We start from the raw sequence: 55715 nt of genomic DNA, 5'->3' as shown, positions 1-55715 counted from the left end.
TCGCGCAGCGACCCGCGCGCCGAGTCGGCGATGGTGGCCAGCGCCCGCTTGAGCGCCGCCGGGTTGTCGTCGGGCAGGTATTCGCCGGCTTGGGCCTGGGCCAGGATGACGGCCAGCGAGTGCCCGACGACGTCATGCACGTCGCGGGCCATCCGGCTCTGCTCCTCACGCATCCGGGCGATTTCCTCGACCTGGGCGCGCTCGCGGCGTTCCCGCACCAGGTCAGCCGCCGCCTGCAGGGATTCGTCGCGGGCGCGGGTCGAGATGCGCAGCACCAGCCCGGCCAGCCAAGGCATGCCGAGCAGGGCGGCGCCGACCACGACCACCGTGACGAACCAGTTCGCGGCCAGCGCCGAACTCGCCGGGCCCCACCAGTCGTCGCCGGTCGGCACCGGTGCCAGGCCGATCGGGTTGAAGCCAATCCGCAGCGCGCCGGCACGCAGCGCGGCCCCGGCGATCAGCGAGCCGGCGGCAATCGACACGGGAGCGGCCCACACCGTGGCCGTACGCCCCCACCGTGCGGCCCCGAAGGCCACCGCGGCCACGGCCAGCTCCACAAGCAGGACGGGTACGCTGCGCGCCAGTTGCACCAGCCCGGCGCACCACACCACACCGAGGGCCACCGCGGGCGCGGCCCGGCTCACCCCCACCGCCAGCGCGGTCAGCAGCACCACCAGGCAGGCGGCCAGCGAAACCGGAGCGGTCCCGTTGAGGTTTCGCACCTCGCCCAGGCCGAGCAGCAGCACGAGGAAGCCCGCAACCGTGTCGGGCAGCCATCGCCACGCGACACCCATGACTTCACTCACCTTCGCATCCCATCACGGCGCGAGGCGCCGCATCATCGTTCTACCAAGGCCTCGCAAATCAGGCGTTCCAGGAGGTCGGGGTAGGCGAGTCCGGCCGCGGCGAACATCCGGGGCACCTGCGACTGCGCGGTGAAGCCCGGCATGGTGTTCACCTCGTTGAGCACCGGTCCCGCCTCGGTGAGGAAGAAGTCGACGCGCGCGACGCCCCGGCATCCCAGTGCGTCGTACATGGCCACGGCCGCGTCCTCCAGCGCCTTGCGGTCGCTCCCGGCCAGATCGGCGGGCACGCGGAACTCGGCGCCGCCGCCGTACTTGGCGTCGAAGTCGAAAAATCCGTCAACCACCACTTCCAAAGCAGGCGATACGGTACGGCCAAAGCCCCCGTCCCCCAGCACCGCAACATCAATCTCGCGCCCCGATACCACCTGCTCGACCAGCACCCGCTCATCCAGCGCCAGCGCGGCCTGCAACGCCGCAGTCAGCTGCTCCGGGTCCGTCACCAGCGTGACCCCCTGGCTCGACCCCGCGGCAACCGGCTTGACCACCACGGGACCGGTCCACCGGCAGGCCCGGCTGCTCGCGGCGGTCAGCAGCTCACCGGGGGCCGTCGCGATCCCGATTGCCCCGGCCACCAGCTTGGTCACCCACTTGTCCATCGCCAGCGCACCGGCTCGCACCCCGGAACCCACATAGCGCACCCCGGCCAGGTCCAGCAGCGCGGCCAGCGTGCCATCCTCGCCGCGCGGGCCGTGGACGATCGGCAGGGCCACATCGCAGCTGGTCAGCACGCCGATCGCCGCGGCCAGCCCGATCGGACCCGATGCGTCGTGCCACTCCCCGTCCTCGGCGACGGCCAGGCGTACCACGTCGTATTTGCCGGGGCTCAAGGCCGCCGCCACGGAGGTCGCGGAGGCCAGTGACACCTCGTGCTCGCAGTTGGCGCCGCCGCCGATGACGGCCGCCCGGATCCGGTTCACAGCTCTGCCCCTCCAACGGTGTGCCGGCTCAGGCGGCTGCCCAGACCGGTGACGATCTCGTGCGGGATGGTTGCGGCCCAGCGCGCCCAGTCGGCCACGGTTGGCTCGCCGCCGTCGCCGGGGCCGAACACGGTGACGCACTCCCCGGCTGCGACCGGCAGATCGCCCAGGTCCACCACGGTCTGGTCCATGGAGATCCGCCCGGCCACCGGTTGCCGGTGGCCCCGGACCTGCACTTGGGCGCCGGCCCCGGCCAGGCGGGGCAGGCCGTCGGCGTAGCCCACGGGCAGCAGGCCCAGGGAGGTGTCGCAGGGGGCGTGCCAGGTGTGGCCGTAGCCCACGGGAGTTCCGGCGCGCACCCGGCGTACCGAAACAATCGGCGCTTTGAGGGTGAGCGCGCCGCGCAGCGCAACCGTCCCCGAGGGGTCGATCCCGGCCAGACCGGCACCCACCCGGACCAGGTCGAAGTGGGTTGCCGGGGCGGTCAGCGTGGCCGCGGTCGCGGCGAGATGACGCACCCGCGGCCGCAGCCCCGCACGCCGGGCGACCGCGACGCCCCCCTCGAACGCCGCCAGCGCCGCCGCGTTTGCCGGATCCGCTGGCGAGTCCGCGCACCCGAGATGACTCATCACCCCGGCCACCTGCACGTCTGCCTGCCTCGCGGCCTGGCACAGCGCCGCCCATGCGTGCGGCTCGGCACCGTCGCGGGCCATCCCGGTGTCCAGGTGCAGGTGAATGTGGGCGCCGGCGGGCATCGCGGCAAGATGCGCAAGGCTGGGTACGGCCAGCTCGATCCCGGCGGCCACCGCCTCCGAGAAGTCGGCGCCCACCGGGTTCAGCCAGCTCAGGATTGGCGCGGTGATCCCCGCCGCACGCAGCTCGAACGCCTCGGCGATGCTGGTGACGCCCAGGCTCGACGCACCGGCGGCCAACGCGGTACGCGCCATCGCCGCAGCGCCGTGCCCGAACCCGTCGGCCTTGACGACCGCCATCACCGCCGCGCGGGTGCTCGCCGCCAGCGTGCGGGTGTTCGCCGCCACGGCGTCCAGGTCGACCAGCAGCCTGGCGCCGGTGAACGCCGGGGCCTCCAGCAGGCTCACGCGGGCACTGCCACCGACGCGGGGCCGTACATCGCGGCCGGGGCGCCGGTCATCAGGGCCCAGTACCGGTCGCCGTAACTCCAGTGCCACCACTCGGTCGGGTAGTTCACCAGCCCGGCGGCGCTCAGCACCCGGGCGAGCAGGTCACGGCGGGCTCGCGCGCTCGCACTGATACCGGGCGCGGCGAAGTAACACGCTCCCCCGGAAACCTCCGGCGTTGCGTCGATCGGCGTCCCCAGGTCCAGTTCGTCGCCGGGCACCTCGGCCAGCGTCAGGTCCACCGCAGCCCCAGCCACGTGCGGGGCCACCTCGACGGGCGCGACGAACCGGCTGGTCAGGTGGCGTAGCTCGGCCCCTTGGACTCCCGGGTGCGCGGCTCGCACCTCGGCTTCGTACGCGGTGATGACGGCCTGCTGGGCGGCCGGCGTGCGGTGGCCCTCGACCACGCGCAGGGCGATCCCGGCGGGCAGCAGCTCCCGGGCCGCCCGCAGCCGCTCGGCCAGCCCGGCCCGCACCGCGGCCCGCGCCGGCCCGAAGCCCTCGTCCAGCCGGACCAGCGGGTCACCTTGCTCGTGCACGGCGACGGCAGCCACTCGGGGGTCGCTGAGAAGGATGGTCACGCCCCCAAGGTCGTGGCGGCGCGGGTGCCACCGCCTCGGCCGCAGGTACCGGGGTCCGGTCCCAGGGTACCGGCCCGGCGCGTCACCGGCCCTGCCCCGCCCGCACAATGACTGCCATGGGCGATGACATGTGGACGGCCGTGGCACTCGCCCGGCGCTGGCTGGACGAGCAGAACGGCTGCTCGGCCCAGGAACAGACGCTGCGCATCCTCAAAATCGTCGAGGAAGCCGGTGAGGCAGCCGCCGCGTGGGTCGGGGTGACTGGGCAGAACCCCCGCAAGGGCGTCACCCACACGCCGCAGGACGTGGCCGACGAACTCGGTGACGTCGCGTTCAGCGCCCTGGTTGCGGCGGCCAGCCTGGGCTTCGACCCGCAGGAGGTGCTGGCGCGCGTGGCCGCGAAGGTGAACACCCGGCTGCAGTAACCGTTTCTCCCGCGCGGCAACAAATGGCAACTCGTTGCGTGCCGCCGCACCCAGGACAACCATTTCTAAGCATTGATGCGCGTCACTGGGCAGCGGAAGGGGTCCTCATGCGTTCCGGACGGATGCGGCTGGCGCTGGCGCTGGCCGTGGTGACGGGCCTGGTGGCCGCGGTGGCGGCGTGCGGCGGCGGGGACGGCGGCAGCGGCGGGTCGGGTAAGACGCTGAACGTGCTCATCGGGGCCAACACGCAGTATCCGCAGGAGCAGCAGGCCTGGCAGAAGTCGATCGCCGAGCAGTTCAAGGCCCAGACCGGCGCGCAGGTCAAGTGGGAGACCTTCGCGTCGGCGAACGACGAGCTGACCAAGATTCAGACCTCGGTGGTGGCGGGCAGTGGCCCGGATGTGTACGCGGTCGGCACCACGTTCACGCCCACCGCCTACGCGACGAAGGCGTTTGTGACGCTCGGCGACCAGGAGTGGCAGAAGATCGGCGGCAAGGACAAGTTCATCGCGTCGACGCTGGGCATCTCCGGGCCCGACGAGCAGCACCGGATCGGCATTCCATGGGTGGGCCGGCCGTTCGTGATGGCCTACAACACCGAGCTGCTGTCCGCGGCCGGGATCCAGCACCCGGCGACCACCTGGGACGAGCTCACCGAGCAGGCCAAGAAGCTGACGAACGGCGACCAGCATGGGCTCGCGGTGGCGTACAAGGACAACTACGACCCGTGGAAGTTCATCTGGGGCATGTCGGTGCAGGCGGGCAACCCGATCGTCGACGGCAGGACCGCACGGCTGCAGGATCCGGTGGTACGCAAGGCGTACGAGACCTACTTCGGCTGGCTGACCACGGACAAGGTGGTTGACCCGGCGGCGGTGGGCTGGACCAACTCGCAGGCGATCGCCGCGTTCGCCGAGGGCAGGACCGGGTACATGGCGCTCACCTCGGCGTTGGCGGCCAAGGCGCTGGACGCCGGGGCGGTCAAGGGTAAATGGCGGTTCGCGCTGCTGCCCACGGTGCCGCCGGGTGCCGCGGCCCGCCCGGCGAACGGGGTCGAGGCGGCCAGCATCCTGTCCGGCGACAACCTGTTGATCGCCGGCTATTCCAAGGCCAAGGAGCTGGCGTTCCAGTTCGTCAAGCTGATCACCGACCAGCCGGCCCAGCTGGAGATCTACCGCCAGCTCGGTCAGCTGCCCTCGAACGCGGCTGCGGCGCAGAGCTTGCAGTCCGACCCGAACCTCAAGGTGGTTGTCGAGGCGCAACTGAAGTCGAAGGCGACCCCGTTCTCGGGTGCGTGGGCCGACGTGCAACTGGCGCTCACCAACGCCGTCGTGCAGTCCATCCCCGAGCTGGCGAAGGGCTCGATCACCGGCGCGCAGATCGATGGCCGGTTGGCGGACGCGCAGAAGTCCGCGCAGTCCGCGCTTGACCGGGTCAAGTGATGACGATCCTGCAGCGGCGACCGCAGCAGCAGGCGGTGGCTGAGCCGCACCGGCGCGGGGTGACCCGGCGGCAGCGCCCGCTGTGGTTGCTCGCCCCGGGTGGGGTGCTGCTGGTGGTCGTGGTCGCCGTACCGCTTGGGCTGGCCGTGTGGATCTCGCTGATCGACCTGGACCAGTACACGCTGCGGCGCTGGGTCGAGGCGCCGTTCCTCGGGCTGGGCAACTATGCCGAATCGTTGGACACGGCGCTGCTGCACTCCATCTGGGTGAGCGTGTCGTTCGCGGTGCTGGCGACGGCGATCACGGTGCCGATCGGCGTCGCCGCGGCGCTGGTGACCCAGAACGCCTACCGCGGCCGGGCTGTGGTGCGGGCGATCTTTCTCATCCCGTACGTCCTGCCGTCCTTCGTCGTCGCAACGGTGTGGCGCACCATGTTGCAGCCCGACGGCGTGGTCAACGCCTGGCTGGGCGGGCTCGGCGGGCTGTGGCTCAGCGGGCCCCGGTCGTACTGGGCGCTGGTGCTGGTGGAGGTGTGGGCGGCGTGGCCGTTCATCTACCTGATGGCGCTGGCCGCGTTGCAGTCGGTGGAATCGGAGGTGTACGAGGCGTCGGCGGTGGACGGCGCGACCTGGTGGCCCAAGCTGACCCGGGTGGTGCTGCCGTACCTGCGCGGCCCGGTGCTGCTGGCGTGCCTGCTCGCCACGCTCAACCACATCAACAACTTCACGCTGCCGTTCGTGCTGTTCGGCGCGCCGGCGCCCGAAGACGTCACCGTGATGCCGATGCTGGTCTACGTCACCAGCTTCCAGAGCCTGCGCTTCGGGCTCAGCGCCGCCATGGCCGTGGTGTCGATGATCATCATCGCGATCCCGCTGTTCGTCTACCTGCGCGCGGTCCGCCTCGACGTCCACGAGCAGGAGGCGCGCCGATGAAGGCCGACGTCACGCGGCTGCTCCCCCGCCCGCTGCTGGTCATCGTGACCGTGCTGCTGTGTGCGCTGGTGCTGACCCCGGTCCTCTACATCGTGCTGGCCTCGCTGAACAGCGACGTCGGGGTGGCCTCCGGCGAGTTCTGGCCGGGCACCCTGACGCTGGACAGCTACACCCGGATCTGGACGACGGCCGAGCTGTCCACCGGCATCGTCAACAGCCTGATCGTCTGCGGCGTCACCGCGATGGCCTCGGCGCTGCTGGGCACCAGTTCGGCGTACGTCCTCGTCCGCTTCTCGTTCCTGGGCCGGGTAAGCATTCTGCGCGGGCTCGTCGGGTTGCAAAGCATCCCCGGCACGCTGATGTTGTTGCCGGTGTTCGTGCTGTTCTCCTCGGCCGGCACCTATCTCGGACTGACCGTCATCGGCACCCGCTGGGGCCTTTTCCTCGCCTATCTGACGTTTGCATTGCCGTTCTCCACCTGGGTGATGGTCACCTATCTGCGCAGCCTGCCTCGCGAACTGGAGGAAGCAGCGCGCACCGAGGGCGCGAGCACAACGGTCATCTTGTGGCGCATCGTGATCCCGCTCAGCCTGCCAGCCATCGTGGTCGCCGGGATCTTCGCCTTCCTGCTCGGCTGGAACGACGTGTTGTTCGCCTCGGTGCTGACCCGCCCCGAAACCCGCACCGCCGCCGTCGCCCTGCAGGTTTTCGGGACCGCGCAAGAGGGTGGCGCTCTGCCGGTGTACTCGCAGATGATGGCCGCCGCGCTGATCTGCGCAGCCCCGGTCGTCCTGCTGTACCTGCTCTTCCAGCGCTACCTGGTCGGCGGCCTGACCGCCGGGGGCGTCAAATGACGCGGGTCGCGGTCTCGCACGAGCTGCTCATCGCCGGCTTCTACCGCGCGGTGGCCGCTGCCGAGCCGTTCGCCGCCGGCTTGAGCGAGGCGATGCGCTGCCTGTACCTGGTCAACGCGATTCACCGAGAGCACTGAGAGGCGCCGCGATGTGGACTCTGTCCGGGTTTGCCGACGAGATCTCCCCCGATCTCAACGAGCAGTGCGAGGTCGCCGTCAGCCTCGGGCTGACCCACGTCGAGGTGCGCAGCGCCTGGGACGTCAACATCCTCGACCTGTCCCCCGCCCAGCTGACCACCATGCAGAAAACCCTTTTCTCGTACGGCCTCAAGGTTTCCAGCATCGGCTCCCCCATCGGCAAGATCTTCATCGGCGACGCGTTCGCCCCGCATCTCGAGCGGATGAAGCACGCCGCCGAGGTGGCGCACCGGCTCGAAGCCCCGTACATCAGGATCTTCTCGTTCTTCCGGCGCCCCGGCACCGACCCGGCCGCGCATCGCGACGAGGTGATCGACCGGATGCGCGCCCTGGTCCGGGTGGCCGAGGACGCCGACCTGATCCTGGTGCACGAGAACGAGAAGGACATCTACGGCGACGTGCCCGCCCGCTGCCTCGACCTGATCCGCTCGGTGGGTTCGCCCTATCTGCGGCTGGCCTGGGACCCGGCGAACTTCGTGCAGGTCGGCGTGCGGCCCTACACCGACGGCTACGCGATGCTACGCCCGCACATCGAATACATCCAGATCAAGGATGCGCTGGCAGGCACCGGCACGGTGGTTCCGGCCGGGCAGGGAGACGCCGAGGTCGCCGCCACCGTGCGGGCGTTGCGCCACGACGGGTTCGACGGCTTCTTCTCCCTCGAACCCCACTTGGCGCTCGGGCACACCACCGGCGGCTTCTCCGGACCCGAGTTGTTCCGCACCGCTTGGCGGGCGTTCACCGACCTGCTGAAAACCGAGGGGATCGAGTACGCGTGAGCCTTCCTACCGTCGCTCTGGTCGGAGCCGGGGTCATCGGCCGCCACCACGGGCTGGTCCTGAGCCAGCTGCGCGACCGGCTGCACCTGGTCGCGGTCGCCGACCCCGAGATCGAACGCGCCGAGCGGCTGGCCGCGGAGCGAGGCGGGCGGGCGTACCCGTCGCTGACCGAAGCCCTGCGCGCCGAAAACGTCGACGTTGTGGTGGTGTGCACCCCGACCGGGCGGCACGGGCAGGTGAGCATCGAAGCCCTCGCGGCCGGCAAGCACGTGATCGTGGAGAAGCCGGCGGAGGTCAGCGTTGGCCGTACCGATGAGATGATCGTGGCGCAACGCCAAGCCGGAACCCTTGTCACGGTGATCTCGCAGCACCGCTTCGATCCGGCTACCGAACGGGTGCTGGCGGCCATCGAGCGCGGCGAGCTGGGCCGGTTGACCTCGGGCATCGCGGCGATCGACTGGTGGCGCGGGCAGAGCTACTACGACTCCGGTGACTGGCGTGGTACGTGGGAGCTCGACGGCGGCGGGGCGTTGATGAATCAAGGGGTGCACACCGTTGACCTGCTGGTCGCCGCGCTCGGCCGGCCGGTGGAGGTGTTCGCCTACACCGCAACGCTGGCGCACCAACGGATCGAGGTCGAGGACGTGGCTGCCGCGGTGGTGCGCTTTGTTTCCGGGGCGCTGGGAGTGCTGCACGCGACCACCTCGGCGTACCCGGGTCTGAGCGCCCGGCTGCAGGTGCACGGCGATCGCGGCTCGGCGGTCATCGACAACGACGAGCTGGCGTTCCTGCACACCACCCCGGCCGGCGCTGACCCGCAGGAGATGCTGATGGGCGGCACCCGCAGCGTTGCCCAGGCCAGTGACGCCACGGCGAGCAGCAATCCGGGGCAACTGTCCGACGCGCATCGGCGACAGTACCTCAACTTTCTGGGGGCATTGGCCGGCACCGAGAAGCTGCGGGTGGACCTGGAAACCAACAGGCAGTCGGTCGGCGTCATTACCGGGGCCTACGAGTCGGCGCGCACGGGACGGCCGGTGACGCTGTCATGAGCCGGATCGCGGCGAACCCGATTCCGTACTGGGCCACGGCCGGCAAGACGCGGGCGGTGTTCGAGGAGGCGTTCCGCGACTTCCAGGACATCGGCTTCGCGGCGGTGAAGGCGGACGTGCCCGAGGACATGAGCGCCGCGCAGTATCGCGAATGGATCGGCGGGTACGGGTTGCGCCCAGCGCTGAGCCTGTTCAGCTCGCCGTTCGACGAGACGGTGGAGCTGGGTGCCGAGGTGGAGCGGGCCAAGCGGTTCGCGGGCGTTCAAGGTGAGCTGGGCCTTGATCGTACGATGGTCTCCTCCATGGCATTGCCGCACCGCCTGGCCGCACCGGCGATCGGCGCCGGATTCGACGCCGGGCGACTGGACCGGGCCATCGACATGTGCGGCGAGGTGTGCCGCGTGCTGTCCACAGAGGGACTGCGCCCGCTGCATCACTCACACGTCGGCGGAGTCTTCGAAACCGAGCACGAGATCACCCGGCTTCTCGACGCGCTGGGCCCCGGCGTGATCGGGTTCGGGCCGGACACCGGGCATCTGCGCTGGGCCGGGATCGAGCCGGGCGGGTTCATCGGCCGCTACGCCGACCGGCTCGGCGGCATCCACCTCAAGGACTGCTTCGCCGATCTGCTCGACCGGCCGGGTCTGACCTACCAGCAGAGCACCGCGACCAAGCGGCTGTGGGCGGAACCGGAGCTGGGTGTTGTCGACTTCGACGCCGTGCTCGCCGCGATCCCGCCGGACTACGACGGCGATTTCATGATCGAGGTGGACGAGCCGAGCGTGGCATCGAAACGCGAATCGCACCGCATGTCGTTCTCCTGGGCGCAGCGGACTCTGGGCGAGCGGCGGGTGGTGGACTGACGCACCACCAGCCGCACCGGCAGCACCAGGGGACGGCCGCTGGGACGGGCCCCCTGGGCCACCGCGATGCAGTTGCGCACACCGGTGAAACCCATGCGGTACAACGGCGAGGCGATCGTGGTCAGCGCCGGCTCGACCAGCTCGTCAACCATGATGTTGTCGAACCCGACGACGCTCACCTGTTCCGGGATGCCGATGCCGAGCTGGCGCAGACCTTTCATCACCCCGATGGCGAGCTGGTCGTTGTAGGCCTGCACCGCGGTGGGACCGAGCTCGGCAACGCGCAGGGCAGCGCTGCGCCCGGCCAGCACGGTGGGCTCGTACGGGCCGATCCGGCGCGCCTCCAGCCGCAGGTCGGCCGCCACCTGCCGCAGGGCCCGCCAGCGCACCCCGTCGGACCAGCTCGCCTCGGGCCCGGCCACGTAGATGATGCGATGGTGCCCGAGCGTGGCCAGGTGCTGCGCCGCCTGCCGGATGCCCCGCTCGGCGTCGTTGAGCACGCAACTGGCCTCGGGCAGGCTGCGGTTGAGCAGGACTACCGCTTTCTGCTTGGCCACCATGCGCAGGCCCGAGTCGCTCATCCGGGAGCTCGCGATCACCACGCCGTCCACCTGGGCCAGCTCGTGTTCGATGGCCTCGCGTTCCACGGTGGGCGATTCGTTGGTGTGCGACAGGATCAGCTGGTATCCGGCCTCGCGGGCGGCTTCGTACGCGCCCTTGATGATGTCGCCGTAGAACGGGTTGGTGACGTCGGCTATCACCAGGGCGATCGCGTGCTGCGGCACCCCGCCGGGGCGTTGCGGGCCGACCACCGAGCGGTAGCCGAGCCGCTGCGCCGCCGCGAAGATGCGCTGGGCGGTGTCCGCGTGCACCCGGCCCGGCCGCGCATAGGCCCGCGACACCGTCGAAGCGGCGACTCCCGCCTCGCGTGCCACGTCATAGATGGTCGGGCGGCCCACGCCCTGAATGGTAAGACCGTCGATGGATCAGGGGAAGGCTCGGGCCAGACGCCGCACGGCCTCGTCCATCAGCTCCGGTGGTGCGGCGGCGTAGGTCAGGCGCAGATGCGGTGCCGGTGGCTCGGCGGCGTACCAGGGTCGCCCGGGGAAAACGACCACTCCCTCAGCCGCCGCGGCTCCCGCCAGCGCCACATCGTCAGTGCCCTCGGGCAGCCGCGCCCACAGATGCAGCCCGCCCCGCGGAATGTCCATCGAGACCTGCGGCAGATGGCGGTGCAGCGCGGTGAGCAACGCCGCCCGCCGATCCCGCAGAGCAGTCCGCAGCGCCCGCCGATGCCGCTGCCAGGCCGGCGCGGTAACAAACTCCACTGCGGCCTGCTGCAGCGGGCCGGAGACGTACAGGTCGTCGAGCAGGCGCGCGGTTCGCAGGCGCTCACCGGCCGGGCCGCGGGCACCGATGGCCGCTATCCGCAGCCCCGGCGCCGCGGATTTGGTCAGCGAGCGCAGATAGATCACGTGCCCGTCGGGGTCCTCGGCCGCCAGCGGAGCCGGCGCATCACCATCGATCGCCAGGTCCCGGGCATAGTCGTCTTCCAGCATGAAGGCCCCCGCATCCCGTACGACCACAGCAACCTCCTCCCGGCGCTCGCCCGGCAGCGTTGCCCCGTGCGGGTTGGCGAACAACGGCTGGCAGTAGAACAACCGCGCACCGGTACGAGCAAACGCGGCCGCCAGGTGATCCGGCCGCACTCCGTCGCCGTCGGCGGGCACCGGCACCACCTGCAGCCCGGCCGCGCGGGCCGCCGCGAGCGCACCGAGGTAGGTCGGTGATTCCACCAGCAAGGTGTCGCCGGGGCTGGTCAAGGCCCGCAGAGCTGAGGACAGCGCGGCTTGGCCACCGGGGCAGATGACCATGTCGTCGGCTCGCAGCCTGCCCCCGGCTTCGCGGGCGAACCAGGCGCGCAGATCCGCCCGGCCCTCCACAGGCCCCCGGTGCCACGTTGCGGGCTGGCGGGCGGCGCGGGCCAGCGCAGCCCCGAGGGCGGCGGACGGCTGGAGCCCGGGTTCGAGGTAGCCGCCGGTGAGCGGGATCGCGCCCGCCGCCGGGGTGGCCAGCAATGCCTGCAGTTCCAGCTCGCCAGCCGGGCGGGCACCGAGCGCGACGGTCTGCCAGGACAGATCCGGAGCCGGCCGCTGATCGGGTCGGGCGCTGACGAACGTGCCGGCACCCGGCCGGGTCTCGACGACGCCCTGGGCCACCAGCCGCCGGATCGCCTCGGCCACTGTCACCGGGGACGCCTGGTGCCGGGCGGTGAGCTCGCGCACCGACGGCAGGCGGGTGCCGGGTGGGGCCGCAGCCGCCTGCGCGCGAAGATCTTGGATAACACGTCCGGCTGCGTTACCGTCATTCATGACAGCACAGAGTAGCGCTACTGGCCCCCGGACGATAACGGCCGGCCTCGCCCTCGGCGGGGTGGGCGTGCTGGCGTTCAGCATGTCGCTCCCGGCCACGCGGATAGCCGTACACGACCTGAATCCCTGGTTCGTGGCGTTCGGGCGAGCCGTCGGCGCCGGGCTGCTGGCGTGGGCGTACCTGGCGATCAGCGGTGGACCACGGCCAACCCGTGCGCAATGGCGGCGGCTGGTGATCGTGGCCCTCGGCGTAGTGGTGGGCTTCCCGCTGTTCACGTCGCTGGCGTTGAACACGCAGACCTCGGCTCACGGTGCCGTGGTGGTCACCGTCCTACCGGCCATGACGGCGGTGTTCGCGGTGCTGCGCGCCGGGGAACGGCCACCACTGAGGTTCTGGGTTGCCCGCACAGGCGGGGTGGCGGCGGTGCTGGCCTTCCTGGTGTTCACCGGGGCGGTGCGCGGGGCGCTGACCGGCTCCGACCTGTTCCTGCTGGCCGCTGTGGTGCTGTGCGGGCTCGGTTACGCCGAGGGCGGCGCGCTGGCGCGGGAGCTGGGCGGGGCTCGTACGATCTGCTGGGCCCTGCTGGTGTCGTTGCCCGTCACCGCGCCGATCACCGCGCTCATGATCCTGGCTGCTCCCCCGCACGCCGGCCCGGCCGCCTGGTCGGCGTTCGGCTACCTCACCGTGGTCTCCATGTTCCTCGGCTTCTTCGCCTGGTACGCCGGCCTGGCCCGCGGCGGGATCGCCACCGTCGGACAGGTCCAGCTCGCCCAGCCGGTGCTGACGCTGATCTGGTCGGCGCTGCTGCTCGGGGAAACGGTGTCCGCCACCTCGATCGCCATCATGCTGGTCGTCCTCACCTGCGTCGTCCTCGCCCAGCGGACACGCGGCTCAGCGGGCTAGCTCTCCGGCATTGACGCCGAGGATGTCGAGCAGCCGCACGGACCGGTTGCCGGGGTGGGTGAGCAGCCGGCGCAGCATCTCCGCGGTGTCGCGCGGCCACGTGTCGCCCGGTTTGAACAACTGCTTGGGCGCCACGGCGTCGGTGCCGAGATCGTGGGTGGCAGCGGCCTGCCGGAGCCGGCGGTGATCGAGCCCGGTGGCGGCCAGGGCGCGGCTGCCGGCGTACTGGCCGGGGACGCTGCGGGTCAGATGCGGGTAGGCCATCGCCACCTCGTACGTCGCCAGCAGCGCGATCAGCAGGTCATCGGTGCGCGGGGCGGCACCGCGGCGCTTGGCGATCTCGCCGGCCTCCAGCGACGCCCACAGCACCGGGGTCGCCGCGTAGTTGATCCGTACCCGCACGATGAACGACAGGACCAGGTTGCGCAGGCCGCGCCCGCGATAGCGTTGCCGCCCGATCAGCATGTCCCGGGTGGTCCGCAGGTCCGGCGCCGCCGGATCCACGCGTTCCGGCTGCCGTGCGGTGCGCAGCGGCTCGCGGAGGTCATCGAGGACCACACCGCAGTCGCGCAGCACGGTTACCGCATGTGAATGCTCATCGGCCAGGATCGCCAGCAGCACAACTTCCGAGGACGCGACCGGCGCACACCGCTCCAGCGCCGTCTTCGCTGCCCCGCTGAACGGCGCCGGCTTGCCGCCATCGTCGATCCCCCCCCCCCCCGCCGGTCCCAGCCCGTCCGGTCCCTCCCACCGGTCCTTGCGGTCGCGGATCACCGCGTGCAGCACGGTGGTGGTGAGGTCGAAGGCGTCGAACAACCGCTCGATCGCCGGCACCGCGCTCACCAGCCCGGCCAGCAGGTGCTCGCTGCCGACCTCGTCCTCGGCCAGGCCGTGGGCGAAGGCGTACGCCATCCGGAAGCGGTCATCGCCGGTGAAATGGGTAGCCATGGGCTCCACGGTAGGAGGCCGGGTAAAGCCCGGAGTTTCTCAGGCGAGCCCGCCCGCGGTGCACCGCCTGCCCGCTGCCGATCGCGGGGCTCCGGCGGCGGTGCGGGCGGCCACGCGCGCCTTGGCCAGGGCGATTCCGTCAGTGGTCAGCCGGTAGATGGGGCGCGGCGGGCGGCGATGACCAAAAACGGCCGGATTGGAGTCCGATATGACGGGTATGCGCGGCTGCAGGTGAGGCGGCTCCCTGCCGCCCAGCGCACAGGAGGCGTCATGGCCACCAAAGAGCCGCCCGAGATCGCCCGGACCGCCGTGGAGATCGGTACCAACAAGGCCGATCTGCGGTGGGACAAGGTGCTGGTGGGATCGTTTCTAGCCGGGGCGTACATCGCCTTCGGCGGTCTGGTCGCCATCACGGTGTCCGCCGGGCTCGACCCGAAGGTCTGGGGCGGGTTGCCCACGCTGTTCACCGGGGCCACCTTCACCCTCGGGCTGGTGCTCGTGCTGATCGCCGGCTCGCACCTGCTGACCGGCAACATGCTGCTGGTGCCGATCAGCGCCATGCGCGGGCGGCTCTCGCTGGGTGACGTGCTCAGGAACTTCTCGCTGGTGCTGATCGGCAACGTGCTCGGCGCGCTGTTCGTGGCCTACTTCCTCGCCGTGCAGACCGGGGTCATCGGCCACGTCGGCAGCGACGCGGGCACCAGCGGAGCGATGACCTACGAGCGCCTCGCGTCCATCGCCCTGAGCAAGGGCGTGCACGAGAACGACTGGCAGATCTTCCTGCGCGCGGTCGGCTGCAACTGGCTGGTGTGCCTGGCGGTGTGGATCGCGATGGCCGCCGACTCGGTCTCGGGCAAGATCCTCGGCATCTTCTTCCCCATCATGGCGTTCGTCGCGATGGGCTTCGACCACGTCGTGGCCAACATGTTCTTCCTGCCGGCCGCGATCTTCGCCGGCGTCCCCGGCATCGGCTGGGATGACACGCTGCGCAACTGGCTGTTCGCGTTCCTTGGCAACCTCGTCGGAGCGGTGGTGTTCGTCGCCTCGTCGTACTGGTACATGTACCTCAAGGACGAGCCCTCGGAGCACCTGCTCAGGCGCGACGCTCGCGGATGACGTCGTTCTCGTCGCCGCCCGGCCCGACCGCGAAGCCCGCCTTGATCGCGACAGCGGCCGAAGCCAGGTTTGCGCGGTGGTGGCGGATGGTCAGCCGGTCGATGCCCGGCAAGGTGACCGCCACGTCGGCGAGCGCCCGCACGGCCGCGGTCATCCAGCCGCGCCCGGCGCACGACGTCCGCATCCAGTAGCCGATCTCCAGGGTGCCGGGTCCCATCCGGGTCATCAGGCCGATGCCGCCGGCCAGGGCGTCCGAGCGGTCGAGCAGGGCGTAGTTGAACTGCTCGCCCTTGGCCCAGTTGTCCACCGACATCTGGATGAACGAGCCCATGTGCTCGGCGCTGTAGTCGTCGGTGGCCCACGGCAGGTAGGGCTGCAGCTCGGGCAGCGACTCGCGGACGGCGTCGGCGCCCTGCTGCGCCCACTGTGGCTCCCAGCGCTTGAGCACGACAGGGCCGGCATCGATCGTCACGGGCGGTTCCATGCCCGGCAGCCTGCCGCCCGGACGCCGCCGGCCGCAACTGGATTCGGTCAGCCACCATCAAGGCCGGGGGCGCCACACCTGCACCGACGTGGACGAACCCCGGCCAACGCCACCTACCTCGAGGTCCCCCGCGGCGGGCTGGACCTGGGCAGCACGGGCGCTTCGGGGTCAGCCCGGTGGCGCTCCGCCCGTTGAGACGGGCTGGACCCATTTGGCCGCGCCGGGGGTGGTTGCGCAAGATTGCGGCATGACCGACACCAGCATCGCCACCGCTCTGCCGTCATGGTTGCTCGACGAGCTGGACACCGTGCCGTCGTACGACCATTTCGCCGGGGTGGACGAGCTGCATGCCGGGCTGCGGGACATCGCCGCGCGCTACCCCGACATCGCCACGCTGCGCCGGTGCGGCTCGTCGCAGCAGGGTGACCCGCTGTTGTGCCTGACCGTGGACCGCCGCCCCGGCGAGCGCCGCGGCGAGGTGCCCGAGGCGCTGGCGTTCGGCCTGCCGCACCCCAACGAGCCGATCGGCGGGCTCACCGCGCTGCACCTGGCCGAGCGGCTGTGCGCCGACGCCGGGCTGCGCGAGCGCCTCGGGCACCGCTGGCGCATCGTCGACTGCGCCGACCCGGACGGGCTGCGGCTCAACGAGGGCTGGCTGCGCGGCCCGTTCACCCGCGCGCACTACGCCCGGCACTTCTACCGCCCGGCCGGGCGTGACCAGGTGGAGTGGAACTTCCCGATCAACCATGGGGATGCCTACTTCGACGAGCCGATGCCCGAGACGCAGGCGCTGATGCGGCTGATCGACGAGCACCGTCCGGCGCTGGTGGCCTCGCTGCACAACAGCGAGCTGGGCGGGGCCTACTACTGGCTCAACCGCTCCGAGCCCGAGCTGCACCCCATTCTCAAGCAGATCCCGCAGCACCTGGGCATCCCGCTGGACCGCGGTGAACCCGAGGCCGCCGGGCTCACCCTGCTCGACGAGGCGATCTATGAGGCAACACCTTTGGAGAAGGTGTACGAACGCACGATCGCCGACGGTGAACCGTGGATCGAGGGCGGGGGCAGCACCACCTGGTACGCCGACCGCTGGGGCGCGTTGATGCTGGTCAGCGAGCTGCCCTACTGGCTCGACCCGCGCGCTTCGGACACCAGTGCGGCCGGGGTCACGTACGCGTCGGCGCTGGCCGCCAACGCCGACGGCCTGGCCGGGCTCGCCACGCTGCTCAACGACTCGGTGGCCGCGGTGGAAGGCAAGCTGCTGGCCCCGCAGTCACCGTACTGGCGAGCCGGGCGCTTCTTCGCCCGGCTGGTGCGTGACGCCGCCGAGGGCCGGCGGGTGCGCGCGGCCAAGCCCGAGTCGGACCGCCCGGCCACCGTTGCGGAAGCTACGTCGCTGGAGTCGCACGTGCATGAGTGGCGGCTGCGCTACGGCGGCATCCTGTTGCGGGCGCTGCAGGGTGAGGCAGCGGTCGGCAACGTCCGGGAGCCGGTGCGGGCCGCGCTCAAGGACGTCGAGCAGCGGTACGCGCAGTGGCTGGAGCAGGACGCGGCGAACGCCGAGCTGGAGCCGATCGAGATCCGGCGCCTGGTCGGGGTGCAGTACGCCGCCACCATCGCCGCGGCCGCCCACTTGACCGCCCGGCGCTGACCACGCGAACAGGGACCGGACCCGCAGGCCCGGCCCCTGTTCGTGCCGGTTCTCAGCCGGCGCTGCCGTACACGCCGACCTCGACCGTGTCGACGTAGTAGCAACCGCTGTAGTTGCCCGGGCAGCTCACGCCCTCGTCAGCCACCTGGGTGCCAAGGATCGTGTACCGCAGGTAGCGCACCCCGGCGGTGCTGCCCGGGGTCAGGGTGAGCTCGTTCATCTTGTCCCGGTTGGCCACGCCGAAGTGACCCTGCGACGCCACCGTCCAGGTGGTGCCGTCCACCGACGTCTCGACACGGTAGTCACCGGCCGACGAGGTGGGGTCGTCGCCGCACGTACCGGTCGGGTTCACCGCGATGGCCGAGACGTTCACAGCGGCCGGCAGCTGCACCACGATGTAGCGCGGGTCGATGCCGGCGCCGGCGGGCACGGCATCCGTGCTCCATCCGGTGCTCTGCAGCGTGTCCAGGGCCGCAGCGGGTCCGCAGCCGATCGGGCTGTAGTCGTCGCCGTTGGCGTCCACGACGCTGCTGCCACCGGCGGTGCTGGCCCAGTCGCGGCGCAGCGCCCAGTCCACCCGGTTGGTGCCGCGGCGCACCGGCAGGTCGCGGATGGCCTGCTCATAGCCCGGCTTGGACACCGTCACCTCCGGGTACGTCCCCGGCAGCACGTTCTTGATGTTGTAGTGCCCGGCGCTGTCGGCAACCGCGGTGTACGAGCCGCCGAACCCGGAATCGTGACCGGGGAACGTGACAGTGGCCCCGGCCAGCGGCCCGTGCGAGTCGGCGTCGGTGATCGTGCCGGTCACCGAGGCGCGCGGCCCGTTCGAGGCCGGCGGCACCGAGAAGTCCTCGATCGTCGTGGTGTCGTCGCCGTCGGTCGCGGCGGCGAAGAAGCCCATGCCGCGCGCGGCGAAGGTCTTCCAGATCTTCTTCTGGTGCGAGCCGCCGTAGACGACCTTGTCGGCCATCAGGATCGAGTTGCGCATGTCCAGGAACGACGGGTTGCCCGGCGAGAGCTCCATCCCCCGGGTCACCAGCGACTCGGACACCTTCGAGCCGAGCGCGCTGCGCAGATCCCACAGCGTCTCGCCCCAGATCTCACCGTCGGCGTGCGGCTCGGGGAAACCAAGGATCTTGCCGAAGTCGCCGTACGTGTACCCGCCCGATCCGGCCGTGCCGCTGCCCGGGCACACCGTGGCAGCGGCGCCCACGGCACAGTCGAGCGGCTGCGTACGGATCAGGTTCTGACCCACGCCGACATAGCGCCCGACCAGCACCTCACCGGAGGCCCTGGTGTCCTTCTGCAGGCCCTGCGCGGTCAGGTAGTCGAAGGCGTACCAGTCGCTCCACGCCTCACCCATCGAGTAGCCCTGGATGCCGGTGAGCGCGGAGTTGCCGTCGGCGTCGATGACCAGGCGGTTGGACATGCCGTGGGTGTACTCGTGGTAGACGACGTCCGCCTCGTCACCGGAGTTGCCGGCCAGGAACGGGTCCTCGGGCCACGACGGGTCCTTGAACAGGTACATCTGCATGCGCCCGGGGATGCCGTCCGGGGTGGGCAGCATGTTGGCATTGTCGGTGTGGAACGGGTCCGGGAAACCGTCGGCGGTGTTGGCGCCGTCGATCGCGTTCACCTCGATCGGGTCCCCATCGGCGGTGTCGTAGCTGCCCGCCGCCCGGTTGAAGCCGATCGGGCCGGCCTTGAGGTGGTCATGGAAGTTGTGGGTGTACCAGAACAGCTGCGCGGCGTTCTGCTTCGCGTTGTCCTGCCACGAGTAGGCCACCGACGGGTCCCAGGAGCACTGGGCCGTGGGCGTACAGGGGGCTCCGACTTGGGCAGTGAAGTCCTTGAAGGGGAAACGCCAGTCACCGGGAGCGTTCGGCGCCACCTCTTCACCCGCGTCAGCCTCGTCGTTGTCGTTGATGTCGAGGTAGACGTGCGACGAGGTGCCGGACAGCGTGGTGGCGTCCTTGGCGATCCAGCCCTTGAGCGAGCGGACCTGCTGCTTGCCGCCCCTGGGCGCGCCCGGGTAGTTCGACCAGGCCAGGGTGGAGGGTGCGTTGTCGGAGACGCGCAGGTCCTGGCGGTAGAGCACGCGACCCGTGGCGGCGTCCAGCACGTGCAGATAACCCTCGTCAAGGGTGTACGTCTGCCAGGCCAGCCGCATCCCGCCGGGCGTCGCGAAGGCCACCAGTTTGGCCTGGTCACCCGAGGCGAACGAGGTCGCCTGATCGGCACTCTTCGCGGCCTTGGCGACGGTGGTCCTGGAGGAGCCACGCGTGTCGCGGACCGCGGCGTCACGGGCCTGCGCGGCGGATAGCTTCGCCGCCCCCAGCCCACTGGGCGGGGCTGCCACCGGTGAACCGGTGACCTGGATGAGCCGGCCATCCTTGGTGACGTCGGCGCGGACACCGTTGCCGAAGACGACGACCCCGTCAACGACCTGCTGGAAGCTCAGGTGGTGCGAGCCTTCGATGTCGACGTAGTCCTGGCGCAGGCGCAGCGCGGCGACCTGCGCGGGGCTGAGCCCGAACACCTCGGGGTGGGCGGTGATGTAGGCCAGCGCGATCGTCTTGGCCGGCTTGCGGCTGGGACCGGTCAGGAAACCGTCGAGCCGGGCGACCCGGCGGGCGGTGCGGGTGGCCGGATCGATGTCGACGATGCCCTGCACCCCCAGCGACTCCTGCAACTGGGAGACGGCCTCCGAGGCCGGGGCGAGACCTCGGGTGGTGCGCCCGGCCGCGGTGCTGTCGCGGCGGGCGTCGAAGAACGGCATTCGCGAGGCCTGCTGACGGGCCCCGGGCAGTGTCGGGTCGCTGGTTGGTGCGGCGGTGGCGACCTGCGGGGTAAGTGCGACGCCCAGGGCCGCGACCATGGCAAAGGCGGCCGACTGGCGGGCAGGGAAAATAGAGGACTTCACGCGGCTCCCCACGGTTGATCCTTGGTGGAATTACGGGATCCCGCAGGTCAGCATACTCACGAATGTCGATAAAACCAGTCGCTCATCTGATGATACGAAGGTCGAAGAATCATTCGATTACCCTCTAAACAAAGGCGACCGCAAATGCACACCCACCTTCTCTGCTGACCGGGCGCGACGAAGCGATCTCCTATGGCCACCGCACCGGCACCCCGGAGAGCCGACCTGGGCTGGGGGGATCAGCGCATCCGGGCCGCGGCCGGCTCCGAGCGGATCACCTCGAGCAGCCGGCCGATCCAGTTGGAGTTCCGTTCGCCGCCCACCACCCAGTAGCCCGGATCGGCGTCGACGTACCCGCAGCGGGAAGTCCTTGTGGTCCATGTCGCCCACCCACCGGATCACTGATCCGCCACGAGCCCACCTCGTGCACCGAGGCCCAGATGCCGTCCTCCAGCCGGGTCACCACCCGGCCGCTCTCCAGGTCGGCTCGCAGGCCGTCGAGGTCGGCCGGCCCGCCACCGGCATCGACAGCGCCGTCGGCACAGACCACGAGCTCGGTGAGGTGATACCAGTCCGCGTTGCGGGTGAACACGGCCGCCACACGCCTTCTACGCGCTGACGGTCAACGATGCGACAGGTCCGCCGGTGCATGCTCACGCGCCCCCGCCAGCGTCCCGGGGCTCGCCCTTCCGTGAGGGTGCCTGGACCGCTCAGTACCGTATCGGAATGGCTACGGACAAACCTACGATGCTCGCCGGGACCAGCGGCGAGGTGCTGCTACTGGGTTTGACGCCTCCGCGTGCGAGTGTTTCGGCTGCCGAGGCCGCGCAGATCGCCAGTGTCACGCTCGCCCGCCTCGACGGGCTGGACCTGGACGGGCTGGTGCTCTACGACATCGACGACGAGAGCGACCGCAACCCGGATCAGCGGCCGTTCCCGTACCTGCCGACGATGGACCCGGGGGTGTTCCAGTCCGACTACCTGGCCGGCTGGGAACGGCCGGTCGTTGTCTACCGGTGTGTCGGCAAGTACCCCCGGGATGAGCTGTCCGGGTGGCTGCGCGAAATCGACACCGACCGGGTGTTCAGCGTGTTCGTCGGCTCGTCGTCGGCCGACAAGGCGGTGCACACCCGGATGGATGAGGCGCACGCGTTGCGCGAGCAGGTGCGCCCGGAGTTGCCGCTGGGCGGGGTCAGCATCACCGAGCGGTATTCGGCTCGCGGTGACGAGCACCTGCGGATGCTGCGCAAGCAGGAGCGTGGGTGCTCGTTCTTCATCTCGCAGGTGGTGTACAACGTGGACGCCACGAAGAGCCTGATCTCGGACTACTTCTATGAGTGTGCCGAGCGGGGGGTGCCGCCGCGCCGGATGATCTTCACCCTGTCGGTGTGCGGATCGCCGAAGACCCTGGAGTTCCTGAAGTGGCTGGGCGTTGATGTGCCGCGGTGGCTGCAGAACTCGCTGACGCGCTCACCCGATCCGCTGACTGATTCGTACCGGCAATGTCTGGCCAACGCGCGCGAGCTGATCGGCTTCTGCCGCAATCTGGGAATGCCTTTCGGATTCAATGTCGAAAGCGTTTCCATCCGCAAGGTCGAGATCGACGCGTCGGTGTTGCTGGCGAAAGAAATTCGCACTTTGCTGCACTGATCGTCCACATTGCATTTGACTTGTGTGAAACTGGGCCGCGTGAGCGGTGCAGGAACCCGAGGGGCGCTGGAGGCGGACCGGATCGTCCGGCCCGCAATCCGCCTCATCGACGAGAACAGCCTGCCAAGCTGACCATGCCATGCCTCGGGGCCGATCTGAGCGTCGAGGGCATGGCCTTGTACCGGTACGTTCCCGGCTGCGAAGCCCTGCTGGACGAAGTGGTCCGCGCCGCATCGCGCTCGCCCATCCCGAGGTGTTTCCGCTGGCCGCGACCGGCCTCCGGCGGCCCCCTCGGTGCGCCCGCCGCTGCGCAGCCTGCGCTGGATCGAGTCGCTGCTCGAGGCGATGACCGCCGCCGGGTTCTCCGGCGAGGACGCCGCCACCGTTTACCGCACGTTCAGCAGCGCGCCGCTCGGGCTGCTGCTGGGGGTTGCCGGCGGCAGCCAGCCGGGCGAGCAGACCACCGGCACGGCGGACCCGGATCTGAGTACATTTCCGGTTCTGCGGCGTTTTGGCCCCGCATCTGAGCCTTGACGGCGCCGCGCGCGATTTTGCACCAGCCCTCGACGCGCTGCTCGACCGGATCGCGTTGCCCCTACCACAGTGACAAATTTTCGGGCCGCTGTTTAGCCCATAAACCTTCGGGCACATCAAGTGAGTCGACGATGATGGCCACCATCTGAACACGCATTATTTTTCCTTACGCGATCAAGCATCCGATCACGTGACACCCCCTGGAAAGGACACGCTGTGCTGACTCAGAACGACATCGCGAGGCTCTCCGACGCCGACGTGTACGACACCGACGGTGACAAGATCGGTTCGGTCGGTCAGGTCTATCTCGACGCCGAGAGCGGCGACCCGGAGTGGGTGACGGTCAAGACCGGCCTGTTCGGGACGAAGGAGACCTTTGTCCCGCTGCAGCGCGCCAGCGTTTCCGGGGACCGGATCACCGTTCCGGTGGACAAGGCGACGGTGAAGGACGCTCCGCGCATCGACACCGATGGCGCCCTGAGCCACGCCGACGAGAACGAGCTGTACCAGTACTACGGTCTGACCGGAACCGAGTACGGCTCGAACGTCTCGACCTCGAACACCGCGACCACGACCAGCGGCACGGGCACCGGCGCCGGTTTCGCCGAGCGCACCCAGACCGAGCGCAGTGAGTACCGCGACGAGAACCGCAGTGAGCACCACGGCGAGCACCGCAGCGAGTTCGCGGACCGCGTGGACGAGCGCACCAGCCGGCGCTCCGGTGACAGCGACCTCGGCGGCTCCGACTCGATGACCCGCTCGGAGGAGCGGCTGGTCACCGACACCCGTCGCGAGGAGGTCGGCAAGGCCCGCCTGCGCAAGTACGTGGTGACCGAGGAGCAGCAGGTCAACGTCCCGGTGTCGCACGAGGAAGTGCGCCTGGAGCGCGAGCCGATCACCGAGGCCAACCGCGGCGACGCGTTCGACGGCCCGGCCATCACCGAGGCCGAGCATGAAGTCACCCTGCACGCCGAGCGCCCGGTGGTGGACACCGAGACCGTACCGGTGGAGCGGGTGCGCCTGGGCAAGGAGACCGTCCGCGAGGAGGAGCAGGTCACCGGTCAGGTCCGCAAGGAGCAGATCGAGTTCGACGGCCCCGAAGGCCGCCGCTGAGAGCAACGCCCCCCGATCGGCCCGGCCCCTCGTCTGAGGGGCCGGGCCGATCCCTTTCGCCCGTTATCGGCTACCGTGCGGGCCCTGCCCAGCGAGCTGCTCGTCACGCATCGAACTCGACATGTAGGGCCACGCCATCGCAGCGCTCCGGCGCACGATCGCCAAGCTGGAGGCGGCCGGCGCCCCGGGGCGAACTGCAGTCGTCGCGAGAAGGCCGTTTCACCTCCGGGGCCGGCCCGCCGGCGGTAGGCTGCAAGGCCGAGCGAACGAGCCTGCTCACTCGCTGGTGGCCACCGGAGCCTACCGAGCCACAGCCGGCGCTAACCCGCCGACGCCGCCGACGGGCGAAAACGGCAGAACGTCTCAAGAAGCCCGGGTACGGGTCGAAGATGGCAGGCATGGCAGACAAGCGCTCCCGGTGGACCGGTTGGTTCGGCGATCTTCGCGTCGGTGTGAAGATCAGCGTTGCCCTCGGCACCGCGCTCCTTGCCGGAGGCGTGGTCGCCGGGACCGGGCTGAGCTCGCTGAGTCAGGCCGACACCAACGCCAACCAGATCTACGAGAAGAACCTCAAGTCCTCGCAGACGCTGGCGAGCGCGCAGAAGTCCTTCAACGACGTGCTGCTGCAGCTCAGCTTGAGCAACATTGCCGCGTCCAACTCCGACGCCAGCAAGAACGTGGCCGCCGCCCTGACCGCTTTGAAGGCGGCCACCGCCTCGGTGCAGCAGTACACGACAATCAACGGCGACGACGCGGACCGCAAGGATTCGCTACGCGCCGTGCAGACCGGTGTCACCGCATTCAGCAAGATCGCCACGGAGCGGCTGGCCCCACTGGCCCAGGACCGCGACGTCGACAGCTTCCAGCTCGTCTACAACGCCGCCGCCGCGCCGCTAATCGCCCAGGTCAACACCGGGTTCGACGGGCTCAACGAGGACGAGGCGCAGGACGGCGCCGCATCGGCGAAGGCCAACACCGACCAGTACCGCAGCAGCCGCAACCTGATGGTGGCCTGCTTCGTCGCCGGCATGGTCATCGCGGCCGTGCTGGGCTTCTTCACGGTACGGCGGATCACCCGTCCGCTCGCCTCGGTCAACAAGGTGCTCGCCCAGGTGGCGAACGGCGACCTGACCGGCACCATCGCGGTCACCAGCCGCGACGAGGTCGGCACTGCGGCGCAGTCGGTGAACAGCGCGATCGCCACCATGCGCCAGACCGTGCAGTCGCTGGGCACCGCGTCGACCTCGCTTGCCGCCGCGGCCGAGGAGCTGTCGGCCACCAGCACGCAGATCGCCCGCAACACCGAGAGCCAGAGCATGCAGGCGAACACGGTGGCCGGCGCGGCCGACGAGGTCAGCCGCAACGTCGACACGGTGTCGGCCGGCTCGGAGCAGATGGGCGCGTCGATCCGCGAGATCGCCCAGAACGCCAACCAGGCCGCCGAGGTGGCCGGGCAGGCGGTCACCATGGCCCTGACCACCAACGAGACGGTGTCGCAGCTGGGCACCTCGTCGACCGAGATCGGCAACGTGATCAAGCTGATCACCGCGATCGCCGAGCAGACCAACCTGCTGGCCCTGAACGCCACCATCGAGGCCGCGCGGGCCGGGGACGCCGGTAAAGGCTTCGCCGTGGTCGCCAGCGAGGTCAAGGACCTGGCCCAGGAGACGGCGAAGGCGACCGAGGACATCAGCGCCCGGGTCACCGCGATCCAGGCCGACACCGGCACGGCGATCACCGCCATCGGCGAGATCAGCGAGATCATCGCGCGGATCAGCGACTACCAGACCACCATCGCCGCGGCCGTCGAGGAGCAGACCGCCACGACCGGCGAGATGAACCGGGGCGTCACCGAGGCAGCCAGCGGCGTCACCCAGATCGCGGCCGGCATCGACGAGCTGGCCACCGCGACCCGGCTGACCACCGAGAGCGTGGCCGACACCCAGCGCGCCGCCGGTGAGCTGGCCCGCATGTCCAGCGAACTGCAGAGCCTGGTCAGCACCTTCAGGGTCTGACCGCGTCCGGCGGTCCAGAACATCTCCCGCAACAGCGAAAACAGCACGGTGCCGGCCCGCAGCCAGTCCGTCAGCCGGCGCCGGCGCCTGGGTGTCGTGTGCTCACCAGCTGACTGGCAGCTCGTACACGCCGTAGACCGCGCCGTCGTGCTTGAACGGCACCTTGTCGACCTCGGTGGCCAGCCGCAGCGTGGGGATCCGGCGGTACAGCGTGCTGTAGACGACCTGCAGCTCCAGGCGGGCCAGCGGCTGGCCGAGGCACTGGTGCACGCCGAAACCGAAGGCCAGGTGCCGGCGCGCGTCGCGGGTCAGGTCGAGGCGGTCGGGGTCGGCGTACATGTCGGGGTCGCGGTTGCCGAGGTCGTTGGCCAGGATGATGCCTTCACCGGCCCGGATCAGCTGACCGCCGATCTCGATGTCGGCCAGCACGGCCCGGCGCCGGCCGTTGTGCACGATGGTGAGATAGCGCAAGAGTTCCTCGACGGCGTTGGCGACCAGCTTCGGGTCGTCCGAGTCGCGCAGCAGGGCCAGCTGATCGGGGTGCTGCAGCAGCGCCAGGGTGCCGAGCGCGATCATGTTCGCGGTGGTCTCGTGGCCCGCGATCAGCAGCAGCACGCCCATGCCCGCGGCCTCGCGGCGGGTCAGCTCGCCGCGCTCGACCCGGGCGACCAGTTGCGACAGCACGTCATCGGCGGGCGCTTCGGCTTTCTTGGCGAGCAGGTCGTACAGGTAGGTGTGCAGGGCTTGGAAGGCTTTGTTGCGCTGCTCCACCGGGACCGTACGCTTGATGATGTTCTTGCTGTTCTCCTGAAAGAAGTCGTGGTCGGAGTACGGCACCCCGAGCAGGTCGCAGATCACCAGCGACGGCACCGGCAACGCGAACGCCTCGACCAGATCCACCGGCTGCGAACCGGCCAGCATCTCGTCGATCAGCCGGTCCACGATGGCTTGCACGCCGGGGCGCATGGCCTCGACGGTCTTGATCGCGAACGGCGCGGTGACCATGCGGCGCAACCGGGCGTGCTCGGGATCGTCCATCAGAATGAACCCGATGGAGTCGCTGCTGCCCGGGCGCAGCGGTGCGGCCGCGGGGTAGCCGGGCTTGGTGACGTCGGAGCTGACCCGGGGGTCGGCCAGCAGGGCGCGCTGCTCGGCGTAGCGGGTCACCAGCCAGGGCTGCGAGCCGTCCCACAGCCGTACCCGGGACATCGGTTCTTGGTCCTGCAGATCCTTGAGCGCGGGCGGCGGGTCGAACGGGCACTTCTCGGCCCGGGACGCGGGAAAAGCCAGCAGATCGGACATGCCCCCAGTCAATCCACGCACCTCGATTAAGTCAAGCGACTGAACCCCAGCGCGGTAAGGTGCGCTGTATCAGTGCAGCTCGGGGGGCATGATGCAGGTACGCACCGACCGCGCCGGGTTCACCCGCGAGATAATCCTGAGTACTGCCGAGCGGCTGTTCGCCGAGCAGGGCCTGTTCTCGGTATCCAACCGCCAGGTCAGTGAGGCCGCAGGTCAGGGCAACAACGCGGCGGTCGGCTACCACTTCGGCACGAAGTCGGATCTGATTCGCGCGATCGTGCAGCGCCACGCCGAGCCGATGGAACAGTTGCGGCGCCAGCTCGTGTTCCGCCATGACGGCAGCCAGGAGGTGCGGGACTGGGCGGGGTGCCTGGTGTTGCCGTACACCGATCATCTGGCCACCCTAGGAAGACCCAGCTGGTACGCCCGCTTCGCAGCCCAGGTCATGACGGACCCCCTGCACCGGGCGCTGATCGTGGACGCCGCCACCGACACCCCCACGGTCCGCGCGGTGATTGCCGGCTTCGACAGCTGCCTGCCCCACCTACCCGTCGACGCCCGCCGGGGCCGCAGCGACATGATGCGCAACCTGCTCGTGCACACCTGCGCCGAACAGGAACTCAGACTGGCAAACGGCGCCGACGACCCGGCCCAGGCCTGGACCGCCACGGCCACCCACCTGATCGACGCGGTGACCGGGCTGCTGCTGGGGAGTTCCCATGCCAGTTGACCTCGTGCCACCACTCCCCCGGCATCTGCAACTCGAGATCACATCGGCCTGCAACCTGCGCTGCACGATGTGCCTGGTGCGCTACCGCCCGCCGGTGAACAAGCTCGCCGGAGCGATGCCGCTGGAAATGTTCGCGCGGCTGGTCGACGAGGTGCCAACCCTGAACCGGCTCACGCTGCAAGGCCTCGGTGAACCGCTGCTGTCGCCGTACCTGATGGACATGATCCGTGCTGCTGTGGCACGCGGCATCACCGTCGGCTTCAACTCCAACGCCACTCTGTTGAATGCCCGCCGCGCCCGCTCCCTCGTGGAAAGCCAGGTTGATTGGCTGCACGTGTCGCTCGACGGCGCCGACGCCGCCACCTACGAGGCGATCCGCGAGGGCGCTCACTTCTCCGGCGTCGTGGAGAATCTGGCCGGGTTGGTTGCGATCAAGCGCGCCCTGGGCTCCTCGGTGCCGTGGATCCGCGTGGTCTTCGTGGCGATGCGCCAGAACCAGGAGCAACTGCCTGATCTGGTACGCCTCCTGAGCCGTATCGGCGTCGACGAGCTGCACGTGCAGAACTTGTCGCACAGCTTCTCCGATACCGATCCGGCTGGGTCTTATGGGGAGATCCGGTCGTTCGCCGCGGACCAGGCTTTGTGGACGGGCCTGGATGATGCGGTGGTTGCCGCGGCGCGGGAGGCGGCTGCTTCCTCGGGGTTGCGGCTGCGGTTGCCTCATGCCGGGTCGGCGTCCGCTGGCGGCGGATGCTCGTGGCCTTGGGATGCGGCTTACATCACCAGCGCTGGAGTGGTGCAGCCTTGTTGCATGGTGATGGGGGACGATCGGGTTTCTCTGGGAAGCTTGAAGTTCTCCAGCTTTCCGGAGATTTGGGGCGGAGCTGCCTATCAGGACTTTCGGCGGCAACTGGCTGGGGCGGAACCGCCTGAGGTTTGCCGGGGATGTTCGCTGTATCAGCGTGCCTTCTAAGTGCTGTATCAGCGTGCCTTCTAAGTCCGGAATTCAGCAACTGCTGGACTACGAGGCGACGTTTGAGCCGTCCGGCGCGGCGGCGCTGACGGACGCCCAGGCTCGCTCATCCCCACGCGGCCAAGTCGGCCTCGTTGCCTTCGGGGTCGGCCAGCGTCCACCAGTCCGGGCCGTTGTCCCGCACCATTTGCCCACCGGCTGCGAGCCCCGCAGCCACCCGGGCCTCCACCTGATCGCGTGGCACGTAGATGTCGATGTGGACGCGGTTGCGCTGCGAATCCATCTGCTGGAACCAGAACGTCGGTCCGCGCCGCAGGTCGTCGACCAGGTCTTCGTCGTTGACCGCTGCGTACCCGAGCACCGCGTGCCAGAACGGCCGCACCGCAGCGATGTCCAGCGCGTCGATCGCCACCTGGACCTGCTGTACGACTGTGGGATCGGCAACCACGTTCAGCTCGGCGGCGGCGGAGGAGATCTGCCGGGCCAGCTCGGCGTCGCGCGAGGACAATCCGCTCAGGCCGCTGGACGTCCGGACGTACACGCCGTTGGGACGCAGGTCGACGTCGGGGTAGTGGCCGGCCGCCGCGGCGAGCACGGAAATCTCCTGAACCAGCGCGGCACCGATCACGAACGAGGCGGTACGAAAGTGCGCGCACGCCCAGCCGCCGCCGAAGACCACCCCCCAGTCCCCGACGCCCGGCGAGGCCAGGAACTCATCTGTGGTCAGCCGCTCAGTCATGCCCCCACCTCAAAACGTGCGGCCCCATCGAGAACGGGCAGCGGGACGGCTCGTTGGTGCTCTAGGATCTCGCAGCCATCATGACCGCCGGGGAGAACATCGTGCGCCGCTTTTCCGTACCCGTAGCCATTCTGTCCTTCTCTCTCGCCGCGTGCGGGCCGGCGGTAGCGGAGGCACCCGCCGCGCCACCGGCGAAGCCTGCACCAAGCGCACCGAGCGCACCGAAGACCAAAGCCGTGACAGTGCTCGGTGATTACGACGAGGAAGCTGACGCGGCGAAAGACGTGAAGGACGCCCTCAGCAAAGCCAAGAAGGACGGCAAGCCCGTGCTGGTCGACGTCGGCGCGGACTGGTGCCCGGACTGTGTGGTGCTGCGCAAGCTGGCCGCCAAGCCCGAGGTGTCCCCGCTGCTCAAGGAGTTTCACGTGGTCAGCGTCGATGTCGGCGAGTTCGACCACAACCTCGATGTCGCCGAGGATCTGACCGTGGACCTGCGGAGCAGCGGCATCCCGGCGCTCGTGGTGCTCAGCCCCAAGGGCAAGGTGCGCACGGTCACCAACGACGGCTCGTTCGCCAGCGCCCGGAGCATGAGCGCGGATGACGTCGCCACGTTCTTGAAGAAGTGGAAGTGAGACGCTGGCTGGCGGCGGGGTGCGTGGCGCTTGTGGCGGGTTGCGGGGCGCACGCGCCGACCGGTGATCTGACCGCGAAGTATCAGGAAGCCGGCGTCACGGTGTCCCTGCTCCTGCACGACGGCAAGCTCACCGCCACCTACCGGCCCGACCGACCCGGTTTCCACCTGTACAGCGCGGACCTGCCGGCCACGGGGATCGACGGGCTCGGGCGTCCAACCGCTCTCAAACCAGGCGAAGGACTGACCGCCACCGGTACGGCCACAGCTGACCAATCCCCCGTCACGCTGCACGAAACCGAACTCGACGTCGACTTGCCGGTCTACCCGGACGGCCCGGTCACGTTGACGATTCCGGTCACCGCCTCCGGCCCGCGCATCGAGGCGGTCATCGGGTATGCGGCGTGCAGCCCCACCCAGTGCCTGATGCCGGTCAGCGACAAGACGATCCCGCTGAGCCCCGCTTCTAGGGCATGACGGCTTTGCGGGCCGGTTCGGCTGCCACCGCGTGGGCGTGTCGCGACCGCTTGAGCAGCATCGGGAAGGCCCACAGGGCGACCAGCGCGGCCAGCAGCACCGCGGTGAGCGGGGTGTAGTCGGCGGTGAGCAGCAGGGAGACAGCGTAGGCGCCGAGGATCAGGGATCGCATGATGGTGGCGTTCCCTGCGCCCCGTCCCTCATGGGCCACCGGGTGGCACGCGGGGGTCAGCATCGCGGACGCGGCAACGACACCCGTACGGCCACGCCCTTGGGCTTCAGGTTGTGCGCCTTGATTGTGCCGTTCTGGGTGGCAACCATGTGCCGGACCACCCACAGCCCGAGCCCGTTGCGGTCCGGCGGCGGGGTCCGGCGGCGCAACGCCCGCACCAGGTCGTCGCTCAGTTCTCCCTCGTCGGCTACCGCCAGGCGTAGCCGCCGCCCGGTGACCGTGGCTTTGAGGCAGATCAGCCCCGGCGAATAGGCCGACGCGTTGGCCAGCAGGTTGAGCAGGATCTGGCGGACCGCGCGCGGCGACACCGGCCAGTGCGCGGCTTCCGAGGTGATCGACACGGTGAGCCGGTCGACGGGGACGCTGGCCGCCACCGCGGGCACCACGTGGCGCAGCGGCACCGGGCATTCCGATGGACAGGTCAGCCCGTGGGCGGTGGCCGCGGCTTCTTGCAGTACTGCCTCGACGTGCTTGGCGTGGTCGGCGGCCAGCCGGGTCAGCTCGCCGCGCCGGTCCGGGTTGGGTTGCTCCTCCAGGGCTCTGACCAGGGCAGTCAGCGTCGTGACGGGCGGGCGTAGCTCATGGCAGACGCTGCGCAGCAGCACGAGCGCGGGATCGGGGCGGCGTCGCACACTCAGACGCATGTTCGGGCTCCGGCTGGGCATGCGGGCGCCATGCACAGAGACATTCGCATCGTCGTTGTCGACGACCACACTCTGTTCGCCCGTGGTCTGGAACTTCTGCTGCCCGATGTGAGTGGCGGGCGGGCCAGTGTCGTGGCAGCCACCTCGGATGCCGCCTCGGCGGCCGGGCTGGTTGCCCGAGCGGTACCCGATCTCGTGCTGGTCGACCTGCACATGCCGCCGCCCGGCGGGATCAGGGCCATCGCCGCCATCCAGCGCTCGGCGCCGCGGACCCGGATCGTGGCGATGTCCGGCGACGAGGACCCGGCGGTCGCGCTGGAGGCGCTGCGAGCCGGCGCGGAGGCCTTCCTGCCCAAGAGCAGCAACCCGGCTGAGCTGCTGCAACCCTTGCTGGCCGTGCTGGACGGGTGGGCTGTGGTGCCGCCCGCGCTGCTGGCCGACCTGCTCGCCCCGGCTCGCGCCGCCAAGCCCGTACCGGTGCAGCTTGCTACCGATGAACGCACGCTGCTGCAACTGATCTCCGGCGGCGCGACCACGACGGAGATCGCTGTTGCTCTGCACGTCTCGGAACGCACGGTCAAGCGGCTGACCGCCACGTTGTTGCGCAAGCTGCGGGTGACCAGCCGCACCGAGGCGGCTGCGCTGGCGGGCAGCGCCGGAATGCTGTGAGGGGTCGCCATAGCGCGCGGCATTCCCCCGCGATGGCCTATGAAACGACAGTGCGGACGATCAAGAACACATTCAAGGCGATGATGAGTACGGCCGCAGCTCCCGCAACCACCGTCGTGATCGCCTTGTTGCGGTGCTCACCCAGCAGATCCTTGCGCCGGGTCAGCCACACCAGGGGCACCAGCGCGAACGGCACGCCGAAGGACAACACGACCTGCGACCACACCAGGGCGGTCGTCGGGTCGGCGCCCAGCAGCAGGATCACCATCGCCGGGGCCATGGTCAGCAGCCGGCGCACGAACAGCGGGATGCTTCGCCCGATCAATCCCTGCATGACGACCTGACCGGCGTACGTGCCGACGCTCGACGACGCGAACCCGGACGCCAGCAAGGCGATCGCGAACGCCAGCGCGGCATTGCGGTCAAGGGTGGCGCCCAGACCCGCGTGGATGCCTTCGAGGGTGTCCGCGCCGGCGATCCCGGAGCCGAAGAACAACTGCGCGGCGATCAGCAGCATGGCCAGGTTGACCAGGCCGGCCAGGCCGAGCGCGACCAGGGTGTCGGTGCGCTGGGCCCGCAGCGCCTGGCGCATGGTGACGTCCGAGCGGCGGGTCGTGGTCAGCGCCGAGTGCAGGTAGATGACGTGCGGCATGACGGTGGCGCCGAGGATGCCGGTGGCCAGCAGCAGGCTTTCCGTACCGGAAAAGGACGGCACCATGCCCGCGGCCAGGGCGGACCCGTCGGTGCCGGTGCGCAGCACGGTGTAGAGGAAGCCCAGCAGGATCACCCCGAGCAGACCGGCGATGACGCGTTCGAAGCGCCGTACCCCTTTGTTCTGCAGTCCCAGCAGGGCGAAGGCGACCACGCAGGTGATCAGGCCGCCCACCGGCAAGGGCACGTGGAACAGCAGCGCCAGCGCGAGCGCCCCGCCGATGATCTCGGCCAGGTCGGTGGCCATGGCGACCAGTTCGGCCTGCACCCACAGCCCGCGCGACACCGGCTTGGGCAGGTGCTCGCGGCACAGCTCGGGCAGGCTGCGCCCGGTCACCAGGCCCAGCTTGGCCGACAGGGACTGGATCAGCATCGCCATCAGGTTGGCCACCAGGATGACCCAGACCAACTGGTAGCCGAACGTCGCGCCGCCGGTGAAGTTGGTGGCGAAGTTGCCGGGATCCGCGTAGGCGATGGCCGCCACGAACGCGGGGCCGAACCAGGGGGCCACCCGCGCCACGCCACGGCGCAGCGGCTGGACCAGATCGGCGGCGGTATCAAGGACGACCATGCGCCTTGCCGTTGCCCGCAAAAGACGTCCCGGGTGGGCCAAGGCCTGACCCAGCCGGGTCAGACAGAGGGGTAGTGGAGTCGGCGTGAGCAACCCCGACCCTCGAAGGTGAGGACCTCCCCATGTTCAAGCACGTCGATTACCTGCAGTTCCAGGCCAAGCCGGAAAAGCCCGACGCGCTACTGGCCCGCAAGATGCAGGAGCTGGTGGGCGGTCAGTTCGGCGAGATGACCGTGATGATGCAGTACCTCTGGCAAGGCTGGTCGTGCCGGGTGCCGGGCAAGTACAAAGACATGATCATGGACATCGCGACGGAGGAGATCGGTCACGTCGAGATGCTCACCACGATGCTGGCCCGGCTGCTTGAGGGCGCCCCGGGTGAGGCGACCGAGAAGGCCGCGGCCGCGAACCCGCTGCTCGCCGCCGTTATGGGTGGGCAGAGCCCGCAGCACGCCATCGTCAGCGGCGGCAGCGCGCTGCCCCGTGACAGCGAGGGCACACCGTGGAACACCGGTTACATCGTGGCCAGCGGCAACCTGCTGGCGGACTTCCGCTCGAACGTCGCCGCCGAGGCGCAGAGCCGGCTGATGACCAGCCGCGTCTACAACATGACCGATGATCGTGGCGTCAAGGACATGTTGCAGTTCAACCTGGCCCGCGACACGTACCACCAGCAGCAGTGGCTGCTGGGCATCGAGCAGTTGGTGGCCGACGGCTTCACCGAGAACGGCATCGAGGACTCCAACCGCGAGGATGAGAAGGACGGCCCGAACCGCACCTTCTACAGCTTCGACCCGCAGAGCAGGGCCGGAGAGGGCCGCTGGGCGCAGGGCCCCACGCTGGTGGACCCGAAGCAGGAGTACATCTACGTGCCCGACGCGCAGCCGCTGACCGACGACAAGCCGCTGGGCCCGGCCCCGGACCCGAAGCTGTTCGTCACCTACGACGGCTCGCAGGGTCCCGGCAAGCCCGGCACCGGAGCCGGCGCGCACATGCAGGGCGCGGCGAACGTAGTGAACAAGATCAAAGGTGCGTTGAAGGACTGAGCAGGCACCCCGTTTATCCGAGCGCGAAGTCGGTACTTCCTCTCCATGAGAGCTAGCCGAGCAATCCTGGTCGCCGTGACAGCCGCAGCAGCGGGTGTCACGGCGACTTCGGTTGTGAAGAAGCGCCGTGCCAGTGCCCAGGACCACGACGGGCGCCCCCACGTCATCACCGTCTTCCGCCCCTACGACGAGCTCAAAGCCGAACAAGTGCCCGGGTCGCTGGCCGAATTGGGCGACACCGTCGAGGTGAGCCTGCGTCCCGCCCCGGCAGATCGAGGAACCGAGATTTCGGTACGGCCACGCGACGGCTCCCCGGTCGGCGCCGGTGACATCCGGCGGGCCCTGCGCGAGACCCGCTCGCTGCTCGAAGCCGGTGACGTGCTGCTGCCCTCGGGCCCGCCGACCACCAAGACGACGCTGCTCAACCGGCCGTTGCAGGCGGCCACCGAGCACGGCCGCGAGGGAGGACTGCTGTGAAGGCGCTGCAGTGGCAGGGCATCAACAAGCTCAAGGTCGGTGAGGTCCCCGAACCCGAGCTGCGCAACCCGGGCGACATCATCGTCAAGGTCACCCGCAGCGTCACCTGCGGCTCCGACCTGCACCTGCTGGGCGGCTACATCCCGTTCATGCAGAAGGGCGACGTGATCGGCCACGAGTTCCTTGGCGAGGTCGTGCAGGCCGGCGCGCTGGTCAAGAACCACCGGGTCGGCGACCGCGTGGTGGTGTCCTCGTTCATCGGCTGCGGCTCGTGCTGGTACTGCTCAAAGGAGCTGTACTCGTTGTGCGACAACAGCAACACCAACCCGGCGCTCACCGAGACGCTGTGGGGTCAGGCCCCGGGCGGCTGCTTCGGCTACTCCCACGCGATGGGCGGCAACCAGGGCAGCCACGCCGAGTACATCCGCGTCCCGTTCGCCGACGTCGGTGCGTTCACCGTGCCCCAGGGCGTCAGCGACGAGCGGGCCCTGTTCGCCTCGGACTCCGCCTCCACCGGCTGGATGGGCGCGGAGTTGGGCGGCGTCCAACCCGGTGACGTGGTTGCGGTCTGGGGAGCGGGAGCGGTCGGGCAGATGGCGGCGCGGGCCGCGATGCTGCTCGGCGCGGAACGAGTCGTGGTCATCGACCGGTACGACTACCGCCTCGACCAGACCGCCAAGTTCATCGGCGCGGAAACCCTCAACTACGAAGAAGTCAACACCGAGCAGGAACTGCGCGAGCGCACCGGCGGCCGCGGCCCCGACGTGTGCATCGAGGCCGTCGGCATGGAAGCCCACTCGGCCGGCCCGCAGTTCCCCTACGACCAGCTCAAGCAACAACTGCGGCTGCAGACCGACCGCTCGCCCGCGGTGCGCGAGGCGATCCACGTGGCCCGCAAGGGTGGCTCGGTGTTCGTGCTGGGCGTGTACGCGGGCATTGTGGACAAGTTCCCGCTGGGCGCCATGATGAACAAGGGCCTGACCGTGCGCGGCGCGCAGATGCACGGCCCCCGCTACATCCCCATGCTGCTCGACCGGATGGCCAAGGGTGAGCTGGTGACCGAGCACCTGGCAACCCACGTGATGCCGCTGGACGAGGGGCCGGAGGCGTACCGGATCTTCAAGGAGAAGGAAGACAACTGCGTGCGGGCTGTGCTCGTACCGTAAGTCCGCTGTGCGTCTTGGGGTTATTGTCGCCCGAGACGCAGGGCGGCGATCAGAAAGAAGATTCCGCCGAGGATGGCGTAGCCGGCGAGGTTGCTCAGGGTTGCGCCGTCCTTGGCCGCGGCCAGGATGAACGATGTTCCGGCGCCGACGGAGAGACCGCCGCTGAGGATCATCGGCCAGTGACCGTCCCGGCGCCGGCGGTTGATGCCGACGACGAGCTGGACGAGCCCGGCGGCGATGGCCCAGGCGCCCCAGACGCGCAGCACGGCCGGGATGCCGGAAGCGCTGGCGATGGCCAGGCCGATTGCCCCCAGGCCGCTGATGGCGATGTTGAGGTAGAGGACGGGGCTGCGCGAGGAGCGCAGGTCGATCACCGCGGCGGCCACGTCGAAGGCCGGGTAGAGCACGAGCAGGGCGATGCTCAGCGGGCCGAGGTTGGCGGCGGTCGTGAACAGCAGCGCGGCCCAGACGAGGGCGAACCCGAAGCGGAGGAAGTAGAGCCGGCGCAGGGGCACGGTGATGCCACTCGCAGTGTTCGCATGCGCTCTCCCCCGTTGCCGCCGGCTCCGACCAATGTAGATCGCGGCCGATCTCCGCATAGCACTTGAGCGATCGCTCAACCTCTACTAGTTTGAGCAGTAGCTCAAATCGAGGGAGGGGGCGGCGGATGGCCCGGATCTACGTGGAGACGACCATTGCGGCGCCGGTGGAACGAATCTGGACGCTGACCCAGGACTACCGGCAGCATCCGCGCTGGGATGCTCGCTTCGGGCGCATCGATCCGGTCCCGGAGGACGGGTCCGGCGCGGCGCGGTTCACGTACGCGACTGCGGTGCTGCCGGGGGTGGAGATTGCCGGGTATGGCGTGCACAGCGGGGAGCGGCACCGCTCGGACGGGGAGGCCACGTCGGCGTTGCGCTTCGGGTCACCGGATCCTCGATCGCCCATCCGGGAGGGCTCCGGGTACTGGCGGTACGTTCCGGTAAACGGGGGTACGCGGTTTCTGACCGGGTACGCATACCGGACTCGCTGGGGGCGCGCAGGGCGGCTTGCCGACATGGCGTTCGGGCCGGCGTTCGGGTGGGTCACGGCCTGGTCGTTCGATCGGCTCCGGCTGTGGCTGGAGCACGGGATCACCCCGGAGCGGGCCCGCTGGAACGCCATTGCCGAGGTTGTCCTGCGCGCCGCAATCGTGGCTGCGGCCCTGACAATCGGGCCGGTGGTCGCGGTGGGAGCGGTTGGCGTGGCTTTGTTCGTACCTCCGCATCGGCACACGCCTGCGGCACGCCGGTGCCGGCGGCGGCCCGGAAAGGACGACCGGTGACGACGTCCGTTTTTGCCTCGGCCTTGCGCGACGACTTCCAGCGTCTGCACCCGCGCCTGCAGCGGCGTTTCGACGTCGGCAGCGGCCGGGACCAGGGCTGCATCGGCACCGGCGTGATGAACCGGGTCTGGCGGGGGGCCGCTTTCACCGCGCCTTTCCTGCACCTCGGCACGTTGCGGCACATTCTGTTTCCGGAGACCGGGACGAGCATTCCTTTCACCATCGAGAATTACGCTTATCCCGATTCCTACGGCCGTCCGACGGTGACGTTCGTGCGCACTTTCCAGGTACGTCCCCACCTGCGCCGTCGCTTTGACGCAACGATGGTCTACGTCCCGCAGCGTGACGTCATTGTCGACTACCTCGGATCCACCCAGCATCTGGCCGTGGATCTGGACGTGTCGGTGGACAGCGCCGGTGGTTTGCGCATCCGCAGCGGCCCGCAGATCTTCCGCAGTGGCCTGCGCTGCCCGGCGGCGCTGACCGGTGATGCCGAGGTGCGCGAGTGGTGGGATGAGCGCGCCGAGCGGTTCCGCATCCAGGTGACCGTGACCAACCGGCGCCTCGGACCGCTGTTCGGGTATTACGGCAGCTTCACAACAACCTACGTGCCCTGCGGAACGCCAGTCCCCGCTGCCGTGCGCCCGCTGCGGGAAAACCCCACTACCTAGTCGCGCTGCTGGTGGCGGGTGCTGGCGCTGGCGCTGGCCGTGCCGGCCCGCTGGGAATGTCTCGCGCACCTCATCGATCTGGGCCGGGCAAGCGAACGGGCCGGGGCGTGATGCCCCGGCCCGCCCAGTGACTCGGACCTACGGCGCCGGGTATTCGGTGACGTAGACCGGGGTGCCGGTGTTGCTGGTGTCGGCCGGGCCCCCCACGCCGTTGACGACGTGATCGAGGGTGCCGGCGCTCAGGTTCACCGTCATGATGTGGTGCAGCTTGACGCCGGAACGCTTCGGAACCTCGAAGCCGTTCTCGGTGTGGATCGCCGGGTTGTTCTGGTTGAAGACGTAGACGCCCGCGCCGTACAGGTTGTGCGTGCGGACCTTGTCCCCGACCTTGTAACCCGCGTACCCCTCGACCTTGCCGTTCATCCAGTCGGCCTGCGTCGGCGGGTCGTAGGGCAGTTCGTTCTGGTACAGGATCGTCGTGCCCTTGTCGCCGTTCCAGACGGTGTTGTACTTCTGGAAGTGCTCGACGAAAAGGCCCGTCGCGGTCACGTTGTCGCCGTTGATCACGGCGCCGTAGCGGCCGGTGTTGGTACGCCAGCGCTGAGTGTCACCGTTGACGCCCTCGGTGAAGCCCTCGTTGCCGTGGTCCGCGCGCCACACCCAGGTGTGGTCGATCAGCACGTTGTCGCTGTTGACCTCGAGTGCGGTGCCGGCCTTGCCGATGTGCGGGCCGCCGACGCGGAAGTACACGTCGGACAGCGTGGTCGGGTTGCTGGCGGAGCTGGGACCCCGCCCGTTCTTGCCGACCTCCAGCAGCGTCTTCGACTCCTTGGTGCCCGCGTCGATGGTGACGCCGGCGACAACGGCACCGGGCACGTCCGCCACCTTCAGCGGGGTGGCACCGTTGACCGCGGTCAGCGTGGCGTGACCGATGCCGAGCACCACCTGGTTGGGGTGCAGCACCCTGACGCTGTAGGGGATGTCGTACATGCCGGGGGTGAGCAGCAGGTTCTTGCCCTGCTCGAGGTTGTTGTTGATCAGCCACACCGGGTCGGTGGGCTTAGCGACGAAGAAGCTGCTCAGCGGCAGGGTACGACCCGACGTCTCGTCCTGCGCCCACGACGTTCCGCTGGTGTTCTTGTGCGCAGCCGGCACGCGGACGTTGTACTTACCCTGCGCGTCCACGAACAGGTACGGCTTCTCCCGGCTGACCGGGGTCTTCTCCACCGTGGTGTACGGCGGGTTCGGGAACGCCGAGTCGTCCGGCCCGCCCACGACACCCGAGAACACCTGGTTCCACACACCGTTCGACCAGCCAGCGACCTCGCTGTTACGCGTGATCCACTGCTGCTGCGAACCGTTGGTCACCGACGGGAACTTCGAGTCGGCGATGAAGCCCCCGCTGGCGTACTGCGGACCGGCGGTGCAGTAGTCCATCAGCGAGAAGTTGCCCCCGCTGACGTTGAGCCGGCGCAGCGACACCGCCTGGGACACGGCCCAGAAGTTCGCGGTCCCGCGGCAACCGTCCTGCCCGGCGGCGTTGATGTTGATCGTCAGGTTGGACAGGGTGCGCCAGAAGTTGACCAGCGCGAGGCAGTTGCTCGTGCCACCGTCGGCGAGGCAGCGGTTGTAGACCTCCACCTTGCCGTTGATGGTCACGTCGGTCGGGTCGGCGCCGAGGCCGGAGATCTCGGTGTAGTAGCCCACCTTGATCTGCAGCGGCTTGTCGGTGGTGCCGTACGTGCCGGGCTTGAACAGATACGCGTACCGAGCCGTACCCATCTCGTTGTCGACCTGCTTGGCGTAGGTCGCATCCAGGGTCGCCTGGATCTGCTCGACCGGCATGCTCGGGTCAAAGACGGTGACATTGGCACCGAAGCTCGGCAGCGCTGCCGTGACAGCCGGCGCGGGGGCGGCGGTCGCGGCGTGTGCTGTCAGCGCGCCGGTGGTGGCCAGCGTCAGACCGATGGCGAGAAACCGGCCGGCGAGCCGGCGCCCGGATGGGCGTTTCGTCATACGGGGTGGTCCTTTCCTATCAAAAAGCCAGGTCCGTAACAGGAATGCAATGGACCGGATCACAGCAAGCGATAGACGGCGTCAGATGTCAACAACCTGACTCGGTTCCGGAACCAGCAATGCCCGAACGGCCAGGAGTTGCGGCGTACGTGAAAATGCCTCGCATCTCTCGTGACATTTGCGACTGTCGACGCCATCCGCGTCCTTGCCACGCTCAATTGCATCACAAAGCTCGATGCCCGGCTGGGAGGATCGTTGTTCCAGATCGCTTCCGCAGCTCGCCCCGGATCACGGACCGGGAGCCCTGTTGCCCAACCCTTGACCGCCCGTCCGGCGCCTGCCCGCAGGGCCCGGGGCCGGGCCGGAGAGTCTTTCATCCTGCTGCTGCTCGACGCCGGGGCGATCGCCGCCGCGGCCTGGTCCACCCATACGCCGTGGGCGGTCACCGCCGCCGTGCCGCTCACCTTCGCCGTGGCCGGGCTCTACCGGGCCCGGCTGCGTTTCGCGGTGCTCGACGACCTGCCGCGCACGGTGCTGGCGGTCGCGTTCACCATCGCCGTGATCCACTGGATCCAGCCGCTGGGCCGGCACGGCATCGCGGCGCTCGGCGCGGAAGTCGGCGCGGCGTTGCTGGCCCGTACCGTCTGCTATCGGATTTTGCGGTGGCACCGGCGCCGCTCCCCCGGCCGCGCCGCCATCGTGACCGGCAGCGGGGACCTGGCCGTGCGGCTGGCCGAATCGCTGCGCCATGACCGCGGGTACGGGCTCGCCCCGGTCGGCTTCGTCGGACCGGCGACGTTGTCGCAGCCCACCCTGCCGGTGCTCGCGAGCGCCGATGACCTGGAACGCGCGGTCGCCCGGTACAAGCCGCTGCACCTGATCGTGGCGTACCCGGCGGTGCCCGACTCCGAGCTGGTGCCGGTGCTGCGCCGGTGCCGCCGGCTGGGCGTGACCGTGCACGTGGTGCCGCGGCTGTTCGAGCTGGCCGTGGGCTCGGTCGGCGCGGAACTGGTGAACGGCATCCCGTTGACCCGGCTGCGCGCCGAACCCGTGCAACTGCGCCGCTGGCCACTCAAGCGCCTGATCGACATCGTCGGCGCGGGGCTGGCGCTGATCCTGCTCGCCCCGGTGTTCCTGCTGTGCGCGCTGGCCGTGAAGTTCGAATCGGGCCGGCACGGTGTGCTCTTTCGCCAGCAGCGGGTCACCCGCGACGGCGAGGCGTTCACCATCGTCAAGTTCCGCTCGCTGACCCCGGCCGACGAGGGCGAGTCGCAGAGCACCTGGAGCATCGACGCCGACGCCCGGATCGGCCCGGTCGGGCGGCTGCTGCGGGGCACCTCGCTGGACGAGTTGCCGCAACTGGTGAACGTGCTGCGGGGAACCATGTCGCTGGTCGGCCCGCGTCCGGAACGGCCGTACTTCGTGGAGCGCTTCGGGCATTCCTACGCCGGCTACCCCGACCGGCACCGGGTGCCCGCGGGGCTCACCGGCTGGGCGCAGATCCACGGGTTGCGCGGCGACACATCCATCGAGGACCGGGTGCGCTACGACAACCACTACATCGAGAACTGGTCGCTGGGGCTGGACCTGAAGATCATGCTGCGCACGCTGGGCACCCTCATCCGCGGCACGCGGGACTGAGCCGATGCGGGCGAGCTGTCTGGTGGCCGTGACGGTGCTGCTGGCCTGCGTGCCCAGCCGCACCCAGGACGTCACCACGTCGCACGTCAGCCCGGCCGATCTCGGGGCCGCGCTGGTGGTCGCCGTGGTGGCGACCCGGCTGTTGAGCGGAGTGCGCGGTCAGACGCGGTGGGGGTGGTTGCCGTTCGGCCTCGCGCTGCTGTCGTTCGCGCTGGCCACCGTCACCGCGGCGGACGTGTCCACCAGCGTGCTGGGGTTCATCCGGTACGCCGAGGTGTTCGTAATCGTGCCGGTCGCGGTGGCTCTGGCCGTACGGGATCGGCTGGATTTTCTCGTGGTGGCCGGCTCCTTCATCGCGGCCGCAGCCGTCGAGGGCGGCATCGGCGTGCACCAGTACCTCACCAGGACCGGCGCCTCCTACGCCGGGCAGTACGTCCGCGCGGTTGGCACGTTCGGCGCCGAGCAGGTCATGGCCCTCGCCTCGCTGCTCGGCTACGGCGTCATCGTCACCCTGGCCCTGGGCATCGCCTTGCGCCGGCGCAGCTTGATCGTGCTCGCCGTGGCGCTGCTGATCCCGCTCGGGCTGACGCTGAGCCGCGGCGCCTGGATCGCCACCGCGTTCGCCCTGCTCGTGCTGCTGATCGCCGCGAACTGGAAGGTGGCCGCCGGGCTCACCGCGGCCGCCGCGCTCGCCGTCGCCGTGCTGTCGATGGGCGGCACCGGCGACCCGGCCACCGGCACGTTCAGCCAGCGCCTGACCAGCATCACCTCCTCCGGCAGCGCCCCGGACCAGTCCGTGGAGGACCGGTACGCGTTGTGGCACACCGCCACCGCCATCTGGGCCGACCACCCGATCCTCGGCGTCGGGCTCAAGGACTTCCCCGGCTACCGCGACACCTACGCCTCGGTGGCGTTGTCGGCCGGCAGCGACGTGGGCGAGCGGTCCACCGGCATGGGCCGCGAACCGCTGCTGTCCGCCCACAACCAGTACCTGCAGGTGCTCAGCGAGCAGGGCACTGTCGGGCTGCTCGCGTTCGGTGGCCTGATCGGGGCGCTCGCCTGCAGCGCGGTGCGCCGCAGATCCGGCACCGACCGCTTCCTCGACCTGGCCGCGCCCGGGATCGTGGCGTGGACGCTCGTCGACTTCCTGTACGGCGATCTCGGCGGCGGACCCAGCGGGGTGCTGCTGGCGGTGCTGCTGGTTCTGGTGGCCCGGCGCGGCTTGATCCTGCCCGAACCCGCGAAGGCGCCGGTGACGCCATGAGCACCACCACGCTGACCCGGGCCGCCACGCTGACCGTCGGGGTGTCGCTGACCGGCACGCTGCTCGGGCTCGGCCGGGACCTGCTGCTGGCCCAACTGTTCGGCGCCGACGGCGGCACCGACGCGTTCCTGGTGGCGTGGACGGTGCCGGAAACCGCGTTCGTGCTGGTCCTCGAGGGCGCAATGGCGCTGATCATGATCCCGGCGTTCAGCCGCGCGCTGGCCCAGCGCAGCGATGTCCGCGAGGTCGTGGCGGCCACCCTGCCGCGGATCGCGGCGCTGCTCGTGGCGTTGTCCGCGGCGGTCGCGGCCGGGGCACCGCTGCTGGTCCGGGCTGTCGCGCCCGGCTTGGCCGACTATCACCTGGCCGTCACGTGCACGCGGCTCACCGCGATCACCGTGCTGACCTTCGGGCTGGCCGGGTATCTCAGTGCCGCGCTGCGCGCCCACCACGTTTTCGGTGCACCGGCGGCGCTCACGCTGGTGTACAACGCCGGAATCGTGGCGCTGATGGTCATGCTGCACGGCCGGTTCGGCGTGGTCAGCGCGGCGCTCGGGGTGGCCGTGGGCAGCCTGTTCATGGTGCTCGTCCAGGTGCCCGGCTTTCTGCGGCGCGTCGGGCTGCCTAGGCGGTGGCGGTCGGGCGGGCCGGTGCTGACGATTGGTGTGGTCGTACCGGTGGTGGTCTACACCCTCACCCGTCAGGCGCAGGTTTTCGTCGAGCGTTTCGTGGGCTCGGAGCTGCCGGCGGGCACCATCTCGTACCTCAACTACGCTCAGAAGATCGGTCAGATTCCGATGCTGATCGCGCTGCTGGTCTGCGCGGTCACGTTCCCCACGCTCGCGCGCAATGTCGCTGCCGGCGAGGTGGAGAAGGCCCGGCTGCGCGTGGAGACCGATCTGCGCACTGTCACGGCCCTGATCCTGGTCTCGGCCGCGTTCCTCATCTCGTACGCCCACCCGATCGTCGCCGCGCTGCTGCAACACGGGGCGTTCACCGGCGCCGACACGGCTGCCACGGCCACGATCCTGCGGGTGTACGCAGCCGGCGTGCTCGGTCATGCACTGGTCGGCGTGCTGGCCAGGCCGTTCTACACCGGCGGGCAGCGCACCTGGTTCCCGGTCGGCGCGATGGCCGCCGGGCTGGGGGTGACAGCGGTGCTGGCCTGGCTGGGCACCCCGCTGGCCGGTGCCCCGGCCATCGCCGCGGCCAACGGCGCCGGGATCAGCGTCACCGCGCTGATGCTGCTGTTCGGGTTGCGCCGCCGGGTGCTGGCCATCTCGGTCACTGCGATCGCCGGGGCGGCCGGGCGGCTGGCCGTCGTGGCGGCGCTCGCCTGCGCCGCCGGTCTGCTCGTTGCGCCGCTACTGACCGGGATCGCCGCCCTGCTGCAGGCGGCTACCGGTGGCCTGGTGGTGCTCACCACGTTCCTCGTTCTCGCCCGGCTCGCCGGGTTCCCCGAGGTCACCGCCGTGGCCCCGGCCCTCTCGCGGAGGATCCGTCATGGACGCTGACCTGAGCCCGGCGCCGTTCGTGCTGATGTACCACTCGGTGCAGGCCTACGACACCGACCCGTACCGGGTAACCGTGCACCCCGACCGCTTCGAGCGGCAACTGCGCTGGCTGCGCCGCCGGGGCCTGCGCGGGGTGTCGATGCGCGAGCTGCGCCACAATCCGCAGCCCAGGCAGGTGGTGCTGACCTTCGACGACGGCTACGCCGACTTCGCCACCACCGTGCTGCCCGCCCTCGACCGGTACGGCTTCACCGCTACCTGCTTCGTCATCGCGGGAGCACTCGGCGGGCACAACTCGTGGGACGAACCCGGCCCGCGCAAGGAGCTGATGAGCGCCGGCCAGGTACGCCGGATCGCCGCCGCGGGCGTGGAGATCGGCTCGCACAACCTGCACCACGTCCACATGACCCGGCTGGGCAACGGCGAGCTGCACGATCAGGTCAACCGCAGCCGGCTGATCCTGTCCGACCTGATCGGCGCACCGGTCACCGGCTTCTGCTACCCGTACGGCGACGCCGGTCCCCGCGAGGCTGAGGCGGTCGCCGCCGCCGGCTACGAGTACGCCTGCGCGGTCGGCCGGATCGAGCCCGTGAGCCGGCACACGTTGCCGCGCACGTTCATCGGCGACCGGGACACCGCCCCGCGGTTGTACGCCAAAGCCGCCCGGCACCGGCTGCACCGGACGCGGGTGGCGTTGTGAAGGTGCTGCACGTGATCACCGGGCTGGCAGCGGGAGGGGCCGAGCACCAGCTGCGGCTGCTGCTGCGCCGGTTGCCGTACGAGTGTGAAGTGGTCACGTTGTCGAACCCCGGCTCGGTGGCTCGGGCCATCCGCGCGGGCGGAACGGTGGTGCACGAGCTGCGGATGACCAGCAACCGCGACGTCACCGTGGTGGCCCGGCTGCGCCACCTGATCCGGGACGGCCGCTTCGATCTGGTGCACACCCACCTGTACCGCGCGTGCGTTCACGGCCGGGTCGCGGCGAAGCTGGCCGGCGTTCCGGCCGTGGCGACCGAGCACTCCCTCGGCGACGGGATCCTCGAGGGGCGCCGCACCTCGGCCGGCGTGCGCACGCTGTATCTGGCCACGGAACGCCTCGGGCAGGCCACGATCGCTGTTTCCGGGCCGGTCGCCGCACGGTTACGGGCTTGGGGCGTACCGGAAAATCGCATCAGCACCATCCCCAACGGCATAGACCCCATCGAATTCAGGTACGACCCCCGCTCGCGAGTGGCCACGCGCAAGCGGCTCGGCATCGCCGCCGGCACCCCGGTCATCGGCGGCGTGGGACGGATGGCCGCGACCAAGCACTTCGACGATCTGATCTGGGCGCTGCCCGGCATCCCGGAGGCCAAGCTGCTGCTGGTCGGCGACGGCCCAGCCACCCCAACCCTGCGCGAACAAGCGAAACGGCTCGGCGTGGCCGATCGGGTCGTGTTCACCGGCGAGGCCGAGCACCCGCGCGAGATGTACTGCGCGATGGACGTGTTCGCCTCGCCTTCGCCGCAGGAGACCTTCGGCATGGCGGTGCTGGAGGCACTGGCAAACGGCCTGCCCACTGTGTACGCGGCCTGCCCGCCGCTGGACGACGTGCCGGACAGCGGCGCCCGGCGGCTCACCCGCGATCCCGAGTCGCTGCCCCGGGCCCTGCGCGCCGAGCTGGCCGGGGTCAGCGAACGCACCACCGCCCGGCTGCCGGTCCCGGCGGTGGTGGACCACTACGACATCACGCGGCTGGCCGGCTCGGTCGCGGACCTGTACGCGCGGATCACGGAGAAAGGAACGGATCGGTGAACAAGCTCATTCGGCGGTTCGGGCTGCTGATCGCGCTGACGCTCGCAGGCGGCGGGGCCGGGGCGGCGTACGCGGCGTTCAAGACGCCCACCTACACGGCAAAGGCGTACGTGGTCGCGATTGCCGGCAAGAGCGACCCCATGACGGCCCTCAACTTCGCGCAGGCGTACGGCCGGATCGCGACCAGCGGCCCGGTTCTCGCGGCCGCGCGGACCCGGCTCACCGACGCCTCGGGGCTGACCTCGGTGCGCTCGTCCACCTCGCCGGACGCCCCGGTCGTCGAGATCACGGCGACCGGCTCGGCAGCCACGCACACCACCGATCTGGCCAACGCGGTGGCGGGGGCGCTGGCCGACTACGGATCGCTGCGCAAGGCCGACACCGACGTGACCCTGTCGGTACTGGCCCCGGCGACCGTGCCGGTGCGCCCGAGCTCGCCGAAGCCGCCGCTGGAGCTGGCTGTGGGGGCGGCCGGTGGGCTGCTGGCCGGGGCGCTGGCCTCGATGGCCGGCAGCGGGCTGAGCATCGGCAGACGCAAGGAGGTGGAGGTGTCCGAAGCCGTGGGACGCGCGAGCGTCAGCTGGGCACAGCAGCCCCCGGCGATCACGGCCTACCGGTCCAGCGGGAACAGTGATGAGCCCTTTCCGGTGGTCACCGACCTGAAGCCAGTGCAGGAACCGACGGTGCTGGTGCCGGTGATCCCGGTGTCACCCGCCGATACGTCAGCGGCGCAGCGGGCGGTCGGCCGGGCCGTCGTCGCGGGGATGGAGGACGACGAATGAGCACGGTGACCACGACCGGGTGGGCAGTGGAGACCCGGTGCGATGACGGGGCACTTGTGGCCGTACGGGATGAGTGGGTCGATCTCTATGGCCGGTGTGCCACGGCGTCGCCGTTTCAGGCGCACGGGTGGGTCGCGGGGTGGTGGCAGGCCTATGGGCAGCGCGGGCGGTTGCGGCTGACGCTGGTCCGGCACGGTGGGCGGCTCGTTGCGGTGGCGCCGATGATGCTGGTACGGCGGCGCGGCGGCGTAGGTGTGCTGGTTCCCCTGGGCGGGCAGGTGGCCGACTTCACCGATGTGCTGGTCGACGACGCGATCGCCGGTCCTGCCTCGGCGCGGCTGGCGGACGCTCTGGTTCGGGATCGCGGGTGGCAGGTGGTCGACGTGCCGGAGTCGCGGCCCGGCGCGGTGACCGGTGGCGCGTTGCTGGACGCCTGGCCCGGACGCCGTTATCGGCTGGACGCGTCGCTGTGCCTGAGACTCCCCGCGGTGCCGCTGCCCGACTTTCTGGCCACGCTGTCGAGCAAGCAGCGCCGCTCGGCCCGGCACGAGGTGGTCCGGCTGGAACGCTGCGGGCTCAGAATGAACGAGGTCAGTACGCAGGAGGCCGGGCGCGCGGTGCCCGAGCTGCTGCGGCTGCACGCGATGCAGTGGCAGGGGCGCGGGATTCAGCCCGAGCATCTGCGCCCGGCCTTCGCGCAGTATCTGACCCGCGCGGTCACCCTGATGCTCGCCGACGAGCAGGCCGTGCTGGTCGAGTATCGCGACGGGAACCGTTTGCTGGCCTCGCATCTGATGTTTGCCGGACGCGATGTGCTGGGCGGCTACCTGTACGGCGTGGACCCGGAGCTGCGCAAGCGCGTGGACGTCACCACGATGCTGCTGACCGACATGGTTCCCCGCGCGCACCGGCTCGGGCTGGCCGCGTCGAGTCAGTTGCGCGGCGACGAGGCGCACAAGCTGCGCTGGCGACCGGTGCCGGAGCGCAACAGCCGGCTTCTGCTGGTGCGGCCCGGGAGTGCGGCCGGGGCTTGGTATGCCGCGTCCGTACGGGCGGGGCGGGCTGGGGTGGCGGTGGCGAAGAAACACGCGCCGTGGCTGCGCGCGGTCCGGGATCGGGTCCGGCGATGACTGTCTCGGTGCTGCACGCGGCTCAGCCCCGCGATGGTGGTGTGGCCCATTACCTGGTGGCGGGGTGCCTGGATCAGCTGTCGCGGGGCTGGCGGGGGGCGGTGGCGTGCCCGGATGGCGGGTGGCTGGCCGATGAGCTGGCCCGGGTGGGCGTACCGCGGTTGCGCTGGCCAGCGGTGCGCAGCCCCGGACCGGCTGCGGCCGGCGAGGCGGCCCGGCTGCGGTCGCTGGTCGCCCAGGTCCGCCCGGATGTGGTGCACCTGCACGCGTCGAAGGCCGGGCTGGCCGGCCGGTTGCGCCCGTTCCCGCGCATCCCGATCCTCTTCCAGCCGCATGGCTGGTCGTGGCTGGCGGTCGGAGGGGCGCTGCGAACGGCGAGCCTGGCGTGGGAACGCTCGGCCGCGCGGCGCACCGATTTGCTGCTGTGCGTGGGTGACGGCGAGGCCGAGCAGGGCCGGGCGCAGGGGGTGCAGGGCCGGTACGCGGTGGTGCGCAACGGTGTGGATCTGAGCCGGTTCCGACCGGCGTTCGCCGATGCGCGGGCCGGTGCTCGCCATCGTCTGGGCGTACCGGCGCAGGTTCCGCTTGTTGTTTGTCCCGGGCGCCTGACCCGTCAGAAAGGCCAGGATGTGCTGCTCTCGGCGTGGCCGCTGATCCGGTCGGCGTGTCCATCGGCGCGGCTGGCGCTGCTCGGCGACGGTGATCTGGCCGGTCGGCTGCGGGCGGCGGCGACGCCCGGTGTCACGTTCGCGGGGGCGGTTGACGACGTGCGGGGGTGGCTGGCCGCGGCCGATGTGGTGGCGTTGCCTTCGCGCTGGGAGGGTTTGTCGCTGACCGTGCTGGAGGCGATGGCCACGGCTCGTCCGGTGGTGATCAGCGACGTGCCGGGGCTGGCGGAGGCGCTCGGTCCCGGCACCGGAGCTGCGGTGCCACCGGGTGATCCGGTTTTGCTGGCCGAAGCCATTGCGCAGCGGCTGCTCGATCCGGCTCGGCGGGAGGCGGAGGGAATGGCTGCGGCAGCGCATGCCGTGCATTTCGATATGCGGCGCACATTTGACCATTTGGCCGAGCGGACCGAGGCGGTGCTGCGGTGAACCGTTTTGTGGCCGCCTTGTGTCTGGGCCTTCTGGTGGCATGCACGTCGGAATCGCCCGCGGCACCACGCTCGGCGGCTTCCGGGCCGGTCGGCGTGCCGGGTCGGTGGAAGCTGGCTTTCAGCGACGAGTTCACCGGCGCAACGCTGGACCTGCAGCGCTGGGATGACCATTCCAGCGCCGAAATGGACGACGGCCGGGGCAACATGGGGAACGAGCAGCTCGAATGGAACCAGGCGGCCAACTGCACGGTTTCCGGTGGCGAGCTGACCATGACGGCTCGCCGCGAGACGGTCGAGTCATCGAGCACCGGCCAGCGCTATGACTGGACGTCCTGCCTGATCACCAGTACGACCGCGTTCACGTTCCAGTACGCCTCTATCGAGGAGAGGTCGGTTCTCCCGGCCGAGCGCGGGTTCTGGCCGGCGTTCTGGACCTGGCAGGCGCACGGCGTCGAACAGCACACCGAAACCGATGCGTACGAGTATTACTCCGACAACCCGCTGAAGCTGTACGGCACCCAGTTCTCCGGCGCGGGCGGGCACTGCGAATGGCGTCCGCCGTTCCACCCCGGCGAGGGCTGGCACACCTATGGCGTTGCCATCGAAGCCTCCGGCACCACCTGGTACGTCGACGGCCGGCGCGTCTGCCACACCGAGGCAACCTCCGACGCGCGCACCGCGATCATCTCGAATCTGGCTGTCTATTCAAAGATCCCACCCGATTCCGGTACGTCCACAGCCACCAAACGCGTCGACTACATCCGCGCCTGGGTTGCCCTTTAGCGCAGCCAGCCGTCGCGGCGCACGATGCGAATGGCGTCGAGCCGGTTGCGCGCCCCGGTTTTGTAGATCACCGCGGACAGATAGTTGCGCACTGTTCCGCCGGACAGGAAGAGCCGTTTCGCGATGTCGTCGACCGAGTCCCCCTCGGCCGCCAAACCGAGAACGGTCAGCTCGCGGGTGCTCAGCCCGCGCTCGGTGTTCATCGACGCCGCCTGCAGCCGGGGGTGCACGATCCGCTCCCCCGCCGCCAGCTTGCGCACCGAGTCCGCCAGATAGGCCGGCGACGCGTCCTTGAGCAGGAAACTCACGTCATCGGCGTGGCGGCGCGGCGGGAGCATGCCCGGCTTGGTCGGGTCGCAGAGCACCAGGATGTGACAGTGCGGCAGCCGGGCACGCAGATCCTGGGCGGCCGGCAGCACCTGGCTGACCATCAGCTGGGTGTCGATGACCAGCACATCCGGGGCGTACGGCACCGCGCGCAGGACCACGTCATGATCCATCGGCACGGTGCCGGCCACGTCTATGTCCGGCTGCGAGCTCAGCAGCACCCGCACCTGGATGCCGAAGTAGTCACCGTCGCGAACCACCAGTACCCGGATCATCAGGTCCCCCTCACCCGTTGACGCCGTCTTCTGCTTGGGAGCCGTTGCTGAGGCTAGCCCTGCGCCACCAATCGAGCACCCTGAGCGAATTTCGATCCACAGTGGTGATGAGCCTGCTCAGGAACCCCGGACGGGTCCAGCGGCCGGACAGCCGGCCCCCGAAATCTGTCCGATCATCCGACTCGGATCCGCCGCGACGGCGACGGCACCTCAGCCTCGCAGCGGGGGGCCGGGCTCGATGAACAAGTCCTCCGGCCACGCGGTGAGCTGCACCTCGTGGCCCCGCACGGTGATGACATCGTGCAAGTTGCCGCGTTCCAGGCACCGGCAACTGCGACCCAGCTACCCCGTCACCACGGTTCCCCCCAGTGATCGAGGGCCTGTTCAAGCCCTTCGATGTCCGGGCGGCCCACGGTGCTCACCCAGGCCGCGTGACCGTCCGGGCGGACCAACACCCCACCCACCTCCGGATGACCGGCACACCTGGCCCGCAAACCCCGGCCCAGTTCGCCGCTCAGGTCCAGCAGCACCCAGCGTCCCTCAGCAAGCAGCGCGCTCAGCGTCGTAGCCCCGTCATCGGTCGCCAGCTCAAGATCGGGCACCAGGCAGCCAAGCCAGGGATGTTCGCCGGGCGGCTGCATCTCGTAGCGGGTGTCCAGGTTGGTGACCACCTCGGCGAACGCCTTGTTCCCGGCCGGGTGCGAGGCGAGCCGGGTGAGGAACTCGGCCATGGGTCCGTCCGGGTCCTCGCCGAGCAGCATCTGCGCCCTGGTGCTGGCCAGCAGGCGTTTTCCGGCTGCGTGGCGTTCGCTGTGGTAGGTGTCCAGCAGACTCGCCGGGGCGGTGCCGTGCACGGTGGCGGCCAGTTTCCAGCCCAGGTTGAAGGCGTCGTCCAGGGCGATGTTCACGCCGATCGCGCCGGCCGGTGGGTGGATGTGTGCGGCGTCGCCGGCCAGGAGGATGCGGCCGTGGACGTAGCGGTCGGCTTGGCGGGTGGCGTTGCCGAAGCGGGTCAGCCAGCGCGGGGAGTGGATCTCGACTCGGCGGCCGAGGGCGTGGTCCATGGTGGCCTGCAGGGTTTGCAGGGTCAGGGGCGCTGACGGGTCGGGGTCGTTGGTGACGACCCGGGCGTAACCGGGGCGCGGGATGACCATGACGGATCCGCCCGCCCCGGTGCTCACCCCGAACGGCAGGGCCGCCGGTTCGGCGAACTCGACGTCGCCGAGCATGGCGAACGTGGTCGAGGCGGTGCCGGGGAAGGCGATGCCGGCTTTTTTGCGTACGGTGCTGCGACCGCCATCGCAACCCACCAGATAGCGTGCCGTGATCACCTGATCGCCCTGAGCGGTGGTGATCGTCGCCGTGACCTGGCCGGCGTCCTGCGTCAGCGATCGCAGCTCGTGACCGCGCCGCACGTCAACACCCAGATCGATCGCGTGCTGTTCGAGCAGCTCCTCGACGCGGGTCTGCGGGATGCCCAGCGAGTACGGATGATCGGTACGCGCACCGGCCAGGCCCAGCGTCACCGGCAACCCGGAGAACGCGGCGTGCGGCGCTTGCCAGCCCTCGGCAATGAACCGAGCGGCCAGGCCGCGCCGGGCGAGCAGGTCCAGGGCGCGGGCGTTGAGGTTGAAGCCGCGGCAGAAGTCCGGGCGCTGGGCGTCGCGTTCGATGAGGACGGTGTCGACCCCGGCGAGCTGGAGTTCGGTGGCCAGCAGCAGACCGGCCGGGCCCGCGCCGACGACGATGACCTCAGGCATCGGGCCACCTGAGCGTTCCATCGTGGATCTCGGCGGCGATGCGCCGGGTCCAGCTCAGTTCGGCCCGCCAGACGTGCTGCGCGTACTCGCCCTCGATCATGAACAGCCGTGGCAGCTGACCGGCGCCGACGGTGGCTTCGAGCACCTGGGCCATCTCGTTGATGCGCTGCTGGAGAAGTTCCGCGCGCTCGGTCAGGGCGTCCGCGGCGGCCTGCGGGGTCAGCGCGCCCAGGTAGCTCACCGCGGCCATGAACTTCGGATAATCCCCGCCCGGCGTACGGATCAGCTCATCGATCCAGGCCACGAACTCGCGATGACCCAGTTCGGTATGCCGGTAGACGGTCCGCTCGGGTCGCTTGCCGTCACGCCCGGTCTCGACCGGCTCGATCCAGCCGTGCCGAGCCAGAGCCGCGACGGTGTCGTACAGCGATCCGGTGGTGATTTTGAAGCTGCTGTCCTTGTGCCGCTCCCGCAACGTAGACGCTACTTCGTACGGATGCATGGGCCGCTCCATCAAGAGCCCCAGCACCGCCAGCGCGAGCGTGTTCGCGATCTTCCGCCTGGCCACCCGGCCCTCCTTCAGTCGGATCCGACTATAAGGATCCGACTAATAGTCGGCAACCTCCAAATCGGCGAGACGGCGACCGGCGCATCCTTGCCGGACGGCATCGTGGAGTCCTGCGCGGTGCTGCTGTACGGCGTGCTGGTCATCTGGCTGGCCCGCCGCCGCGGCCTGCAGACTCAGCAGCGGGCCTCATCGAGAACGGCCCGCCACGCCGCACTGGCGTGATCGCGAGGTTGTCGGGCAGCATGGCTGCGTGTCCCAGCCGTCCCCGCTCCACGCCACCCGTCAGCGCGCCCAGGCGCTTGCCGAGGCCGGTGATCCCGCGCAGGCCCGGGCGCTGCTCGAACACGCCGTCGAGCTGGGGCGGATGGACTTCGGCGAAGACGATCCCGAGGTGCTGTCCACAGCGCACCAGCTTGCGGTGATCATGCATCGCTCGGGCGACGCTCCGGGGGCCCGGCGGGTGCTGGAAGAGGCGTATGCGGCGGGGCAGTGGCGGCTCGGCGAGACCGATCCGCTCATGCTCGGCATCAGCTATGAGCTCGGCGTTGTGGCCGAGGAGATGGAGAACAGGCATGAGGCCCGGCGCGCGTTCGGCCGCGTGGCGGCGCACGGGCCCGGGGTGCTGGGCGCGGACCATTGGGCAGTCACGCGGGCGCGGGCCTATCTGGGCGAGGAGCCTCCCACGGTACGGATGGAGCTGCCTGATCCTCCCCCGATGCCGGCCTACCTGAGCGCACCGGCAGCACCCGTCGCCGCCCCGGCACCCGCTGCGGAGATGGTGACATTTCCGACATCATCGACGGGGGCTGCGATGAGGGGTCAGGTGGGTCCGGCGTGGCCGAGCGCTTTGGACGTACCGCAGCAAAGGGTTGTGGCGGCACCTGCGCAACCGGCGCGATCAGGCTTTTCACTGCGGGCGCCGGCCCTTTTCGCCGTGCTTGCCGCGGTGCTCGGGGTGATCATCGCCGTCGTTGCGCTGGTGGTGGTGCTCGCCGGTCCGGGTGACAAGGACGGCGAGTCGGATGTGCCAACTCTGCGCGGGCCCGCGCCCACCGATGTCCGCATCCGCGACTACGGATCGTCAGTGAAGCTGTTCTGGAGCGACCCCGCCAACGGCCGCGCGTCCTTCATGATCACAATGGGACGGCCCGGCGAACAGCTCAAGGCGATGGGTCAGGTGGGGCCGGCCACCACCTCGTTCGACCTCAACGGACTCAACGCTGACCTGGACTATTGCTTCGCGATCGTGGCCGTCTACAGCACCACGCAGTTCTCCACCTCGCCGCAGTCGTGCACGAGCCGGACCGCGCCCTCGCCCAGCAAACGATGATCACTCTGGGCAATCAGCTTTATCCACAACCGTAACTTCACCGGGTGTCCCCGACGGCTCGCCGCCCCCTATGATGGCCTGCGTCCTACGGGCAGACGGGGAAGGTGGGCAGCGCGTGAGCAGCGACGAAGTCGTGACGCGACCGGTCAAGCGCCGCTGGCGCAGCCGGGGCGGGCTCGTCACGATCGGCACGGTGGCGGCGCTCGTGGCCGGCCTCGGGCTCACCGTGCTCGGCCTCGGGGCGGCCGACCAGGCCGTCGCCAGTTTCGACGCCGCCTCCTGGGCGTGGAGCAACGGCAAGGGCGAGGTGGCCCGCATCAACGGCATCACCGCGCGCGTGGACACCCGCGTCGACGTGCCCCGCGCCCGCGGCCACCAGGTGCAGATCTCGCAGAACGACCGCTTCGTGCTGCTGCGTGACGTGCAGACCGGCGTGGTCAGCACGATGGACCTGACCTCGCTGCAGCAGGCCCAGCAAACCTTCGCCTCCCCCAGTGGGCTTGGCGTGCACGTCGCACTCAACGACGACGCCGCGTTCGTCATCGACTCGGTGCAGGGCTCGATCAGCCAGCTCGACCCGCGCACGCTCGCGGTGGTCGGCACACCGCTGCGCTACCCGCCGGGCGTCGCCGGAGGGGTGTTCGACGGCAAGGGCAACCTGTGGATCGCCCTGCCCACCGAGGGCACGGTGTCGGCGATCACCCCGGCGCCGCTGTCGTCCGAGGGCGCGGGCACCCCGGCCAGCCCGGCGCAGGTGCGCACCGAGTCCATCGCCTCGGCCAGCCACGACCTGGCCCTGTCCACCCTCGACGACGGCGTCGCGGTGCTCGACCGCACCACAAACGACCTGACCACGATCCGCGGCACCAACGCCCCGGCGAAGGTCACGCTGCCGCTCGACGGGCCGGGCACGCTGCCCGAGCACACCGAGGGCGCGATCGTGCCGGTGACGGTCCCCGAGTCGCGCAAGGTCTACGGCGTCGACGGCACCACAACCACCGCGAGCTTCCCGGTGCCCGGCGACGGCGACGGCACCGAGCTGCAGCCCGCCGTGGCCTACGAGGGCTTCTTCTACGTCGCCGACGAGGCCACCGGCACGGTCCACGTGTTCGACCAGAGCGGCGCCCGGCAGAAGAACATCACGTTCAAGAAGCCGGGCGGCCCACTGGAGCTCGAGGTCCGCGAGAACTACCTGTTCATCAACGCCCCCGGCTCGGACAAGGCGCAGGTCGTCGACGACACCCACCACGTACGACCGGTGGACAAGTACGCCGACGACGTGCTCGGTGGCGACCCGCCGCCCACCCCGCCGGAC

55 protein-coding genes and 2 pseudogenes (1 of these 57 only partly in view) are annotated in these 55715 nt (G+C 70.0%); 37 read left to right on the top strand and 20 right to left on the bottom strand.

What is annotated here, in order from left to right:
• The 4 genes in view from TFC3_RS11030 to TFC3_RS11015 are tightly spaced (at most 32 nt apart) and all read right to left on the bottom strand, a layout consistent with a single transcriptional unit that may run on beyond the window.
• On the bottom strand, positions 1-806 hold the 5' portion of the coding sequence (locus TFC3_RS11030) for a sensor histidine kinase (protein WP_153040182.1). The gene continues 409 nt to the left of window position 1, outside the view; only the first 806 of its 1215 coding nucleotides appear in the window; its start codon is at positions 804-806; its stop codon lies beyond the left edge, outside the window.
• Positions 807-838: 32 nt separating this feature from the next.
• The gene (locus TFC3_RS11025; protein ID WP_067498915.1) at positions 839-1783 is read right to left on the bottom strand and encodes a D-alanine--D-alanine ligase family protein; all 945 of its coding nucleotides are present in this window, start codon (positions 1781-1783) and stop codon (positions 839-841) included.
• Positions 1780-2883, bottom strand: coding sequence for an alanine racemase (gene alr / locus TFC3_RS11020; protein ID WP_067498913.1), 1104 nt, complete (start codon positions 2881-2883; stop codon positions 1780-1782). The genes TFC3_RS11025 and alr overlap by 4 nt, the downstream gene beginning before the upstream one ends.
• Complete coding sequence (locus TFC3_RS11015) at positions 2880-3503, bottom strand: M15 family metallopeptidase (protein WP_082771970.1); 624 nt, start codon at positions 3501-3503, stop codon at positions 2880-2882. Before TFC3_RS11015 ends, alr begins: the two co-directional genes overlap by 4 nt.
• A gap of 116 nt (positions 3504-3619) precedes the next feature.
• Here TFC3_RS11015 and TFC3_RS11010 point away from each other — a divergent pair, with 116 nt between their 5' ends.
• The 8 genes and pseudogenes from TFC3_RS11010 to TFC3_RS39220 form a co-directional block, all read left to right on the top strand.
• The gene (locus tag TFC3_RS11010) at positions 3620-3928 is read left to right on the top strand and encodes a MazG nucleotide pyrophosphohydrolase domain-containing protein (protein WP_067498912.1); all 309 of its coding nucleotides are present in this window, start codon (positions 3620-3622) and stop codon (positions 3926-3928) included.
• A 107-nt stretch (positions 3929-4035) separates the two neighbouring features.
• Positions 4036-5370, top strand: coding sequence for an ABC transporter substrate-binding protein (locus tag TFC3_RS11005; RefSeq protein WP_153040181.1), 1335 nt, complete (start codon positions 4036-4038; stop codon positions 5368-5370).
• Positions 5370-6302, top strand: coding sequence for a carbohydrate ABC transporter permease (locus TFC3_RS11000; protein ID WP_067498908.1), 933 nt, complete (start codon positions 5370-5372; stop codon positions 6300-6302). Before TFC3_RS11005 ends, TFC3_RS11000 begins: the two co-directional genes overlap by 1 nt.
• Positions 6299-7156, top strand: coding sequence for a carbohydrate ABC transporter permease (locus TFC3_RS10995; protein WP_067498906.1), 858 nt, complete (start codon positions 6299-6301; stop codon positions 7154-7156). The genes TFC3_RS11000 and TFC3_RS10995 overlap by 4 nt, the downstream gene beginning before the upstream one ends.
• The gene (locus tag TFC3_RS37900; protein WP_161952570.1) at positions 7153-7293 is read left to right on the top strand and encodes a hypothetical protein; all 141 of its coding nucleotides are present in this window, start codon (positions 7153-7155) and stop codon (positions 7291-7293) included. The genes TFC3_RS10995 and TFC3_RS37900 overlap by 4 nt, the downstream gene beginning before the upstream one ends.
• An 11-nt stretch (positions 7294-7304) precedes the next feature.
• The gene (locus TFC3_RS10990) at positions 7305-8132 is read left to right on the top strand and encodes a sugar phosphate isomerase/epimerase (RefSeq protein WP_067498905.1); all 828 of its coding nucleotides are present in this window, start codon (positions 7305-7307) and stop codon (positions 8130-8132) included.
• Positions 8129-9184, top strand: a complete 1056-nt coding sequence (locus TFC3_RS10985; RefSeq protein ID WP_067498903.1) for a Gfo/Idh/MocA family protein — start codon at positions 8129-8131, stop codon at positions 9182-9184. The genes TFC3_RS10990 and TFC3_RS10985 overlap by 4 nt, the downstream gene beginning before the upstream one ends.
• Positions 9181-9915: pseudogene (locus TFC3_RS39220) on the top strand (sugar phosphate isomerase/epimerase family protein); the annotation flags it as partial. The gene TFC3_RS10985 and the pseudogene TFC3_RS39220, both read left to right, overlap by 4 nt.
• Before the next feature lie 11 nt (positions 9916-9926).
• Here TFC3_RS39220 and TFC3_RS10980 read toward each other — a convergent pair.
• Positions 9927-11006 (bottom strand): LacI family DNA-binding transcriptional regulator, encoded by a 1080-nt coding sequence (locus tag TFC3_RS10980; RefSeq protein ID WP_082771969.1) that lies wholly within the window; start codon positions 11004-11006, stop codon positions 9927-9929.
• A gap of 27 nt (positions 11007-11033) precedes the next feature.
• A complete protein-coding gene (locus TFC3_RS10975) occupies positions 11034-12419 on the bottom strand; it encodes a PLP-dependent aminotransferase family protein (RefSeq protein ID WP_067498901.1) in 1386 nt (461 codons plus the stop codon).
• On the opposite strand from TFC3_RS10975, the gene TFC3_RS10970 reads away from it, so the two are divergent.
• The gene (locus TFC3_RS10970; RefSeq protein ID WP_067498897.1) at positions 12418-13323 is read left to right on the top strand and encodes a DMT family transporter; all 906 of its coding nucleotides are present in this window, start codon (positions 12418-12420) and stop codon (positions 13321-13323) included. The two genes, TFC3_RS10975 and TFC3_RS10970, sit on opposite strands and share 2 nt — an antisense overlap.
• Here the strand turns inward: TFC3_RS10970 and TFC3_RS10965 are convergent.
• The gene (locus TFC3_RS10965) at positions 13312-14271 is read right to left on the bottom strand and encodes a Clp protease N-terminal domain-containing protein (RefSeq protein ID WP_067498896.1); all 960 of its coding nucleotides are present in this window, start codon (positions 14269-14271) and stop codon (positions 13312-13314) included. The two genes, TFC3_RS10970 and TFC3_RS10965, sit on opposite strands and share 12 nt — an antisense overlap.
• A 270-nt stretch (positions 14272-14541) precedes the next feature.
• Between TFC3_RS10965 and TFC3_RS10960 the strand changes: the two genes are divergently transcribed.
• Complete coding sequence (locus TFC3_RS10960) at positions 14542-15387, top strand: formate/nitrite transporter family protein (RefSeq protein WP_067498894.1); 846 nt, start codon at positions 14542-14544, stop codon at positions 15385-15387.
• On the opposite strand, the gene TFC3_RS10955 is transcribed toward TFC3_RS10960, so the two are convergent.
• On the bottom strand, positions 15365-15859 hold the full coding sequence (locus tag TFC3_RS10955; protein ID WP_236718072.1) for a GNAT family N-acetyltransferase: 495 nt from the start codon (positions 15857-15859) through the stop codon (positions 15365-15367). The two genes, TFC3_RS10960 and TFC3_RS10955, sit on opposite strands and share 23 nt — an antisense overlap.
• Before the next feature lie 259 nt (positions 15860-16118).
• On the opposite strand from TFC3_RS10955, the gene TFC3_RS10950 reads away from it, so the two are divergent.
• Positions 16119-17522 carry a M14 family zinc carboxypeptidase gene (locus TFC3_RS10950; protein WP_067498891.1) on the top strand — a complete coding sequence of 468 codons (1404 nt, stop codon included), beginning with the start codon at positions 16119-16121 and terminating at the stop codon, positions 17520-17522.
• A 52-nt stretch (positions 17523-17574) separates the two neighbouring features.
• On the opposite strand, the gene TFC3_RS10945 is transcribed toward TFC3_RS10950, so the two are convergent.
• Complete coding sequence (locus TFC3_RS10945) at positions 17575-20457, bottom strand: M36 family metallopeptidase (protein WP_236718071.1); 2883 nt, start codon at positions 20455-20457, stop codon at positions 17575-17577.
• 262 nt (positions 20458-20719) lie between these two features.
• Positions 20720-21046 carry a hypothetical protein gene (locus tag TFC3_RS36925; protein WP_153040179.1) on the bottom strand — a complete coding sequence of 109 codons (327 nt, stop codon included), beginning with the start codon at positions 21044-21046 and terminating at the stop codon, positions 20720-20722.
• A gap of 125 nt (positions 21047-21171) precedes the next feature.
• Here TFC3_RS36925 and TFC3_RS10940 point away from each other — a divergent pair, with 125 nt between their 5' ends.
• From TFC3_RS10940 to TFC3_RS10925, 4 genes are all read left to right on the top strand, one after another.
• Positions 21172-22095 (top strand): 5,10-methylenetetrahydrofolate reductase, encoded by a 924-nt coding sequence (locus tag TFC3_RS10940; RefSeq protein WP_067498888.1) that lies wholly within the window; start codon positions 21172-21174, stop codon positions 22093-22095.
• Between the two features lie 294 nt (positions 22096-22389).
• Entirely contained in the window at positions 22390-22629 is a 240-nt protein-coding gene (locus TFC3_RS39215) for a hypothetical protein (protein WP_067498886.1), read from the top strand.
• A 216-nt stretch (positions 22630-22845) separates the two neighbouring features.
• Positions 22846-23742: a DUF2382 domain-containing protein gene (locus tag TFC3_RS10930; RefSeq protein ID WP_067498884.1), complete on the top strand. Its 897-nt coding sequence runs from the start codon at positions 22846-22848 to the stop codon at positions 23740-23742.
• Between the two features lie 398 nt (positions 23743-24140).
• Positions 24141-25757, top strand: coding sequence for a methyl-accepting chemotaxis protein (locus TFC3_RS10925; RefSeq protein ID WP_161952569.1), 1617 nt, complete (start codon positions 24141-24143; stop codon positions 25755-25757).
• 102 nt (positions 25758-25859) lie between these two features.
• Here the strand turns inward: TFC3_RS10925 and TFC3_RS10920 are convergent, their stop codons facing one another.
• Positions 25860-27059: a cytochrome P450 gene (locus tag TFC3_RS10920; RefSeq protein ID WP_067498879.1), complete on the bottom strand. Its 1200-nt coding sequence runs from the start codon at positions 27057-27059 to the stop codon at positions 25860-25862.
• Positions 27060-27147: 88 nt separating this feature from the next.
• Between TFC3_RS10920 and TFC3_RS10915 the strand changes: the two genes are divergently transcribed.
• Positions 27148-27789 (top strand): TetR/AcrR family transcriptional regulator, encoded by a 642-nt coding sequence (locus TFC3_RS10915; protein ID WP_067498878.1) that lies wholly within the window; start codon positions 27148-27150, stop codon positions 27787-27789.
• A complete protein-coding gene (locus tag TFC3_RS10910; RefSeq protein WP_067498876.1) occupies positions 27779-28762 on the top strand; it encodes a radical SAM protein in 984 nt (327 codons plus the stop codon). Before TFC3_RS10915 ends, TFC3_RS10910 begins: the two co-directional genes overlap by 11 nt.
• Before the next feature lie 106 nt (positions 28763-28868).
• Here TFC3_RS10910 and TFC3_RS10905 read toward each other — a convergent pair whose 3' ends face one another.
• Complete coding sequence (locus tag TFC3_RS10905) at positions 28869-29501, bottom strand: VOC family protein (protein ID WP_067498874.1); 633 nt, start codon at positions 29499-29501, stop codon at positions 28869-28871.
• 80 nt (positions 29502-29581) lie between these two features.
• On the opposite strand from TFC3_RS10905, the gene TFC3_RS10900 reads away from it, so the two are divergent.
• Together TFC3_RS10900 and TFC3_RS10895 are read left to right on the top strand one after the other, a co-directional pair.
• Positions 29582-30133: a thioredoxin family protein gene (locus TFC3_RS10900; protein ID WP_082771967.1), complete on the top strand. Its 552-nt coding sequence runs from the start codon at positions 29582-29584 to the stop codon at positions 30131-30133.
• The gene (locus TFC3_RS10895; protein ID WP_153040178.1) at positions 30130-30609 is read left to right on the top strand and encodes a hypothetical protein; all 480 of its coding nucleotides are present in this window, start codon (positions 30130-30132) and stop codon (positions 30607-30609) included. The genes TFC3_RS10900 and TFC3_RS10895 overlap by 4 nt, the downstream gene beginning before the upstream one ends.
• Here TFC3_RS10895 and TFC3_RS10890 read toward each other — a convergent pair.
• Positions 30599-30781, bottom strand: a complete 183-nt coding sequence (locus TFC3_RS10890; protein ID WP_067498869.1) for a hypothetical protein — start codon at positions 30779-30781, stop codon at positions 30599-30601. The genes TFC3_RS10895 and TFC3_RS10890 overlap by 11 nt on opposite strands.
• A 56-nt stretch (positions 30782-30837) precedes the next feature.
• Positions 30838-31485, bottom strand: coding sequence for a sensor histidine kinase KdpD (locus TFC3_RS10885; protein WP_236718070.1), 648 nt, complete (start codon positions 31483-31485; stop codon positions 30838-30840).
• Between the two features lie 30 nt (positions 31486-31515).
• Here TFC3_RS10885 and TFC3_RS10880 point away from each other — a divergent pair, with 30 nt between their 5' ends.
• Positions 31516-32154: a response regulator transcription factor gene (locus tag TFC3_RS10880; RefSeq protein ID WP_067498865.1), complete on the top strand. Its 639-nt coding sequence runs from the start codon at positions 31516-31518 to the stop codon at positions 32152-32154.
• Positions 32155-32191: 37 nt separating this feature from the next.
• Here the strand turns inward: TFC3_RS10880 and TFC3_RS10875 are convergent, their stop codons facing one another.
• On the bottom strand, positions 32192-33436 hold the full coding sequence (locus TFC3_RS10875) for an Nramp family divalent metal transporter (RefSeq protein WP_067498863.1): 1245 nt from the start codon (positions 33434-33436) through the stop codon (positions 32192-32194).
• A 122-nt stretch (positions 33437-33558) separates the two neighbouring features.
• On the opposite strand from TFC3_RS10875, the gene TFC3_RS10870 reads away from it, so the two are divergent.
• From TFC3_RS10870 to TFC3_RS10860, 3 genes are all read left to right on the top strand, one after another.
• Positions 33559-34482, top strand: coding sequence for a manganese catalase family protein (locus tag TFC3_RS10870; protein WP_067498861.1), 924 nt, complete (start codon positions 33559-33561; stop codon positions 34480-34482).
• Positions 34483-34557: 75 nt separating this feature from the next.
• On the top strand, positions 34558-34959 hold the full coding sequence (locus TFC3_RS10865) for a hypothetical protein (RefSeq protein ID WP_236718069.1): 402 nt from the start codon (positions 34558-34560) through the stop codon (positions 34957-34959).
• Positions 34956-36125: a zinc-dependent alcohol dehydrogenase gene (locus TFC3_RS10860; RefSeq protein WP_067498859.1), complete on the top strand. Its 1170-nt coding sequence runs from the start codon at positions 34956-34958 to the stop codon at positions 36123-36125. Before TFC3_RS10865 ends, TFC3_RS10860 begins: the two co-directional genes overlap by 4 nt.
• A gap of 20 nt (positions 36126-36145) precedes the next feature.
• Here TFC3_RS10860 and TFC3_RS10855 read toward each other — a convergent pair whose 3' ends face one another.
• Positions 36146-36640, bottom strand: coding sequence for a hypothetical protein (locus TFC3_RS10855; RefSeq protein ID WP_236718068.1), 495 nt, complete (start codon positions 36638-36640; stop codon positions 36146-36148).
• Positions 36641-36792: 152 nt separating this feature from the next.
• Here TFC3_RS10855 and TFC3_RS10850 point away from each other — a divergent pair, with 152 nt between their 5' ends.
• On the top strand, positions 36793-37449 hold the full coding sequence (locus TFC3_RS10850) for an SRPBCC family protein (RefSeq protein ID WP_067498857.1): 657 nt from the start codon (positions 36793-36795) through the stop codon (positions 37447-37449).
• Positions 37446-38120, top strand: a complete 675-nt coding sequence (locus tag TFC3_RS10845) for a DUF4166 domain-containing protein (protein WP_067498855.1) — start codon at positions 37446-37448, stop codon at positions 38118-38120. Before TFC3_RS10850 ends, TFC3_RS10845 begins: the two co-directional genes overlap by 4 nt.
• Positions 38121-38258: 138 nt before the next feature.
• Here the strand turns inward: TFC3_RS10845 and TFC3_RS10840 are convergent, their stop codons facing one another.
• A complete protein-coding gene (locus TFC3_RS10840) occupies positions 38259-40136 on the bottom strand; it encodes an adenylyl cyclase (protein WP_067498853.1) in 1878 nt (625 codons plus the stop codon).
• 318 nt (positions 40137-40454) lie between these two features.
• On the opposite strand from TFC3_RS10840, the gene TFC3_RS10835 reads away from it, so the two are divergent.
• The 9 genes from TFC3_RS10835 to TFC3_RS10795 are packed head-to-tail and all read left to right on the top strand — an operon-like array spanning position 40455 to position 50140.
• Complete coding sequence (locus TFC3_RS10835) at positions 40455-41777, top strand: sugar transferase (RefSeq protein ID WP_161952568.1); 1323 nt, start codon at positions 40455-40457, stop codon at positions 41775-41777.
• Between the two features lie 4 nt (positions 41778-41781).
• Positions 41782-43041 (top strand): O-antigen ligase, encoded by a 1260-nt coding sequence (locus tag TFC3_RS10830; protein ID WP_067498851.1) that lies wholly within the window; start codon positions 41782-41784, stop codon positions 43039-43041.
• Positions 43038-44555, top strand: coding sequence for a lipid II flippase MurJ (locus TFC3_RS10825; protein WP_153040177.1), 1518 nt, complete (start codon positions 43038-43040; stop codon positions 44553-44555). The genes TFC3_RS10830 and TFC3_RS10825 overlap by 4 nt, the downstream gene beginning before the upstream one ends.
• Positions 44545-45255: a polysaccharide deacetylase family protein gene (locus TFC3_RS10820; RefSeq protein WP_201787137.1), complete on the top strand. Its 711-nt coding sequence runs from the start codon at positions 44545-44547 to the stop codon at positions 45253-45255. Before TFC3_RS10825 ends, TFC3_RS10820 begins: the two co-directional genes overlap by 11 nt.
• Positions 45252-46349: a glycosyltransferase gene (locus tag TFC3_RS10815; RefSeq protein ID WP_067498849.1), complete on the top strand. Its 1098-nt coding sequence runs from the start codon at positions 45252-45254 to the stop codon at positions 46347-46349. Before TFC3_RS10820 ends, TFC3_RS10815 begins: the two co-directional genes overlap by 4 nt.
• A complete protein-coding gene (locus TFC3_RS10810) occupies positions 46346-47131 on the top strand; it encodes a Wzz/FepE/Etk N-terminal domain-containing protein (protein ID WP_067498847.1) in 786 nt (261 codons plus the stop codon). Before TFC3_RS10815 ends, TFC3_RS10810 begins: the two co-directional genes overlap by 4 nt.
• Positions 47128-48261 carry a GNAT family N-acetyltransferase gene (locus tag TFC3_RS10805; RefSeq protein WP_067498845.1) on the top strand — a complete coding sequence of 378 codons (1134 nt, stop codon included), beginning with the start codon at positions 47128-47130 and terminating at the stop codon, positions 48259-48261. Before TFC3_RS10810 ends, TFC3_RS10805 begins: the two co-directional genes overlap by 4 nt.
• Positions 48258-49355, top strand: coding sequence for a glycosyltransferase (locus tag TFC3_RS10800; RefSeq protein ID WP_067498843.1), 1098 nt, complete (start codon positions 48258-48260; stop codon positions 49353-49355). The genes TFC3_RS10805 and TFC3_RS10800 overlap by 4 nt, the downstream gene beginning before the upstream one ends.
• Positions 49352-50140 (top strand): family 16 glycosylhydrolase, encoded by a 789-nt coding sequence (locus TFC3_RS10795; protein ID WP_236718067.1) that lies wholly within the window; start codon positions 49352-49354, stop codon positions 50138-50140. Before TFC3_RS10800 ends, TFC3_RS10795 begins: the two co-directional genes overlap by 4 nt.
• Here TFC3_RS10795 and TFC3_RS10790 read toward each other — a convergent pair.
• The 3 genes from TFC3_RS10790 to TFC3_RS10780 all read right to left on the bottom strand — a co-directional run bounded on the left by TFC3_RS10790 (position 50137) and on the right by TFC3_RS10780 (position 53070).
• Positions 50137-50742, bottom strand: a complete 606-nt coding sequence (locus TFC3_RS10790; RefSeq protein ID WP_067498840.1) for a response regulator transcription factor — start codon at positions 50740-50742, stop codon at positions 50137-50139. The two genes, TFC3_RS10795 and TFC3_RS10790, sit on opposite strands and share 4 nt — an antisense overlap.
• Positions 50743-51092: 350 nt before the next feature.
• On the bottom strand, positions 51093-52502 hold the full coding sequence (locus TFC3_RS10785) for an FAD-dependent monooxygenase (protein WP_067498838.1): 1410 nt from the start codon (positions 52500-52502) through the stop codon (positions 51093-51095).
• Positions 52495-53070 carry a PadR family transcriptional regulator gene (locus TFC3_RS10780; RefSeq protein WP_153040175.1) on the bottom strand — a complete coding sequence of 192 codons (576 nt, stop codon included), beginning with the start codon at positions 53068-53070 and terminating at the stop codon, positions 52495-52497. Before TFC3_RS10780 ends, TFC3_RS10785 begins: the two co-directional genes overlap by 8 nt.
• Positions 53071-53157: 87 nt before the next feature.
• Between TFC3_RS10780 and TFC3_RS39970 the strand changes: the two genes are divergently transcribed.
• From TFC3_RS39970 to TFC3_RS37895, 3 genes and pseudogenes are all read left to right on the top strand, one after another.
• Positions 53158-53292 carry a hypothetical protein gene (locus TFC3_RS39970; protein ID WP_255363756.1) on the top strand — a complete coding sequence of 45 codons (135 nt, stop codon included), beginning with the start codon at positions 53158-53160 and terminating at the stop codon, positions 53290-53292.
• Between the two features lie 28 nt (positions 53293-53320).
• The gene (locus TFC3_RS10775; RefSeq protein ID WP_067498836.1) at positions 53321-54400 is read left to right on the top strand and encodes a fibronectin type III domain-containing protein; all 1080 of its coding nucleotides are present in this window, start codon (positions 53321-53323) and stop codon (positions 54398-54400) included.
• Positions 54401-54515: 115 nt separating this feature from the next.
• Positions 54516-55715 (top strand): annotated as a pseudogene (locus TFC3_RS37895) (hypothetical protein); the annotation flags it as partial.

This window comes from Actinoplanes sp. TFC3 (genome assembly GCF_001553785.1).
Classification (GTDB): Bacteria; Actinomycetota; Actinomycetes; order Mycobacteriales; family Micromonosporaceae; genus Actinoplanes.
This window is presented reverse-complemented; position numbering and strand designations above follow the sequence as displayed.

Bases quoted from the DNA above. Each gene is read 5' to 3' on its own strand.
- TFC3_RS10890 (WP_067498869.1), bottom strand. From the start codon at position 30,781: ATGCGATCCCTGATCCTCGGCGCCTACGCTGTCTCCCTGCTGCTCACC.
- TFC3_RS10870 (WP_067498861.1), top strand. From the start codon at position 33,559: ATGTTCAAGCACGTCGATTACCTGCAGTTCCAGGCCAAGCCGGAAAAG.
- TFC3_RS10965 (WP_067498896.1), bottom strand. From the start codon at position 14,271: ATGGCTACCCATTTCACCGGCGATGACCGCTTCCGGATGGCGTACGCC.
- TFC3_RS10840 (WP_067498853.1), bottom strand. From the start codon at position 40,136: ATGACGAAACGCCCATCCGGGCGCCGGCTCGCCGGCCGGTTTCTCGCC.
- TFC3_RS10900 (WP_082771967.1), top strand. From the start codon at position 29,582: ATGACCGCCGGGGAGAACATCGTGCGCCGCTTTTCCGTACCCGTAGCC.
- TFC3_RS10880 (WP_067498865.1), top strand. From the start codon at position 31,516: ATGCACAGAGACATTCGCATCGTCGTTGTCGACGACCACACTCTGTTC.
- TFC3_RS10790 (WP_067498840.1), bottom strand. From the start codon at position 50,742: ATGATCCGGGTACTGGTGGTTCGCGACGGTGACTACTTCGGCATCCAG.
- TFC3_RS37900 (WP_161952570.1), top strand. From the start codon at position 7,153: ATGACGCGGGTCGCGGTCTCGCACGAGCTGCTCATCGCCGGCTTCTAC.
- TFC3_RS10915 (WP_067498878.1), top strand. From the start codon at position 27,148: ATGATGCAGGTACGCACCGACCGCGCCGGGTTCACCCGCGAGATAATC.
- TFC3_RS10885 (WP_236718070.1), bottom strand. From the start codon at position 31,485: ATGCGTCTGAGTGTGCGACGCCGCCCCGATCCCGCGCTCGTGCTGCTG.
- TFC3_RS10920 (WP_067498879.1), bottom strand. From the start codon at position 27,059: ATGTCCGATCTGCTGGCTTTTCCCGCGTCCCGGGCCGAGAAGTGCCCG.
- TFC3_RS10875 (WP_067498863.1), bottom strand. From the start codon at position 33,436: ATGGTCGTCCTTGATACCGCCGCCGATCTGGTCCAGCCGCTGCGCCGT.
- TFC3_RS10960 (WP_067498894.1), top strand. From the start codon at position 14,542: ATGGCCACCAAAGAGCCGCCCGAGATCGCCCGGACCGCCGTGGAGATC.
- TFC3_RS10825 (WP_153040177.1), top strand. From the start codon at position 43,038: ATGAGCACCACCACGCTGACCCGGGCCGCCACGCTGACCGTCGGGGTG.
- TFC3_RS10970 (WP_067498897.1), top strand. From the start codon at position 12,418: ATGACAGCACAGAGTAGCGCTACTGGCCCCCGGACGATAACGGCCGGC.
- TFC3_RS10925 (WP_161952569.1), top strand. From the start codon at position 24,141: ATGGCAGACAAGCGCTCCCGGTGGACCGGTTGGTTCGGCGATCTTCGC.
- TFC3_RS10950 (WP_067498891.1), top strand. From the start codon at position 16,119: ATGACCGACACCAGCATCGCCACCGCTCTGCCGTCATGGTTGCTCGAC.
- TFC3_RS11010 (WP_067498912.1), top strand. From the start codon at position 3,620: ATGGGCGATGACATGTGGACGGCCGTGGCACTCGCCCGGCGCTGGCTG.
- TFC3_RS10940 (WP_067498888.1), top strand. From the start codon at position 21,172: ATGGCTACGGACAAACCTACGATGCTCGCCGGGACCAGCGGCGAGGTG.
- TFC3_RS10785 (WP_067498838.1), bottom strand. From the start codon at position 52,502: ATGCCTGAGGTCATCGTCGTCGGCGCGGGCCCGGCCGGTCTGCTGCTG.
- TFC3_RS10850 (WP_067498857.1), top strand. From the start codon at position 36,793: ATGGCCCGGATCTACGTGGAGACGACCATTGCGGCGCCGGTGGAACGA.
- TFC3_RS10910 (WP_067498876.1), top strand. From the start codon at position 27,779: ATGCCAGTTGACCTCGTGCCACCACTCCCCCGGCATCTGCAACTCGAG.
- TFC3_RS10805 (WP_067498845.1), top strand. From the start codon at position 47,128: ATGAGCACGGTGACCACGACCGGGTGGGCAGTGGAGACCCGGTGCGAT.
- TFC3_RS10975 (WP_067498901.1), bottom strand. From the start codon at position 12,419: ATGAATGACGGTAACGCAGCCGGACGTGTTATCCAAGATCTTCGCGCG.
- TFC3_RS10905 (WP_067498874.1), bottom strand. From the start codon at position 29,501: ATGACTGAGCGGCTGACCACAGATGAGTTCCTGGCCTCGCCGGGCGTC.
- TFC3_RS10800 (WP_067498843.1), top strand. From the start codon at position 48,258: ATGACTGTCTCGGTGCTGCACGCGGCTCAGCCCCGCGATGGTGGTGTG.
- TFC3_RS10990 (WP_067498905.1), top strand. From the start codon at position 7,305: ATGTGGACTCTGTCCGGGTTTGCCGACGAGATCTCCCCCGATCTCAAC.
- TFC3_RS10995 (WP_067498906.1), top strand. From the start codon at position 6,299: ATGAAGGCCGACGTCACGCGGCTGCTCCCCCGCCCGCTGCTGGTCATC.
- TFC3_RS11005 (WP_153040181.1), top strand. From the start codon at position 4,036: ATGCGTTCCGGACGGATGCGGCTGGCGCTGGCGCTGGCCGTGGTGACG.
- TFC3_RS10830 (WP_067498851.1), top strand. From the start codon at position 41,782: ATGCGGGCGAGCTGTCTGGTGGCCGTGACGGTGCTGCTGGCCTGCGTG.
- TFC3_RS10820 (WP_201787137.1), top strand. From the start codon at position 44,545: ATGGACGCTGACCTGAGCCCGGCGCCGTTCGTGCTGATGTACCACTCG.
- TFC3_RS11000 (WP_067498908.1), top strand. From the start codon at position 5,370: ATGACGATCCTGCAGCGGCGACCGCAGCAGCAGGCGGTGGCTGAGCCG.